Here is a 57671-nt window from a genome sequence, read left to right on the forward strand (position 1 = left end):
CACAGGATTTTTCACTGAACCGCTTTCTGATCGTGACGCGGATGTATTTGCCGCGATCACGGGCGAGCTTGGCCGCCAGCGCGACGAGATCGAGTTGATCGCCTCCGAGAACATCGTCAGCCGGGCGGTGATGCAGGCGCAGGGCTCTGTGCTGACCAACAAATATGCCGAAGGCTATCCGGGCCGGCGCTATTACGGTGGCTGTGACTGGGTCGATGTGGCCGAAAACCTTGCCATCGACCGCGCCTGCCAGCTGTTTGGCTGCGGCTTTGCCAATGTGCAGCCCAATTCCGGCAGCCAGGCCAATCAGGGCGTGTTCCAGGCGCTGATCAAACCCGGCGACACCATCCTGGGCATGAGCCTCGATGCGGGCGGTCACCTGACCCATGGCGCGCGGCCCAACCAGTCGGGCAAATGGTTCAACTCGGTCCAATACGGCGTGCGCGAGCAGGACAATATGCTGGATTACGATCAGGTTGCGGCGCTGGCGGCGGAACATAAGCCCAAGCTGCTGATCGCCGGTGGGTCGGCGATTCCGCGCCGGATCGACTTTGCCCGGATGCGCGAGATCGCCGACAGCGTGGGTGCCTATCTGCTGGTCGACATGGCGCATTTCGCCGGTCTCGTGGCCGCGGGCGAACATCCCAGCCCCTTCCCGCATGCGCATGTCGCCACCACGACGACGCATAAAACCCTGCGCGGGCCCCGCGGCGGCATGATCCTGACCAATGACGAGGAGATCGCCAAAAAGGTCAACTCGGCGATCTTCCCCGGCATCCAGGGCGGCCCGCTGATGCATGTGATCGCGGCCAAGGCGGTGGCTTTCGGCGAGGCGCTGGACCCCTCCTTCAAGACCTATGCCAAACAGGTCATCGCCAACGCGCAGGCGCTGAGCGACCAGCTGATCAAGGGCGGGCTGGACACGGTCACCCACGGCACCGACACGCATGTGGTGCTGGTCGACCTGCGGCCCAAAGGCGTGAAAGGCAACGCCACGGAAAAGGCCCTGGGGCGGGCGCATATCACCTGCAACAAGAACGGCGTGCCATTCGATCCCGAAAAGCCGACCGTGACCAGCGGCATCCGGCTGGGCAGCCCCGCCGGTACCACACGCGGCTTCGGTGAGGCCGAATTCCGCCAGATCGCCGACTGGATCATCCAGGTGGTCGACGGCCTCGCAGCCAACGGCGAAGACGGCAACACAGAGGTCGAAGTCAAGATCCGCGCCGAAGTCGAAGCGCTGTGCAAACGCTTCCCGATCTACCCGGACATCTGAAGCGGCATCCAGCACCTGCCCCCAGACAGGCACCGGGGGCGGGGCATAACTTTCCGGCGGACATTCTGACAGGAAACGATGCAGAGACGGGCCGTCCAGAACCAGTCGACCGAGGCTAGAAAACCATATTCCAGCCTCCGTCATCCCGAACCCCGCCTTCTCTCGCCAGCCCCTCTTTCAAATTCTCATTGGCAAAAATACTCCGGGGAGTGTGAGGGGCTGGCCCCTCACTCCCGGACCTATCCATGCAACAGAGCTTGGGTCTGCTACCGACCGGGGGCGCGAGGCGGTTCGCCTCGCGCCCCCGGTCGGATCGCTTTGCGATCCGAAACTGTGTCAAAAGCAGACGGATTGTAAATTCTCAGATCTCAGGGTGCAGGCCGCGTGGCGAGACTATGGCAGACCCATGGCGCTGCAATCAGTCTGCGTCCTAGCGCTTGCGGTCGCGACGCGAAGACATGGGCTGGAACGCCACGCCGACATGCGCCTCGCAATAGGGCTTGCCTGCTTGTACAGGTAGACCGCAGAACCAGAAGTTATCCGTCGCCGGATCGCCCACGGGCCATTTGCAAGTCCGCTCTGTCAGCTCCATCAAGCTTATTTTCTTGGCCTTTTTCTCGATCTCGCTGACCTTGGCCAAAGCCTCGGGGCTGATCTCGTTGGCCGAAGGCTGCGGCGGCAGGGGCTGGCCCGCGGGGATGATCGCCTTGCGGATATGCGATACCACCGGACGGGTCTCGGGCGCGGGCGCTTCGACGGCGGGCTTGGGTTTGGTTTCCGCCTCGGGGACGGGTTTGGGCTTGGCTGCCGGGGCGGCGGGCTTTGGCTCTGTCTTGGCAGGGGCGGGCGTCGCGCCGGCACGGTTGGACAGGCCCAGCCGGTGGACCTTGCCGATCACGGCATTGCGGGTCACGCCGCCAAGCTCTTTGGCAATCTGGCTGGCAGACTGGCCTTCGCTCCACATCTTCGTGAGCAGCTCGACACGTTCATCGGTCCAGGACATGGAAATTCCTTAGGCAAAAGGCGGCCACACTTGGGGGCCGCCGGTAAATTCGGATCAGCCCCTATTTTAATCACTGAGCAACGAGTTACAAGGCTAACGCAACCATTGCGGAGAATGAGATGAGCACTCGACAGGGATTGGCACAGGGCGTCAGGCGGTTCGGACGCTGGAACACCCTTGGGCTGTATACACTTTGTGAACGCGAGGTCCTGCGTTTCGTGGTGGTCTGGACCCAGACCTTGCTTGCGCCGCTGGTCACGTCGGGGCTGTTTTTGCTGATTTTCACCATCGCAATCGGTCCGCGGCGGGGCGATGTGATGGGCGTGGCCTTCACGGATTTCATCGCACCGGGCATTCTGATGATGACAGTCATCCAGAACGCGTTCACCAACAGCGCGTCCTCGATCATGGTCTCCAAGGTGCAGGGCAATATCGTCGACACGCTGATGCCGCCGCTCAGCCCGGCCGAACTGGTCGTGGGCTATATGGTGGGCAGCATTGCGCGCGGGCTGATCGTGGCGCTGGCCATCGCCCTGGGCCTGGCGCTGGCAACTGGGCTTGTTCCGGCCCATGCGCTTTGGATGCTGGTATTCGTGATCCTGGGATCGGCCCTGATGGGCGGCATTGGCGTCATCGCGGGTGTTTTTGCGCAGAAATTCGACCAGATGGCGGCAATCACCAACTTCATCATCACGCCGCTCGCTTTCCTGTCGGGCACCTTCTACTCGGTCGATGCATTGCCTGTCGGCCTGCGCGAGATCACCCATGTGAATCCGATTTTCTATCTGATCGACGGCGTGCGCTACGGGATGATCGGCGTGTCCGACAGCCCTCCCGCACTGGGTTTGGCGGTCTCGGTGTTTTCTGTTGCCGTTGTCAGTTCCATCGCCTGGATGCTGTTTCGAAACGGGACCCGGCTCAAGTCCTGATCCGGGCCTCGCGCCACGCCAACAGGGCCGCCCCGGCTATAATGACCGTGGCGCCGGTGACAGAGATCGCATCCGGCACCACCTTGAACACGACAAAGTCGTAGAGCGTCGCAAAGACCAGCGAGGCGTAGAAAAACGGTGCGACAAAGCTGGCATCGGCCCGTGCCATGGCATTTACGAAACAGAACTGCGCCGAGGCCATTAGAAGCCCGATCCCCGCCAGCGCCACCCATTGCTGCCAGCTGGGCGGGTGCCAGACGGCAATCACCGCGAGACTGGCAATGCCCAGCCCGATGGCGTTGTTGATAAACAGGATTTGCAGCACCGGTTCGCGGCCTGACAGGCGCTTGATAAAGATAAGCTCTGCCCCAAGCATCACCGCCGCCGCCAATGCCAAAAGCGTCGCAGGCCGAAAACTGTCGGGCGCGGGGCGCAACAGGATCGCCATGCCGATCAGGGCGATCAAGGCTGCGCTCCAGCGCACCGGGCCCACCTTTTCGCGTAGAAAGATGATGGCAAAGATCATCCCGAAGACCGGGTTGAGAAAGCTGATCGCGGTCGCATCGGCAAGCGGAATGAAGGCGGCGGCCGCGAACATCAACGTTACGCCACCCCAGCCGAACACAGATCGCGCTGCATGGGTGGACCATTCCGGACTGTGGATTTTTCTTTGTGTTGCCAAATACGTCACCGCGATGGCGAGGAAAGCAAACGCAAACCGGCCATGGCTGATCTGCAAAGGATGCAGCGGATCGCCAAGCGCACCCGTCCCGATGGCCTTGGCCAGCAAGGTTGTGCCCGCCGCGAAGGCAGAGGCGCAGAGCGTCAGAAGGGCTGCGAGGGCGGGATTGGCGGTGGTGGGAATGAACATGCGCGCCAGCTTTGCGGGACCTCGTGGCGATGTGCAAGCCTGTTTGCCGGGGTCGGGAGGGCAATGGGGCAGATTGTGGGTATGCGGTGACACCCCGCTCTGTCACTTGCGCTTGGGCGTTATTTTCGAGCGGTCACAAGCTGTTGCGTGATGCCTGCCCCCAACAGGTAGATCGACGTGGCCACCAGCCCCCAGATTGCCCAGCTTTGCGGATGAAAGTCGACCCAGGCTGCCCAGCCGGCGAAAAAGGTCCAGGCCAGAGCGATGGGCAGGGACAGGGCGCGCCAGCGATCCGTCCGCACGGGATGAATGAATTTCAGCGGCAGGAACATCGCGACCGACAGCACCGCGACCAGTGCAAGAATGATCCAGAAATCCGGACGCGTGGCAAAAAGCACGATCACCAGCATGTTCCAGCAGCCCGGAAACCCGTTAAAAGAGTTGTCCTCGGTCTTCATTCGGTTGTCGGCAAAATAGAGCGCGCTGGCAAAGGTGATCACGATGATCGCAAACCAGCCGGTCCAGCCCGGCAGCAGGTCGGATTTGAACAGCGCAAAAGCGGGGATGAACACATAGGTGAGATAGTCGATGATCAGGTCCAGCAGCACCCCGTCAAAGCGCGGCGCGTTGGTCTTGACGTCGTATTTGCGTGCCAATGGCCCGTCGACACCGTCGACCGCGAAGGCGACGACCAGCCAAAGAAACATCAGATCCCAGCGTTGGTCCGCAGCCGCCAGCATCGCCAGCATGGCAAAGACCGCCCCTGTGGCCGTCAGGAAATGAACGATAAGCGCACGCGTTTGAATGGTCATGGCACTGTCATGGCGCAAAACAGACGGGATTGTAAATCCCGCGCGGCGTTCACGCTGTCAGACGGTTGCCGTCACGCCCCACTATGGTTGCGGCGAGAATCTGCCCTTCGGCGTGATCTTGCGCAAACGACACCTCGGTAAATTGTTCGGTCCGTCCCAGTCGCGGCTTTTCCATCAGGATGCGGTGATTGCGGCCGACCTGCGCCTCAAGGTGGCGCTGCACCTGGGCGTCGCCGGCGGCGCGCAGCCGTGCGGCGCGCTCTTTGATGACGGTGCCGTTGACCTTGTTGGGTATGCGCGCGGCGGGCGTGCCGGGCCGCGCCGAGTAGGGAAAGACGTGCAGCCATGTCAGGCCGCAGTCTTCGACCAGCTTCAACGAGTTGGCGAAATGCTCTTCGGTTTCGGTCGGAAAGCCTGCGATGATGTCGGCGCCAAAGGTCATTTCGGGGCGCAGGCGGCGGGCTTCTTCGGTAAAGCGGATGGCGTCGTCGCGCAGATGGCGGCGTTTCATCCGTTTCAGGATCAGGTCGTCACCATGTTGCAGCGACAGGTGCAGATGCGGCATCAGGCGCGGTTCGGTCGCGATAGCCTGCATCAGGTTCTCGTCCACCTCGATTGAATCGATCGACGAAATCCGCAGGCGCGGAAGATCCGGCACCAGCTTCAGGATGCGCATCACCAGATCGCCCAGACGCGGTGTCGCAGGCAGATCCGCACCCCAGCTTGTCAGGTCCACGCCGGTCAGCACGACCTCGTTGAACCCCTTGTCCACCAGCCGCTTGATCTGGTCCACCACGACACCCGCAGGCACAGAGCGTGAATTGCCGCGACCGTAGGGGATGATGCAGAAGGTACAGCGGTGGTCACAGCCGTTCTGGACCTGCACATAGGCGCGGTGGCGGCCAAACCCGTCGATCAGATGTCCTGCCGTTTCGGTCACGGACATGATGTCATTGACCATCACGCGTTCGGTCTGCCCAATGAAATCCGCGGCGAGCGCGGTCCATGTGTCGGGGCGCATCTTTTCGGTATTGCCGATGACGTGGTCAACCTCGTCCATCGCGGCGAAGGTTTCAGGCTCGATCTGGGCGGCGCAGCCTGTAACGATCAGACGCGCATCAGGGTTTTCACGGCGCAGGCGACGGATTTCCTGACGCGCCTTGCGCACGGCCTCGGCGGTGACGGCGCAGGTGTTGACGATCACGGCATCGTCCAGACCGGCGGCTTCGGACAGCTCGCGCATCGCTTCGGATTCGTAGGCGTTCAGGCGACACCCGAGCGTGGTGAATTTGGGTGGATTGGTCATCGGACGCTGTCCAGAAAGGCGGGGGTCAACACGCCGTCAAAGACATGCGTGGTGGCTCCGGTCATCCAGACGCCATCTTCGCGCCAGTCGATTTCCAACGCGCCGCCATCCAGATCAACCCGCACCTTGCGCCCGGTCAGCCCGCGCCGCGCGGCGGCAACGGCTGTCGCGCAGGAGGACGACCCAGAGGCCAGGGTCGGCCCGACGCCGCGTTCCCAGACCCGCATCCTCAGATGATCGGGGCCGATGATGCTGGCGACCTGCACATTGGTGCGCTCGGGGTATAGCGGGTGGTGTTCATAGCGGGGGCCGAATTGGTCCAGCGGCACGGCCTCTGCATCCGGCACGAAAAAGGTGCAATGCGGGTTGCCCATGCCGGTGGCCGTCGGGCCGCCCTCGATCGGCAGTTCCAGCGTGTCCATTTCCTCGGCCAGCGGGATTTCATCCCAATTGAGCTGCGGCGCGCCCATATTGACCGAGGTGATCCCATCTCCCATGTCGCGCCCCGATAGCGTGCCGCGATCCGTGGTGAGGGTCAGGTTGTCGCGCCCGGTCTCGTCCATCAGGTAACGCGCGATGCAGCGGGTCGCGTTGCCACACGCCCCGGCGGTAGAGCCGTCGGAATTGTAGAAGGTCAGATGCGCATCACCTGTGCCGCGCGATTCGATCAGGGCAAGCTGGTCAAACCCCACGCCCCGGTGCCGGTCGGCTATGGCGCGTGCCAGTGCAGGTGTTACCGCAAACCGGCGCACACGGGCATCCAGCACGACAAAGTCGTTGCCCAGCCCGTGCATTTTCATGAAGGGCAATCCGGTCGTGTCACGCGTATCCATGGCGGGCATATACGCCTGTCCGGCGGCGCTTTCCAGAGGCGCGGGGCGTCACCGGGCGGAAAGACGACCGCTGATGGCGTTAATGACGCAGTGAAAAGGGTTGGACGGGTTGCGGCGAGGGAGCTTCGCGGCAATCCCGCTTGCGGCACGGGGCTTCGTCGTTCGGGACGCTTGCGCTTGGGGCGTGGCGCATTCATGTTGCGGGGATGATCCTTGTCCTTCGCCATATCCGCATGCTTTGCGCGCTATTGTTCTGTGTGGTTGCGCAATCGGTTGTGGCCGCAGAGGTGATGGTATTTGCGGCCGCCAGTACCAAGACCGCGCTGGATGATGTGGCCGAAGCCTGGCAGGCGGAGACCGGCAACCGGGCGGTGATCGCCTATGCCGGAAGTTCGGCGCTGGCGCGGCAGATAGAGCAGGGCGCGCCAGCGGATGTGTTCATCTCCGCCAATGTGGGCTGGATGGATGCTTTGGACGCGTCAGGCCTGATCGTCGAGGACACGCGTCGTGATTTTCTGGGCAACCGTCTTGTGTTGGTCGCGCATGGGCAGGCGGATCCGGTCGAGATTGCGCCGGGCATGGATCTGGCAGCAATGCTGGGTGACGGGTGGCTGGCGATGGCGCTGGTCGAGGCCGTCCCGGCGGGCATCTACGGCAAGGCGGCGCTGGAAACGCTGGACCTGTGGCCGTCGGTCGAAGGTCGGGTGGCGCAGACGGATAATGTGCGCACGGCACTGGCCCTGGTTGCCACGGGAGAAGCGCCGCTTGGCGTTGTCTATGCGACCGACGCCGTGGCAGAGCCACATGTCAGCGTGATCGGCATCTTTCCGGAGGACACCCACCCGCCTATCGTCTACCCGTTGGCGGCGATGTCCGAACGCGATACCCCTTTGACAGTCGCGTTTCTGGATTTTCTGCGCTCGGATGCGGCACGCATGATCTTTGAGCGTGAGGGATTCGGGCTGCTACCGGACTGAACTCGCGACGTATCGGTGCTTGGGATGGGTGATTGGGTCAGGCCGGCGCGAGGCCCCGGCTCGGGGGCCGGGGCGGGTTTCGCTGTGGCGCGGGGTCATCGCTGCGCCTTCTCCCAATCCGGATGTATCCAGGGCTGTGCGTTGGAAGGGGCCAGCATCGCGCCGCCCAGGATATGATCGGCGGCCTTTTCGCCGACCATGATCGATGGCGCGTTGAGATTGCCGTTGGTGATCTGCGGAAAGACAGAGCTGTCGGCGACGCGCAAACCATCCACGCCGATGACACGGGTTTCGGGGTCCACAACGGCCAAGGGATCGTCGCCGCGCCCCATCCGGCAGGTGCCGCAGGGGTGATAAGCGCTTTCGACATGTTCACGGATGAACCCGTCCAGTTCAGCATCGCTTTGGACATCTGCGCCGGGCTGGATCTCCTTGCCGCGATAGGGCGCAAAGACGTCCTGTGCAAAGATCTCGCGCGTCAGACGGATGCAGGTGCGGAATTCGTCCCAGTCATCGGGGTGAGACATGTAGTTGAACAGGATATTCGGGGCGTCTGCCGGATCAGCGGAGCGCAGCGTGACCGCGCCGCGCGATTTGGATCGCATCGGGCCGACATGGGCCTGAAAGCCATGGCCTTCGGCGGCAACCTTGCCGTCATAGCGCACGGCGATGGGCAAGAAGTGGAACTGGATGTCGGGATAGTCGATGCCTGCGCGGCTGCGGATGAAGCCGGCGCTTTCGAACTGGTTGGACGCGCCAAGCCCGGTGCGGGTGAACAGCCATTGCGCGCCGATCATCGCCTTGCCCATCAGGTTCCAGTGCTTGAACAGGCTGACCGGTTGGGTTGCGGCCTGCTGGATATAAAGCTCCAGATGGTCTTGCAGGTTCTGACCGACGCCCGCACGGTCGGCGACGACCTTGATCCCGTGTTCTGCCAGATGCGCGGCGGGGCCGATCCCTGACAGCATCAGCAGTTTCGGTGAATTGAGCGACGACGCGGCGAGGACCACCTCGGCCCGCGCCCCGATCACTTCGGTTGCGCCGCCACGCGTGACCTCGACACCTGTGGCGCGGCCCTCTGTGATCACCACGCGGCGGGCGAGCGCACGGACCAAGGTGCAATTCTCGCGCTTCAGCGCCGGGCGCAGATAGGCGTTGGCGGCAGACCAGCGCTGGCCCTTCCAGATCGTCGCGTCATAGGGGCCGAAGCCTTCTTGCTGCCGACCGTTGTAGTCATCCGTAATGGGGTATCCGGCCTGATGGCCTGCCTCGACAAAGGCGCGGGTCAACGGATTGGTGCGCGGCCCCCGGCTGACATGCAAGGGGCCGTCCGTCCCGCGCCAGTCAGGGTCGCCGCCATGGCCGCCATCGTGCCAATGTTCCAGCCGCTTGTAATAGGGCAACACATCGGCATAGGACCAACCGCTTGCGCCCATTTCGGCCCAGGTGTCAAAGTCGCGCGCGTGCCCGCGCACATAGATCATGCCGTTGATCGAGGACGATCCGCCGATCACCTTGCCGCGCGGAACAACCAATTGCCGGCCGCCAAGATGCGGTTCCGGCGCGGTGTGATAGCCCCAGTCATAGCGCGCCATGTTCATCGGATAGCTGAGCGCGGCGGGCATTTGGATGAACGGGCCGGCATCGGAACCACCATGTTCGATGACGATCACGGAATGCCCGGCCTCTGACAGCCGGTAGGCCAGCGCACAGCCTGCGCTGCCGGCCCCGACAATGACGTAATCTGCCTGCATCATGTACCTGCGGAGCCGAGATAGCCGATCAGAAGCGACACAAAAGCGCCAAGATGGACGACCATAATCGCACGATCCTTCCACATGGCACCGACGGCGAACCACAACACGATGCCCGCAAAGAAAAAGTAGATGTTCCAAGGCGTGTAGTTGAGGCCCGTCAGGCCGTAGCCGACCAGCTGAATAAAGGTTGCAAGCCATTTGACGAAATCGACTGGCCGCATTTTCGCTTCGGGAGGTTGGATCATGGTCATTAGAAGGGGGCCTCGCAGGGGGTCATGGCGACGTAGACGGATTTGACCTCGGACCAATGGGCGATGGCGGCATGGCCGTTTTCACGCCCGACGCCGGACATTTTGGAGCCACCAAAAGGTGCCTCGACCGGGGTCAGGTTGTAGGTGTTGATATAGCAGCTGCCCGCCTCAATCCCTGCAACCATGCGGTGGGCGCGGGTGATGTCGCGGGTGAAGACGCCCGCAGCAAGGCCGAAATCGGTGGCGTTGGCGCGGGTCAGCGCCTCTTCTTCGGTCTCGAAATCCAGCACCGACATGACCGGGCCGAATATTTCCTCGCGGGCGATGGTCATGTCGTCGGTGACATCGGCAAAGATCGCGGGTTCGATATAGAACCCGTCACGGTTCAGGCGATTGCCACCCGCGACCAGCCGCGCGCCCTCGGTCTGGCCTTTTTCGATATAGCCCAGCACGATCTCCAGCTGCCTCTCGCTGACCATCGGGCCGATCGTGGTTTCCATCTGCATGGGATCGCCGATCACGGCCCCTTGCAGCCGTTCAGCGAGGCGCGACAGGAATGCCTCTTTGATGCCTTCCTGCACGAAGACCCGCGTTCCGTTGGAGCAGACCTGCCCGGTGGAGTAGAAATTGGCGTTGATCGCGCCGGAAACCGCGCTTTCCAGATCGGCATCGTCGAAGATCACCAAGGGCGATTTGCCGCCCAGTTCCATCGTGGCATGTTTCAGCCCGGCAGCGGCGGCGGCGTAGACGCGTGCCCCCGTCGGCACCGATCCGGTCAGCGAGATCTTGGCGACGCGGGCATCGCCCACAAGCTGCGCGCCGACGGTGCCGGCACCCTGCACGACGTTGAACACGCCCGCAGGTGCCCCCGCTTCGGTCAGGATCTCGGCCAGCTTCAGCGCGCAAAGCGGGGTCATTTCGGACGGTTTGAACACCATCGTGTTGCCGCAGGCCAGCGCCGGTGCAGCCTTCCACGCCGCGATCTGGGTGGGGTAGTTCCACGCCCCGATGCCAACGCAGACGCCAAGCGCCTCGCGGCGTGTATAGACAAAGTCGCCCTCCGGGAGCTGGATATGCTCGCCCGCGATGCTGGCCGCGATGCCGCCGAAATATTCCAGCGCATCGGCGGCAGAGGTGGCATCGGCCACCAGCGTTTCCGACAGCGGTTTGCCGGTGTCGTAAGTCTCCAGCACCGACAGATCGTGGTTGCGCGCGCGCATGATATCGGCGGCGCGGCGCAGGATGCGGCCACGCTCTGTCCCGGACATGGCGGCCCATGCGGGCTGTGCGCGGTGCGCGGCGTCCAATGCGCGGTCCACAAGCGCCGGGGTTGCTTGGTGAAGCTGCGCGATCTCGGCCCCTGTTGCGGGATAGATCACCGGCAGAGATGCGCCTGCGGCATCGTCGACATAGGCACCGTCGATGTAATGGCTGGCAGTGGGTTGGGTCGGGTAGCTCATTTGATTTGCCTTTCAGGCCAAAGTCATTCGCCGCGCGGGAAGCGCTGGCTTTCTTCGACGTCGTTGAGGTCCATGTGGTTGCGCATGAAGCGTTCCGAGGCTTTTTGGAGCGGCTGGTAATCCCACGGATAGTATCTGCCGTTGCGCAATGCCTCGTAGACGACCCAGCGGCGGGCCTGACTTTGGCGCACATCGGCATCAAAGCGGTCCAGATCCCAGCGGGCATCGGCCTTGGCCTGAAGCTCGGCCAGCGTGCCGGCATGGGCCGGGTCAGCCGCAAGATTGGTCACCTCATGCGGGTCGTTTTCCAGATCGAAGAGCTGATCCGGGTCCAGCGCACAGCGGTTGTATTTCCATCGGCCAAAGCGCAGCGAGACCATCGGGGCGTAAGAGGCCTCGGCCGCGTATTCCATCGCCACGGGGGTGTCGCGTTTCGCGCCCTTGCCAAGGGGCACAAGGCTTGTCCCCTCTGTCCACGGGGCCACCTCTTCCATCGAGACGCCGGCCAGATCGCAAAGCGTTGGGCAGATGTCGATGTTGGACACCGGGTCCGTGACCAGACCCGGTTGCATGTCCGGGGCGCAAATCATCATCGGCACGCGCGACGACCCTTCAAAGAAGCTCATCTTGAACCACAACCCACGCTCGCCCAGCATGTCGCCGTGATCCGAGACAAACACGATGATCGCCTCTTGTCGGGTGCGGTTCAGCACGTCGAGGATCTCTCCGATCTTTTGATCCAGATAGGAACAGTTGGCGAAATAGGCACGGCGCGACCGACGGATGTCCTCGCGGGTGATGTCGAAGCTGCGCCAGTCATTGGCGTCGAAGATACGTTGCGAATGCGGGTCGTGATCCTCAAAAGGGATGGCACCGACCTGCGGTTCCAGATGGTCGCAATCCTCGTAAAGATCCCAGAATTCGCGGCGGGCGACATAAGGATCGTGCGGGTGCGTAAAACTGACGGTCAGGCACCACGGGCGGTCATCCTTGCCGCGCGCAAGGTCATAAAGCTTGCGGGTCGCGTTATAGGCGACCTCGTCGTCATATTCCATCTGATTGGAAATCTCGGCCACGCCCGCGCCGGTGACAGAGCCCATGTTGTGATACCACCAATCGATGCGCTCGCCCGGCTTGCGGTAATCGGGCGTCCAGCCGAAATCGGCGGGGTAAATGTCTGTGGTCAGCCGTTCTTCGAAGCCGTGCATCTGGTCGGGGCCGACGAAATGCATCTTGCCCGACAGGCAGGTGTGGTAGCCCGCGCGGCGCAGGTGATGCGCATAGGTCGGCAGGTCCGAAGGAAATTCGGCCGCATTGTCGTAGACCCCCGTGACCGAGGGCAACTGCCCGGACATGAAGCTTGCCCGACCGGGCGCACAAAGCGGACTGGCGGTATAGGCGTATTTGAACCGGGTGGACCGTGCAGCCAGCTTGGTCAGATTGGGCAGATGCAGGAACTCGGCGGGACCGTCGGGAAACAGCGTGCCGTTCAACTGGTCCACCATGAGGATCAGGATATTCGGTTGGCTCATGTCACGGCCTCGATTTCGTGGTCCAGCGCGTCCAGCACCAATGCTGTGGCGCTTTCGCCGTTCAGGCCCGCCGGGTTGAGCGCAAAGCGCAGATAAAGCCCGTCGATCAGCCCGCCGATCCGCTCTGCGACTGCCTGGGCATCTGCGCCGGTCAGAGGCTTGAGATCATGCACCAGATTCGAATGCAGGCGCCGCTGATAGACCCAGAGCAGCCGCTTTGCTTCGTCGGAACGCTGCGCCAGAACGTAGAAGTTCAGCCAGGCCGCAATCGCGGTGTTGCAGAAATTCGACGGGGTGAAACTGGCATGGATCAGCGCCCGAAGCCTTGCATGATGCCCGTCCGCGGTGGCAAGCGACTTGCGCACCTCTGTCGCATAAACTTTCAGCACGAAACGCATCGCAGAGAGGAACAGCCGATCCTTGTCACCAAAATAATGGAACGCCAGAGCCGAGGACACCCCGGCGCGTTTGGCAATCTTGCTGACCGTCACATCCAGCGATCCCAGTACGCCGATTTCTTCGATCGCGGCGATCACAAGTTCCTTTCTGCGTCTGGCCTCAATGCTCATCTGGGTCTCCGGCTGCCAGAAAAATGTTGTATTCATGACCCTAATCAGTGATTGATTAACTGGTCAATCAGGAAACGGGCCCAAGCGCCCGATAGGGAGATCCCAATGAAGCTATTTACTGCCACCTCTATTCTCGCGCTTGGCGCGGGTGCCGCATTCGCCAATTGTGACGAGGTCGTCATGTCCGATGTGGGCTGGACCGACATCACCGCGACCACCGCGGCGACCAGCGTCGTGCTGGAGGCGCTTGGCTATGAGACTGACATCAAGGTGCTGTCCGTCCCGGTGACCTATACCGCGCTTGAAGGCGGCGATGTGGACGTGTTCCTTGGCAACTGGATGCCCACGATGGAGGCGGACATCGCGCCCTACCGCGAGGCAGGTACTGTCGATACCGTGCGCGCCAACCTTGAAGGCGCGAAATACACGCTGGCCACGAACGCGGCTGGCGCGGCATTGGGGATCACCGATTTCGCCAGCATCGCCGAGCATCGCGACGCGCTGGACGGCGAGATCTACGGCATCGAGCCGGGCAATGACGGCAACCGCCTGATCCTGGACATGATCGAAGCCGATGCGTTTGGGCTGGACGGGTTCGAGGTTGTCGAAAGCTCTGAGCAGGGGATGCTGTCGCAGGTCGCGCGGGCGGATGGGCGCGACAAGCCGGTCGTCTTTCTGGGGTGGGAGCCGCATCCGATGAACGCCAATTTCGACATGACCTATCTGGAAGGCGGCGATGACTGGTTCGGCCCCGATCTGGGCGGCGCTACTGTCCATACCAACACGCGCGCCGGCTATGTTGAGGCCTGCCCGAATGTCGGCAAGCTGTTGCAAAATCTGCAATTCACGCTGACAATGGAAAACGAGATCATGGCGGCGATCCTGGATGACGGCGAAGACCCCGAGGATGCCGCCCGCACTTGGCTGGCCGCTCATCCGGACGCCTATGCAGGTTGGCTGGATGGTGTGACCACCAAGGATGGTGGCGATGCCGAAGCGGCGATTGACGCGGCGCTCAGCGAGTAAGTTCAATGGCGGGCGGCTTCCTGACAGAACCGCCCGCCGCGCCGTTCCGGGGGTAATGCCGGCGCGGCCACGCAGAAGGACGCCTGCATGGATTGGCTGACCGAAAACAAGATACCCGTGGGCAAGGTCGCCGGGGATGCCTTTGACTGGCTTGAGAGCCGGGGCGCGATATTTTTCGATTCCCTGTCCGACGTTCTGGAAGGCATGATCGACGGTATTCTGTGGGTGTTGCAAACACCGAACCCGTTGATTGTCATCGCCGCATTTGTCGTGCTGACATGGGTCTTGCAGCGCAATTGGAAGGTCTGCCTGTTCGTGGGGCTGGGCTTTCTGTTCGTGCTCAATCAGGATTATTGGGAAGAAACCACCGAAAGCCTGACGCTGGTGCTGTCTGCCTGCGTGGTGTGCATGGGGGTGGGCGTGCCCGTCGGCATCGCCGCGGCGCACCGGCCAAGGCTTTATGCCGCGATGCGTCCCGTGCTGGACCTGATGCAGACGCTGCCGACCTTCGTCTACCTGATCCCGGCCATCGTCTTTTTCGGCATCGGCATGGTGCCGGGACTGATCGCTACGGTGATCTTCGTGCTGCCCGCGCCGATCCGACTGACATGGCTGGGGGTCTCCTCGACTCCGCAGGCACTGCTGGAGGCCGCGCGCGCCTTTGGGGCCACGCCGCGCCAGACGCTGGTGAAGGTCGAACTGCCTTATGCCTTTCCGCAGATCATGGCCGGGTTGAACCAGACCATCATGCTGTCACTGTCGATGGTGGTGATTGCCGCGCTTGTCGGGGCAGACGGGCTGGGTGTGCCGGTGGTACGGGCGCTCAATCAGGTAAACACGTCACTGGGGTTCGAGAGCGGCTTTGTCATCGTTATCGTCGCCATCATCCTTGACCGTATGCTCAATGTAGGGACGCGCAAATGACCACGGCTGTTGAGATCGACAATGTGTCCATCGTGTTTGGAAAAAAACCGGCCAAGGCGCTGCCGTTGATGGATGAAGGTCTTGACCGGTCCGAGATCCAGACCAAGACAGATCAGGTTCTGGGTGTGCATGACTGTTCCCTGACCGTTGAAGAGGGCGAAATCCTCGTGCTGATGGGGCTGTCAGGGTCTGGGAAATCGACTTTGCTGCGCGCGGTCAACGGGCTGAACCCGGTCGCGCGCGGCGAGGTGCGGGTCAGTGACGGCGGACAGATGGTCAGCGTGACGGATGCCACGCCGCAGGGGCTTCGCAAGATCCGGCTAAGTCGCGTTGCGATGGTATTTCAGCAATTCGGCCTGTTGCCATGGCGTACCGTGCGCGAAAATGTCGGGCTGGGTCTGGAACTTGGCGGCATGGCCAAGCCAGAGCGCGCCAAGAAGGTCGATGAGCAGCTTGATCTGGTCGGTCTTGCCGATTGGGCCGAACGCAAGGTGGGTGAATTGTCGGGCGGGATGCAGCAGCGCGTGGGACTGGCCCGCGCCTTTGTCACTGACGCGCCGATCCTGCTGATGGACGAGCCTTTCTCGGCCCTCGACCCGCTGATCCGCACCCGCTTGCAGGATGAACTGTTGGACCTTCAGCAAAAACTGCAACGCACCATCATTTTTGTCAGTCACGATCTGGACGAGGCATTCAAGCTGGGCAATCACATCGCCATCATGGACGGCGGGCGCATCGTTCAGAACGGAACGCCCAAGGACATCTTCACCAATCCGGCCAGTGACTACGTCGCGGATTTTGTCGCCAATATGAACCCGCTGGGCGTGTTGACTGCCGCCGATGTTATGGAGCCGCTGGACTGTCAGCCCGCGCAACATATCGACGCTGGCGCAAGCGTGGAGGAGGCCATGCGCAGTATTGTCGACCTGGAATTGCCGTTGGCGGTGATTTCGGAAGGGCAGCCAATCGGGCAGATTACCAAGGCGGGCCTGATCAAGAGACTGCTCGACGCCAGACCTGATCAATAAACGGCCCAATCCTGTGAAACGTCCTAACCGTTCAGAAACGGGCCGTGCCGATTTGCGACAACCTCTGTGCAGGCATTGCCCGGAAAACAGCGCGCCACTTCGTCAAAAGCCGCCTACGCTGAATGAAGATGGGATCGATGTGTTCCCTGACGCATGACGACCTGCCTGTGGCCGTGACCGGTCTTGATGGGCATCGTGAAATTATGCCGATTCGGCGTGGGTCCACGACAACGACATGAATCCGACTTGCTGTCTTGAAAGCATTTTGGCCGGAAACCCCCTAAATGGCCCATGGGGCAAGCTATTGTAGAAGCTTTGCGACCAATCCAAGGACCGGTTCCGCTGAAATCGCAGATACGACCGCGGAATCTTGCGCGGTTCACGGTCGTTTCACGGTATACTCACTTTGCAGTCACGGAGGGGAGGCAGGCTGGCATCAACATATTCGAAACCACGCTGCCAGGGCGGCCTGCTGTTCACGACGTTTCGTATCAATCGTGACTCACAAGGCTGACGGGCAAGGCGGCGTGCCGCTGAACCGGGGGATGTCGAGATGACCGATCAAGCCAAGCTTAGTCAAACGCGGTTTCGCGTCATTGAAGGGGCGCGTGACGAAAGCGATTTCCGGATCGCACGCCGTGCCAAAGCGATGCGGCCCCTGCATGCAACGGTCGGCGTGTCAGAACTGGCGGCGGAAATGGCAGTAATCTACGCGCTGTCGCTGCTGCGCGATGTGGCGCTGACCGATCTGGAAAACCCGCATCACAGTGTTCGGATTGATGCGCAGACCTCATTCACGCTGCATGAATTGCTGTGCGAGTTGCGCAGCCTGCCATGGCTGGACCGGCATGCGGTTCCGTGCTTTGCCGAACAGCCCGATGATCCGGCCCGGCACACAGCGCAAGACGACGAACACATGCGCCGCGCAAGTCGGTGGAACAAGGATGGCCAACTGACCCTGCGCATGTTGGTGCGGGGGGCGACGCGGACTGACATCTGCGGGCCGCTGGTGTCACAGTTGATGCCAAGCCTTGCGCTTTCGCAGGCCCGCCCCGGCGGGGCTGACCGGGACCGTGTATTCGAACCTCTGCCAGCGCCTGATGCGCCTGCGGTGATCTGGAAGATATGGCTGAACGCAAAATGTCGCGCGGCAGAAACGCCTGCCGAACGGATGCCGAGGACGCTGCGTGAATTGGCGGTGGTCGGTCATCCGGCGTCGCCGGGACGCGCCGTCTTGGCGCTGGGGCTGGCGATGTCATCAATCGTGTTGCCACCTGTTCCGGCCCTGTCAGGGCGGGGATGGGGCGGTGCAGAACTCTTGTCGGTAATGGCAGAGGCAATCTTGCTTGCAAAACAGGCGTCGCGTGCGCAAGCCGCACTGGAGGGTCCAATGCCGCGACCGGCGCTGCTGGCCGCGCGCCTCTCGCTTGTGGCCGATCACGCTTCGGTTCCGCCCGCCAATCCGGCGGATGCCTCTTCTCGTCAGATCCTGGAGGAGTTGCGCCGTTTTGCGCCCCGTCTGTTGACATGGGTTGCCCGGCGCAATGCTGTCGATGGGTCCGCATCAACAGACAGCGCGGTGACCGTGGATGCGGGTCCGCGTCTGCCCCCGGCAACGCGCAGGGGCGACAATCTGATGGTGCCGCATCTGTCGCGGGGTGACGCGACGCTGCGTCTTTTGGATGCGCGGTCGCAGGGCACCGTCGCAGGCTCATGCCTGACCATTCTGAAAGCTGTTTACGCCGGTCCGCTGTCGGCCTTTTCCCACAGGCAACGGACCGGAAAAGGCGCGGCGCATATGGGTTCCTCCCCCCACATGCTGCCGTGCCGTCCGGGGCTTTCCGGCGATCTCGACAAACTGGCCTCGAACATGGTTCTGGGGCGGCTGGTCACGGGTGGCTATTTCCACTTGGAAAATCTGGCCGCGCTGCGCAAGGGAGAGCGTATCGCTTTGGCCTTGCTGTCGGAACTGGCCGAATCCGGTCGTGCGCAGGGCGATCTGGGCTTTATCTCCTTCGATGGCAAAGCTGTGCGGATCTCGGCACGGCGTCGTGCCTGCGGCTCTGTCCGGGCGGAGATTTCGATAAACGGTTGCCCTGTGTCTGACTTTGGCAACACTGGATCGCCGCGACCGGCACTGCGTGCCGTCTAAACGACAAGACACCTGTCCGCCCTTCGAGATGTCCCGACGCTTGTTATCGGATTTGGTCGCCATGGCCGGACATTCGCGCGGAGAATAGTGCCAGGGAAGGGCCATCGCGCTCGGCCCCTGTAATACCAAGACGCCAGTATGCGGCGGACACCCTCTGACGGATGCCCGGCGATCCGTGCGGGCAACAAGCGGAGCCTTGCGCCGTTTCGGCCTTACGCAATGTCATAGATCTGACCCTGGAGTTGCAGGTTGATCTCGTTTTGCGCGCCACCATCGACCAGCGCCCAAATGATCTGGCCTGCGGGCTTATAGACCACGAATGCCTCACGCGCCCCGCCGCCTGCGCCCGGTGTCTGAGCATAGCTGACGCGAAAATCGTCAACGCTGGCGCGGGCACCGAAAATCAGCACATCACCTTGCTGCGCGTCATAGTCGCGGACCCAGTCCGTCGCGTGCAGACGAATGCCGCCATGATAGAACTGGTCGGCACCGTTGCCGCCGGCAAGCCTGTCAAAGCCGAAGCCGCCATTGAGGAAGTCGCGCCCATCGCCACCGACAAGCATATCTCCGAAGTCAGACCCGGACAGCACGTCATTGCCATTGTTGCCGACCACCGTATCAGCGCCATGCCCGCCAAAGATGGTGTCATTGCCGTTTTGGCCGACAAGCCGGTCATTGCCAAATCCACCGACGATGAGGTCGTTGCCATCGCCGCCGAAGATCATGTCGCCTTGGTCTGCATCGCTGGTGCCGCCGATCAATTCGTCGTCGCCATCGCCACCGCTGATCGTATCCCGGCCATCCTCGCCGCGCAGAATGTCCCGGCCCGCGTTGCCGGTCATGCGGTCGGCCGCGCTGCCGCCGTCGATCACGTCATTGGCGGCGCTGGCATGGATGACGGTGGCGCTTGCCCCGCCGATCACGCGCTCGATGCTGTGGAATTCTCCGGTGTAGCTGCGATCGACCTGCACATAGCGGATCGAGAAGGTTTCGGCCTCCGCGCTGTCGGGACCGGGCAGAATGCGGCTTGCATCGTCGGAAGAGTTGGCAAAGGTCGGATTGGCCTCTTCAACCAGTTCCGGCGTCATGATCTGGCCGTTGAAGATCCGCGCCTCGCGGGTTCCGGTGTCGTCCCAGACTGGCTGATCCACCCGCAGCGTGGCCGAATATGTGCCTGCCACCAGATCCAGAGAGATGTCGCCTTCAATATTGCCCAAATCGATCGTGTCGATGCCTGCGCCACCGAAAAGCGTGGCATTGCCCTGATCCAACACAAAGGTGTCGCGTCCGGAACCGCCATAGGCCAGATCATCCCCCAATCCCAGGACCAGCACGTCGCCGCCTGCACCGCCGTCCAGCGTGTCGTTGCCCGCCCCGCCCGACAGGGCATTTGCACCGGCGTTTCCGGTGATGTGGTCGTTGCCCGCCCCGCCGATCACGTTCTCGATGCTGATCAGCCGGTCCGACCCATGCGCGCCGGATGCGGTCATCTGGTCAAGATTCACGACGACATTGCCAAAATCGGCGGCCAGCACATCGCCTGCGGTATTGCGCACGACCGCGTTGGCATAGGACACCGTATCGCGTCCGGTGCCGCCGTCCAGCGTGTCATTGCCCGCGCCGCCATGCAGAACGTCACGACCGGCCCCGCCAAGCAGGCGGTCATTGCCGGTGCCGCCGATCAATTCGTCATTGCCGCCATAGCCTTCGAGAATGTCGTTGCCGCCCAGCCCGATGAACCTTTCGCCGAAATCGCGCCCGATTATGCGGTCGGAGACATCGACAACGCCGATGACTTCCTCGATCCCGTAGACCATCGCGTCGATTCCGTTCAGCGTACCGGGGGTCGCCAATTCGCCGGTGCGCAGGTTCAGTTGCAACTGGCTGACAAAGCGCGAACTGGCATCCAGCGCCAGCGTGTCATATCCGCCGCCGCCGTAGATCGTGCCGTCCATCCGTCCGACATAGATGTAATCGTCGCCCTGATTGCCGTTCACCACATGACCGTCGCCGGAGGCATGTACATTCAGATGGTCATCGCCATTTCCGCCATAGATCTCGCCTTCGAGGTTCAGTTGCAGATAGTCGTCGCCATCCTGGCCGTACAGTATCGCTTCGGAACTGCCATCGTTGGAATTGGCGCGGATCAGCCGGTCTTCTCCGTCACCGCCAAACACCGTCACCCGGTCATTGCCGTCCAGATAGACCTCGTCGGCGAAGTCCCCGAGATAGATGTATTCCATGCTGTGCAGGTTTCCGCCCGAAAACGCCGACGTGGTGCTGGATCCGGAACTGGACGACGAGCCCAGATCGCCGGACTCGTCGGCAATGGCGGCGCTGATGCGGCTGCCGATGGCCCCTGACAGACGGATCGACCAGCGGGCATTGTCAATAAGCCGCGTATCCAGCGTGTCGTCGCCGCTGCCGCCGTCAAACGATCCGCGGTCTCCGGTCACCAGGATCAGGTCATCGCCAGTGCCGCCGGCCGCCTCTGTCACGCCTTCGGAACGGATCGTGTCATTGCCGCCACCGCCGTCAACGAAAAACCGGTCGCCGTAGCTGGCCAGTCGTCCGACAATGACGTCGTCCATGTCCGAGCCGACAAAGGATTCGATGTTGTCGAACCTGTCGGTTGCCAGAATTTGCGTGCCCGCATCATTCAGCCGCCGCACGATGCCGTTTTCCGCAAAGACCCTGAGCGGGCCCGAGGATTCCTGTGTGTCGATGCGGCTTTGGCTATGGTCTCGGCCGACGCGGTAGTTGTTCCACTGGCGCGAATAAATCAGCGTGTCAAAACCCTCGTTGCCGTCATAAACCTCGCCGCGTCGCCCGACGACCGTGCCACCGGCGACAAGTATATCGCTGTCCTCGCCGCCCGAAACGGTGTCATTGCCCGCGCCGCCGATCAGCAGGTCACGCCCGCCACCGCCCGAGATCACATCGTTGCCTTCACGCCCGTCAATGAAGTCGCGGCCCGAATTGCCGACAAGCCGGTTCCCCGCACCGTTACCGCGAAAATCAATGTCGCGATTGTCGTACATCTCGGCGTTTTCGATGCTGACCAGCACATCGCGGTCCGATCCGTCCCAGGCCTGACCGGTCACCAGATCCACCGTGGTGCGCGAATTTCCGGAGGCGTCGTTCTCGGCATAGATCCAGGTATCGCTGCCATTGCCGCCATTGACCGTATCGGCGCCCAGCAGCGTCACGAACGCATCGTCGCCTTCGCCGCCGGTCAGCGAATCCGCGCTGTTCGATCCGGTGAACCGATCATCGCCGCCCAGACCGAAAGCCACCAGCCCGTTGACGGCGGCATAGATGAAATCCGCATTCTCAGTTCCGGTGAAGGGCGAAGAGGTCACACGGAACACACTGTTGAACAGTTGGGTCTGGGTCAGCTTCACATCATTGAAGACGAATTGTTCGATTTCATAAGCGACCTCGACCCCCTGTCGCCCGCCGCCTTCATGCAGAAACACGATCGGCCCGTTTTCCTGCGGCCGCGAATAGCTGTAATTGATAAAGTTTTCTTCAAAGATCAGCCGATCCGTGCCCGCGCCGCCATAGACCGTATCATCCCCGATACTGGCATAGATCACGTCATGGCCGCCATTGGCCTGCACGAGGTCATTGCCCGCGCCGGGTTCCAGCACATCCGCGGTGTCCCGCCCGATCAGCGTATCGTCGTCTTGACTTCCGCCACGAATATTCCCGGTCGCGTCGCCGTCCAGCAGGTTGAAGATGTCATCGGTCAGGTCGTCGATAAAGCTGCTGATATCGGTGTTCCAGCCAAGCGACCCCAGGAATTCATCGACCTGCACAAACGCGCCGTCGATCTGCGCTTCGATCCGGTCCAGTACATTTGCACCGGGAATCAGATCGGCAATCTTGTCGGCAATCCGGTCCAGAACAGCGGTGATGCCCAAACTGTCGAGGATCCAGTCCACCACGGGCCTCACTGTGATATTGTAGATGAAGCCAACGGCGTCCAGCACCGGTTCCAGCGGGCGCAGCGCCGAATAGGCCGCGTTAAGCGGTCCGGACAGAAACCCGAGCGAGTCGTTGATGCGCGAAAAGGCCGATGCGACAGAGTTCATCGGCGAGAACAGCCCCGAGTAGAACTGCGCGCGAAAACCGTCGATCTCGGACTCGATGCCGTCATAGATGCCGTTCAAACGCTCCATCGCGGAATTGATCGGGCTGACCGTGGTGTCGACCGCGCGGGACAGGGGGTTGATCGAACTGCCCACGAAATCGAAAACAAGGATCATGTTATTGGCGCGATTGACCTCGATCTGAAGCCTTGCATTGCTGATCGCCAGTTTTGCGTCGAAATCCTCCAGCTTGTCTTCGGCATCCTCCAGCCGGTCAGGCCAGCCCGAACGCTCGATCCGTTCGTCCAGATCGCGAGCCTTGTCGCGGATGCGGATCGTGGCGGTCTCCAGCCGGTCAAGAACGCCGTCCATCACCTTGGCCACAGCCTTCATCGGCCCGACCTTTTCCAGCACTTTCAGCGAAAACTGCATAGAACGGATGGTGCGCAGGAAGTCGGTGGCCTGATCCTCGACATAGCCGGCGGCTTCCAATGCCTCCTGCGCGATCTCCACCGCGTCGAGCATGTTTTCAACCTCGTCGCGCAGGTCGGTGACATTCGACCGCGTGTGGTTGAGATTGGTTCTGTAGTCGAGAAGTTCTTGTCCGGCAGCCATTTGCAATTCCTCGGTTCAATCAACTTTTGCGCGGCACGAATTGCGCCGTGGCGGGAAAAAACCGCCAATGCGCACAAGTTTACCATGGGGAAGGTGCTGGCCCCAATCAGGTGATCACCCCAAATTGGAACGACGCCGCCCGGATGCTGTGCAAGATGTCAGGTGGCGGGTGGCAGATTCACATATACGCTCGTGCCACCGCGACGGGGCAGCAGGCCAAATGTCAGGTCGTATTCTCGCGCGATGCCCGCGACGATCGAAAGACCAAGCCCGCTGCCCGTGGCGGTCTCTGCCCCTGCCAGCCGGATGTTGCGGCCAAGCGCTTTTCGCAGATCAGTCTCCGTCAGGCCCGGACCGGTATCATGCACTTCCAGCCTGTGGCCGTCGCCGGATCGGCGCAGACCCACAAGAACCGTGCCAGTGGCGGTATATTTTATGGCGTTCGAGACAAGATTCGTGGCCAGACGCATCAGCGCGAGCGGCGGCAGCGCGGTCTGCGCCGTGCTGTCCACCACCCGCAGATCCAGCCCCTTGTCGTCCGCTTCGGCCGCGAACATGTCGCGCAGCGCATCCAGCACCTGATCGAGGCGTACATTCTCTGCCGGATGGCCGATTGTGTCGGTCGGCGGGTCATTGTCCAGATAGACATCGACGCCGCCGGGGCCGCTGACACTTGCCAATTCGCGGTTCACCAAGGCTTCGAGATAGTCGAACGTTTCTTCGATATCGATGGGGCGCGGTTTGGTCCGGGCGGCGTCTTTGCCCGGCAGCAGGGCCTGCACGTTCAGCCGCAATGCATGGATCGGTTGGCGCAGATCATGGACCGCATCGGCCAGCTTGCGCTCTTTGGATCGTGTCAATTCGACCGCGAGGGCGTAGCGTTGTTCCAGCTCTTGCAGGCGACCCGACAGGGACAGGCTGCGCCGCGCCTCTGACAGCGACATTTCCAGCGCTTCCTCGCGGTTGCGCTTCATCTGGTTGAACCGGTCGAGAATGGCAAACCCCATCAGCGCGGCGTCCAGCACCAGCACCACGCGAATGCTGTCGAATTGCACTTCCTCGGAAATCTCGATGCCCAGCCAGTGGCGCGCGGTCATGATCCCTGCCGAAACCACGGCACCGCCCCAGGCAAGCACATAGAACCGCACCTCGGCAAAGCGTGTCCGGGCGACGACCAGCCCGCTGGCGAAATACAAAAGCATCGAGATCAGCGACAGCAGCACCAGCAGCTTCTTGACCGTCTGCGTGTCAGCGAACAATGTCGCGCCGACCACCAGAAGGGTGACCCCCATCATCGTCAGGATGATCCGTTCCAGCATCGGGTGATACAGGAAGGTTTGCAGGAAATGCCGCGCGAAATTCCCGCCGAACAGGATGATCCCGGACCCGAGCAACACAGAGGCGTAGCCGTTGAACAGCGGTGCGTTCGGCCACAGATAGCGAAACGTGTTGCCGTCGGCATGCATGATGAACAGCAAACCGCAAGTTGCATATCCGGCATAAGCCGCGAAGATGAACTGGCGCGTTACCGCGAAGGCAGCGGTGGCGGCCATGACCAGAAACAGCATCATCCCGTAATAGATGAAGTTCTTCGCGGTCTTGCGTTCGGCCAGAATGGCAAAGCTTTCGGGGGTGCGAATGGCAAAGGCAGCCTCGGAAGAGCCGCCTGACCAATAGCGGATATAGACCGCAACAGGTTCACCGAAGGGCAGGGGAAGCGACACGACCAGTTCCGGATAGGCGATCTCCCGGTCGGAAAAGGGCGAGGCCGGGTCCAGGTCCTCCAGAAGCTGCGTGCCCTGCGCGCCCGCCAGGTAGACGCGGAACCCCTGAAAGAAGTTTTCGCGGACATGCAGACGCCATTCGGGCACTGCGGCGTTCTCGTTCTTCAGCAAAACCCGCAGCCAGATCGCATCTTTTGTATAGCCGAAATCGGCGCTTGGGCCGCTGACGGCCTGCCAGTCATCGGCGCGTTCCGGGGCGCTGACATCGTCAAGGGAAAGGTTGCGGGACGGATCGCGCAGGGCCATGATATGTCCCTGCAACTGGGTCGCGGCAAGCGGACCGTGCAATTCGATAACCGGCTGGGCCAGCGCCGCTGCTGCCCAGCAGACCGCGACATATATCAGCCCCGTTAGCGGGACGATCTTTCGCATTCGATGCCCTCGTGCAGGAAAGGCCAGGACCGATGCCCGTAACCCTTCTGGTTGCCGATGATCATGCCTTTACGCTGGACGGTATGCAACGCGCGCTGTCACGGATCGACGGGGTACAGGTGGTGGCCACCGCCCATAACGGGATCGAGGCAATCGCCCTGGCGCGTGCGCACCGTCCCGATATTGCCGTGCTGGACATCGCCATGCCCGGCGCCAACGGGCTGGAGGTGGTGGTCGAGCTGCGCCGGTGGTCGCCCGGCACGCGTTGCGTCATCGTGACCGGCACCCCCGCGCCGGGCGTTTTGCGCCAATTGCAGGACCTTGGCGTCTGCGGATTGTTCGTGAAATCCGCCGATCCGCAAGAGATTTGCGCGGGCATTGCCCGGATCGTCGCTGGCGAGACGGTGATCGCACCCGAGATCGCGATGCGCATTGCCGAGGAAACCGCCGCCGAGGGGCTGTCGGAGCGTGAATTGGAAGTGTTGCAGATGATAGCGCGCGGCCTGACCAATTCCGGCATCGCCGAGGCGCTGTCCATCAGCCCCAAGACCGTCGAAAGCCACCGTGCGTCCCTGATGCGCAAGTTGCGGGTGCATTCCGTCGCACAACTGCTGATCCGGGCGGTGCGCGACGGGTTGGTCTCGGTCTGATGGCGGCAAGGGTAGTCCCTCCCACACTGTCACCGTTTGTACATTTCACGGCAACCAAGCGGAACATACTGCGCGTCTGCGAGTTATATTTTCGAATGACACAACGACAGGAGAGATCGTTATGAACTGGGATCAGATCGAAGGTAAATGGGAACAATTCAAAGGCAACGCCCGCGAGCAATGGGGCAAGCTGACCGATGACGAGCTGGCCGAAGCCCGCGGCAACCGCGAGCAACTCGCGGGCCTCGTGCAAGAGCGCTACGGCAAGACCAAGGAAGAAGCCGAGCGTGAAGTCGACGAATGGCAAGCGCGGATGTAAATACGCACATTTCAATGTAAGAATGGCGGGGCATGTCCCCGCCTTCTTTTTGCGAAGAGGATGGTGAAAAGAACACCGTACCGGTCCAGTATATTTTCACCTTTAGCCTACGTCGCAAGTCGTGACCGATGATGTGTAACAATCACACTCAGTCAATTAGCATGGACGTTGCCGCCACGATTTCCAGATGCGGCGCAGGGCGCTAGACCGGGAGCATCAATTTGCCTTAAACGTCCAACTCTTCCACGAACCGCGCGTTTTCCTGGATGTATTGATAGCGAAGTTCGGGTTTCTTGCCCATCAGCCGTTCCACCAGATCGCCGGTTTCGCCGGGTTCGTCCTCGTCTATGGTGACGCGGATCAGCTTGCGGGTTTCGGGGTTCATCGTGGTGTCCTTGAGGTCTTTTGCGTCCATCTCGCCCAGACCCTTGAAGCGGCTGACGTCGATCTTGCCCTTGCCGCCAAGGCCTTTTTCAAACCACGCGTCGCGCTCTGCCTCGTCCAGACAGTAGACGCGCCTGGCACCTTGCGTCAGCCGGTAAAGCGGCGGACAGGCAAGGTAAAGGTGCCCGGCGTCGATCATCGGGCGCATCTGGGTGAAGAAAAAGGTCATCAAGAGGGCGGCGATATGTGCGCCGTCCACATCCGCGTCGGTCATGATGATGATCTTGTCATAGCGCAGATCATCGACGTTGAACCGGGTGCCCAGACCCACGCCAAGCGCCTGGGTCAGGTCGCTGATCTCGGCATTCGTGCCCAATTTCGCGGAGGCCGCCCCCAGCACGTTCAGGATCTTGCCGCGCAGAGGCAGCAGGGCCTGGGTCTTGCGGTCGCGCGCCATCTTGGCCGATCCGCCGGCCGAGTCGCCCTCGACGATGAACAGTTCCGTGCCGGTGCGGTTCGTGGCCGAACAATCGACCAGCTTGCCGGGCAGGCGCAGCTTTTTCGTGGCGCTCTTGCGCGCGGTTTCCTTTTCCTGCCGACGGCGCAGACGCTCTTCGGCCCGCAGCACCAGAAAATCAAGGATCGCGCCCGCGGATTTCGTATCCGCCGCCAGCCAGTTGTCGAAATGATCGCGGACGGAGTTTTCCACCAGCCGCTGTGCTTCTGTTGTGGCAAGACGATCCTTGGTCTGGCCGACAAATTCCGGTTCCCGGATGAAACAACTGACCAGCGCGCAGCCGCCCGTGGACAGGTCATCGCGGGTGATCTGCGCGGCTTTCTTGTTGTTCACAAGCTCGCCGTAAGCCCGGATGCCCTTCAGGATCGCGGCCCAGAACCCGGTCTCATGCGTGCCGCCTTCGGGTGTGGGCACGGTGTTACAGTAGGACTGGATGAACCCGTCGCGGGCAGGGGTCCAGTTGATTGCCCATTCGACCTTGCCCGGCGTATTGAACTTCTCGCGGAAATCCACCAGCCCGGCAAACGGGCGGTCGGCATAGGTGGTGGCACCGCCCAGCGTTTCGGTCAGGTAGTCCGCCAGCCCGCCGGGGAAGTGGAATGTGGCCTCGGTTGGCGTCTCTCCGTCGTCGATCGCGGATTTCCAGCGGATCTCGACGCCCGAGAAGAGATACGCTTTGGAGCGGATCGATTTGAACAGCCGCGCCGGTTTGAACCTGTGATGGCCGAAGATTTCTTCGTCCGCGTGGAAGGTAACGGTGGTGCCGCGCCGGTTGGGGGCCGCGCCGACCTTTTCAACGCCGCCCAGCGGAATGCCGCGCGAGAAGCGCTGTTCATACAGTTCCTTGTTGCGCGCGACCTGCACGACCATCGAATCCGACAGCGCATTGACCACCGAGGCCCCCACGCCGTGCAGGCCGCCGGATGTTTCATAGGCCTTGCCCGAGAACTTGCCGCCCGCATGCAGCGTACACAGGATCACCTCCAGCGCGGATTTGCCGGGGAATTTGGGGTGGGGGTCGATCGGAATGCCGCGCCCGTTGTCACGGATCGTGAGGGCGTAATCCTCGTGCAGTTCGACCTCGATTCGGTTGGCGTGGCCTGCCACGGCCTCGTCCATGGAGTTGTCCAGCACTTCGGCCACGAGGTGATGCAATGCGCGTTCATCCGTGCCGCCGATATACATGCCGGGCCGTTTGCGCACCGGTTCCAGCCCTTCGAGAACTTCGATGGACGAGGCGTCATAGTCGGAAGGGGCGGTGCCCGAGAGGAGGTCTTCGGCCATTGTGCTGCTCTTTTTCTGTGTTTTTGCTTGCGGTCATTATGGCAGAGCACGGGGCAGGGGAAAAGCACGCGTTGCACCCGATCCTACAGCATATCGTCTTGCAAGCGATTTGGTGGCGACAGGTGCCGGAGGCCCCGGCTCGATGGCCGGGGCGCGTGTCATCCGGCCGATGCCGTTTGCGAGATGTCCTCGATCAGCACCGCAAGAGCCTCGGGCGCTGCTTTCTGGCCCGACACCCATTGATAAAGGTCCTGATCGTTCTCGCCCAGAAGCGCCTCGTACCGGTCAAGTTGGGCGCTGTCCAACTGCGCCAGCCGCGCATCCGCGTAGCGTGACAACAGAATGTCCATCTCTTTGATCCCGCGCCGCATGGATCGCATCTTCAGTCGTTTAAGCCGGATCTCACGGGGTTCGCTCATTGATTTGCGTCCTGCATCAGCGTGCGCAGGCGCTTTTCCAAACGTCCCATATGGGCGGCGGATTTGCGAAAGGTTTCGCGGGCCTCGCGAATATCGGCAAGGATCTCGCCCAGCCCTTCGGGCATCTCGGTCTCATCCTCGGGCGCGTCCACGCCTTCTCCGTCGCCATTAAGCAGCCACATCATCGAAACGTTGAGCAGCCCCGCCATCATCGACAGACGGTTGGCGCGTGGTTCTGACGTGTCGGCCTCCCAGCTTTCCAGGGTCGACAGTTTGATGCCCAGCCGTTTGGCCAGATCTTTTTGGGTCATGTTGGCCGCTTCTCGGGCGGCGGCGACGCGGTCTCCGAAGGTGGCCCTGTCGGGGCCGTACCAGGCGTCGTTCGTGTCGGTCATGCAGTGTCCTTCCAGCGATTGGGCTTGATCGGCCATTGGGGGCACCCTAAAACATGTCCGAATTGGCTTCAAACCGGGTGCGACCATGAGCTTCCTTTCCGCGACACTTTCGCGTGTAAAGCCGTCTCCGACGGTTGCTGTGACCACGCTCGCACAGGAATTGAAAGCGCAGGGGCGCGATATTATCGGTCTGGGCGCGGGCGAGCCGGATTTCGACACGCCCGACAACATCAAGGACGCGGCCATTGCGGCGATTCGTGCAGGCCGCACGAAATACACCGCCCCCGACGGGATGCCGGAGCTGAAGGCTGCCATTTGCGCCAAGTTCGCCCGCGAAAACGGGCTGACCTACACGCCCGCACAAGTCAGCGTGGCCACGGGCGGCAAGCAGATCCTGTTCAATGCGCTGATGGCGACGCTCAATCCGGGGGATGAGGTCATCATCCCGGCCCCTTACTGGGTCAGCTATCCCGATATGGTCTTGCTGGGTGGCGGCACGCCGGTGCCGGTCGAATGCGGGATCGAGGCGGGTTTCAAGATGACGCCCGAACAGCTTGAGGCCGCGATCACGCCAAAGACCAAGTGGCTGATCTTCAACTCGCCGTCGAACCCGACAGGGGCAGGGTACAGCCGCGACGAGCTGAAGGGCTTGACCGATGTTCTGCTGCGCCACCCGCATGTCTGGGTGATGACCGACGACATGTATGAGCATCTTGTCTTTGATGATTTCGAGTTCTGCACCCCCGCTCAGGTCGAACCGGCGCTTTATGACCGTACGTTGACCTGCAATGGCGTGTCCAAGGCCTATGCGATGACAGGCTGGCGGATCGGTTATGCGGCGGGTCCGAAGCATCTGATCGCCGCGATGCGCAAGATCCAGTCGCAATCAACCACCAATCCCAGTTCGATCAGCCAATGGGCGGCCGTCGAAGCGCTGAACGGAACGCAGGACTTCCTGCCGGGATTTCGGACCATGTTCCAGCGCCGCCGCGATCTGGTGGTGAAGATGCTGAACGAAGCGCCGGGCGTTACTTGCCCCACGCCGGATGGTGCCTTTTACGTCTACCCCTCGATCGCGGGGTGCATTGGCAAGACCAGCCCGGCAGGCACGCTGCTGGACACGGATCAGGCCTTCGCGACGGCGCTGTTGGAGGAAACCGGCGTGGCGGTGGTGTTTGGTGCCGCCTTCGGGCTTAGTCCCAACTTCCGTGTCAGCTATGCAACCTCCGAGGAGGTGCTGACCGAGGCCTGCAACCGCATTCGTCGCTTTTGCGAGAACCTGACCTGACAATAAACGGGCAGACCTCCGGCAGTTTTCGGACCAGGGCGGCTTCGTTCTGGGATCAATATGCCGGGGCGGCGGACGTGCTGCGGTTGTCCAAGCATGATCCAGGAGACGCTCTTGCCTGTCGACGAACAGACAGGCTTTACAGGGACCAACGTCGGCCCCGCGCGAAACCCGTCCCGGCCCCCGAGCCGGGACCTCTTGTTCAGCTTGCAACTACCTCAAGGCTCAAAATGGCACCTTACCCCAGATCCGCCGCCCGCATCTTCAGCACGAACCGCATCACCATCAGCAGGCCAGCAACCGCAAGCCCGAATACCAGACCAAGCCAGACCCCCGGCCCGCCAAGGCCCATAGGAAAACCCAGCACATAGCTGCTAGGTAACCCGATCACCCAATAGGCGACGCCCGCCATTACCATCGGCACCTGCGTGTCCTGCATTCCGCGCAAAAGCCCAAGGGCGACCACCTGTGCACCGTCTACCAATTGGAACAGCGCCGCCATTGCCAACAGGCTGATGCCGACCGAAAGGATTGCGCCATACCGGTCGTCCTCGGGATCAATGAAAGCGGATACGAGCAGGTCCGGCACAGTCAGAAATACCCCGACCGTGACCAGCGACGTGGCGACGCTCAGCCCGGCCACCGCAGCAGCGCCGCGGATCAGATGCGCCATGTCCCCGCGCCCCACGGCATTGCCCGCGCGCACCGTTGCCACGTTCGACAGGCCCAGATGTACCATGAAGGCGGCCGTCGCCAGCTGAAGCGCGATGCCATGAGCGGCCAGCGTCACCTCGCCCAGCCAACCCATCATCACCGCCGAGGCGGCGAACAGGGCGACCTCGGCCAGGTTGGTCAGGCTGATCGGCCAGCCCAGCCGAAACACCCGTGCCAGCATTTCTGTATCGGCCCGCCAGAACCGCGCGAACAGCGCATGTTGTGGCAACACCTTGTTGATATAGACCATCACCCCTAGCAGTGACAGCGAGTTGGTGATGAACGAGGCCACAGCCGCGCCGCGCAACCCCAATTCCGGCGCGCCCCAATTGCCGAAGATCAGCGCGTAATTGACCAGTGCATTCAACACGGCAGTAAGGGCGGTAATCCAGAACACGATGCGGGTATGTTCCATTGCGGCCAGATAGCTTTTCAACGCCATGACCGACAGTGCCGGGATCAACCCCAGCCCGGTGATGCGCAGATAGGATTGCGCTGCGATGGACAGATCTTTGGTCTGGCCCAGTACTTGCAGCAACGCCCCGGAAAACCACAACAGCGGCAGGACCAGCACAGCAAAGCCCAAAGACAGCCACACGCCCATACGCGTGGCGCGACGGATCATCACCTCGTCCCCCTTGGCGTGATATTGCGCGACCATGGGCATCACCGCCCAGCCGAACCCCGCCCCCATGATGAACAGCACGAAAAACAGCGTATTGGCAAGGGTGACGGCTGCCAGCGCCTCGACGCTGTACCAGCCCAGCATGACGGTGTCGGTCAAGCCGATGGCAAATTGCGCCAGATGCCCGCCGATCAGCGGGACGCCAAGAAAAAGGATCGCCCGCAGATGCTGGGGCAGTGTCATCGCACCGTTCATTGCGTAGCAGTATGCCGCTTCTTGCATGTCGGCAAGATGGCAACTGACGCGCGCAGGGCGTGGCCTGATCCAACGAAACGACGCGTCCCATTCAGCCACGCACGCTTTTGGCCGGTTGGGTTCGGGATTGTGCGGGCCGCGCCTGTCTGGCCGGTGCTGTTCAGCTTAGCCCTTCAACACATCCCGCCAGCTGTGTTCCGGCCGAAACCCAAGCAATGACTTGGCCTTGGCGTTGGAATAGAATGTTTCGGTTTCACCCATCTCGCGTGTGACCGGCACCCCTTCATAATAACGGGCGCAGATCTCGGCGCTGCTCAGCGCGACGGAATGATCGTCGTTGGAGACGTTGAAAACCTCATAGCCCAGCCCGTCGGTCGCAAGGCAACGGTCGACCATCTGCCCCAGATCGCGCGCATCGATATAGGCAAAGATATTGCGGCGGCGCAGGTCTGGATTCGCAATATAGGCCGGAAAGTCCGACGCATATTCATGCGGCTCGATCACATTGTTGATTCGCAACCCGTAGATGTCGATGCCCGAGCGCGCATGAAAGGACCGCCCGCAAGCCTCGTTGCAGATCTTCGACATGGCGTAGCTGTCATGCGGCACGGTGGGGTGGTGTTCGTCCACAGGCACATAGTCGGGTTTGACCTCGCCATCCGCAAAACAGATGCCATATGTGGTCTCGGACGAGGCGAAAATGACCTTGGGAATGCCCAGTTTGACGGCCGCTTCCATCACATTGTAGGTCGACAGGGTGTTCGTGCGGAACGTCTCGTTGTCGGGTTTTATCAGGATGCGGGCGAGGGCCGCAAAATGAACCACGGCATCGAATTTAGGCATCCCGGTTCCGGGGGCCAGTTCACCGAAATTGGCAAGCGATGTCATGGCGTTGAACACTTGGCCGGACTCGGTCAGGTCAACGGTCAGATTGTCGACACCGGGGTGATCCAGCGGCACCAGATCGGCGTTTAGCACCCGGTGGCCGCGATCCAGCAGATACGGGATGACGTGACGCCCGGCCTTGCCGGATCCGCCGGTGAACAGAATTCGCATGAGTACCCCCCCCCTGATTTTGCTGCGATCAGAACTGCTTGACAGAGCCGGGACAATCAAGCCTGTGCCAAAAATTGCAGCAAATTTGTCGCTTAACAGTTTTTTCGGTTTTTTAGCGGACTCTCTGCGTCAAGAAAGTCATGGCGGAGTAGACATAATGAGCATCCATTCAAATATGGGGCAGGGTCCGGAACAGGGCTTTATGGCGGGGTATCTGGAGGCGCTGGCGCTGGTCGAACGATTGCACCGCTTGTTGCTGGACGTGATCAAGGACGAATTCGAACGCGTCGGCGTGCTGGACATCAATGCGGTTCAAGCGCTTTTGCTGTTCAATATCGGCGAGAACGAGGTCACCGCCGGGGAGTTGAAATCGCGCGGTTACTATCAGGGCTCGAACGTCAGCTACAATCTCAAGAAGCTGGTCGAGATGGGGTATATGCACCATCAGCGTTGCGAGATTGATCGCCGGTCGGTGCGCGTCCGCCTGACGCCCAAGGGGCGCAATGTGCGTGATGTCGTGACGAAACTTTTTGCCCGCCATGCCGACGGACTGGTTGAAAAGGGCGTGCTCAGCAATGAAGGCATCGCCGACATTACCGGGTCGCTGCGCCGTGTCGAACGGTATTGGACCGACCAGATCCGCTATATTTACTGAGGGTCGGCTTAGGGCGTGTTCCTGGACATCACCAACCCCTGAAGCTCGCGTTTGAGCTTGCGCACCATTGCGGCCTCGAAATCCGCAAAGCCGCGCGCGGTTTCGACAAAGGCATCCGGCCCGCGCAGAACGTAGGCCTGATAATAGGATGAAAGTTCCGCCAGCGCGCCAAGGTCCAGATCGGCGGGCGGCCCTATTACCAACCCGTTGACGGTGATCCCGCCAAGTGCCGCGCCGTCGATCTCGCGGGGATGCGGGCCGGTGTTGGATTTGCCGTCCCCCGACAGGTCAAGGGTCCGTTTGCGGCAATCGGTCTGGCCTGCCAGCAACCCAGCGCCATGAGACATCGCCGCCCCGATTGCTGTCGAAGGGTCGCCCGTCGGTCGCGTTGCCTTGCGCAAAGTTGTCGCGGCGGCGGCGATCGAGGCCGCGTTTTCGATCTCTGTCCAGGGCAGGGTCAGGCGCTGGCTGGTCGGGCCGCTCCATTCAAAGACCGACAAGCGGACCGGTTCCGACGCTATCGCCAGCAATGCGGTCTGCACTTCGGGGTGCATCAACGCATTCGCCAAGCCCTGCATCTGAAGGGCATATTCCGTTCCGTCGACGGACCCGGACACATCCAGCCCCAGCACGAGTGCCTGCCGGCAGGCGGCCTGCGCCGCTGTGACGGTCAAGATCAGTGCCGCCCCAACGGCCAGTCCCCGGATGATCTTGCGCACATCGCTCATCCGCGCGGATCCTTGTGAGGTTCCAGGGTTTGGCCGACAATCAGATCATTGATCTCGCGGAACAGCTTGCGGGTCATCGCCTCACGATAGCCTTCATAACCTTGCGAGATCTCGACGAAGGCGCGGGAACCGTGGATCACGTCACGCTCGAAATATCCGGCCAGCGCCGGATTGTCGTTCAGAACCGCCAACCCGTTGACGGTGACCCCGGCAAAGGGGAAATGCTGATAGGCAAGATCCGGTGCAAAGCCCTCATTGTTGCGCCCGTCGCCGGATATGTCGAGAACGCGCCGCGTACAGTCCGGCCCGCGCTCCAGCAGGGTTGCGCCATAGCCCAATGCGTAACCAAGCGCCGTGGGAAAGTTGTCATGGCTGCGCGGCGGCGACAGAATTGCGGCAATCGCGTCGTCAATCGATGTGTCACCGTCCAGCACCGTCCAGTTCAAAAGCATCTGATGCTGGTCGCGTCCGCTCCATTCATAGGCTGCGAGCGCCACATGCTGCGGGGCACCGGACAGGATTGCCCTGCGCACATCCGCGTCATTCAACGCGGCGGCCAGCCCCCGGCGTTGCAGCAGATGTTCTGACGCATCCACCGAAGAGGACACATCAAGCGCCAAGGCCAGCGCCAGCCGACATTGCGCGGCGGCCGGACCGGACGCGCACAATGCCAGCAAGAGCGCCAGTGCCTTTACCAATGGCCGGTATTTTCCATGCTGGCCCAGGGTTCTTGTTTCGGCAGGTTCTCACCTTCCTGCAACAGCTCGATCGACACGTTGTCGGGCGAACGGACAAAGGCCATATGCCCGTCGCGCGGGGGCCGATTGATCGTCACCCCGTTGTCCTGAAGATGCTGGCAAAGGTCGTAGATATTCTCGACCCGGTAGGCCAGATGGCCGAAATGGCGACTGTCCGACGGCAAGCCGTCATCACCGTCCCAGTTCCATGTCAGTTCAACCGGGCATTCCTCCTGTCCGGGGGGGGCCATGAAAACAAGCGTGAAGCGACCGCTTTCGCTTTCGGTGCGGCGGGTCTCTTGCAGGCCAAGAAGCGCGTAGAAAGCCATGGATTTCTCAAGGTCTTTCACCCGGACCATGGTGTGTAGGTAGCGTAGGGACATCTCATTCTCCGAATTGTTGGGTCGCCTTCCACGATAGAGCCGCCAACCGGGATGTCGAGAGCATGAGCCGTACCCATGCGGCCTCTGCAACCTGAACGCTCTACATCTCATCGGTCAAACCACCGCGTGTGCCACGGCAAGGCGGGACATCAAGGCATTCGGACCAGATACGGCATCGGATTTCTTCACAAATAGCATTCACCCGATCTGGTGGTTTATCGCGCCGTCTCGTCAAGATATGGTCCGGCTCGACTCATCTAGTGCCAAAGGATTCGCCCATGCCCCTCTCGCCCGACCAGCAGGCCGAAATCGATGACCTGCGCAGTACCCCGCGCGACACGCTGCGCGCCACCGCGCCCGGCATGGAGCAGCATCTTTACAAGGCGATTCCGGTTCTCGATCACGGTTTCGTGCGGGTCATCGACTATATGGGCGACGATTCCGCGATCTGTCAGGCGGCGCGGGTCAGCTATGGCCGTGGCACAAAATCGGTGCAGAATGACGAAGGGCTGATCCGCTACCTGATGCGCCACTGGCACTCGACCCCGTTCGAGATGTGCGAAGTCAAGCTGCACGTCAAGCTGCCGGTTTTCGTGGCGCGGCAGTGGATCCGACACCGGACTGCCAATGTCAACGAATACTCCGCCCGCTATTCGATCCTGGACCGGGAGTTCTACATTCCAGAGCCCGAAGCACTCGCGGCGCAATCGGTCGTCAACAATCAGGGCCGGGGCGAGGCCCTGCAAGGCGAAGAGGCCGATCGCGTACTGCGCTACCTGCGCGACGATGCGATGCGCGCCTATGATCATTATGAAGAGATGATCGGCCAGGACGGCCAGCAAGGCCTGGCGCGGGAATTGGCGCGGATGAACCTGCCTGCAAATATCTATACGCAATGGTACTGGAAAGTGGACCTGCACAACCTGCTGCATTTCCTGCGATTGCGCGCCGATGCCCATGCGCAATATGAAATCCGCGTCTATGCCGATGCGATCTGCAATGTGGTCGCCGATTGGGTGCCATTTGCCTACAAGGCTTTCGCGGATTACCGCATGGGTGGCGCAACCCTCTCCTCAAGCGCCTTGACCTGCGTGCGCCGGATGCTGAAGGGCGAGACCGTCACTCAGGAAACCTCCGGCATGTCCAAGGGCGAATGGCGCGAATTCATGGGTGTCCTCGAAAGCGAAGCCACCTAAGCACGAAGCGAAGCCGGTTCAAGAGCCACAGGGAAGACCAAATTGACTGGCCCTGTCGTTGGCGCGCACAAGCATAGGTTCGGAACACATCCGATCGGCCAAGCATAACCTGCCCCGGGCTCTGACCCGGGGCCTTTTGTGCCGCCCCCGGCCCAAAAAACGGTCTTGCAGCTCTGCTCTCCGCCCCTTTGCCCGACGCCGGGATCATGCGCTGAAAACTGCCAGTGTTGCGCCCAACACACGGAACAAATTCGTGATTGCGCCGTGAAGGAACTGTGTGCGGTCGATACTTATTTCATCCTCAGTCGCCCGGCACAAAACGGGCGCTGAAATGAAACACAAGAACGAGGAGCATGACCCATGTCTGCATCCAGATTGACCCTTGCGGCAGCACTTGCCGCGTCGACAGCCATCGCAGCACCGGCCTTTGCCGGCAGCTTGGACAACACCCTCAACGAGCCAGAACCCGTCGCGCCCGTCGCTGTTGCAGCACCCGCGCCGCTTTATGACTGGACCGGTCCGTCGGTCGGTGCCCAGCTTGGCTTTGGCGATATTGAAACCGAAGATGCCGGTGGCGCCGAAGGTGATGGTGGCCTGTACGGTCTGCGCGCCTATTACGATTATGATTTCGGCAATTATGTCGTCGGCGGCGGCATCCAGTATGACGAATCCGATATCGACATTGACGGTGCCGCAACGCTCGACAAGGTGTTCCGCGCAGGTCTGCGCGCCGGTGTCGATCTGAACCGCACGTTCCTGTATGGTACAGGCGGCTACGCCAAGGCCTTCACCGAAGATGACGCCGTATCGCTTGGCGACTCCAACGGCTATTTCGTCGGTCTGGGTGCCGAACACTTCCTGACCGAAAAGGTCACCGTGGGCGGTGAGATCCTGTATCACCAGTTTGACGATTTCGACATTTCCGACGTGGAAGCCAATGCAACAACCGCGAACGTTTCGGTGAACTACCGCTTCTAAAGTGGCGCGGCGGTTCCGGGCATCCGTGCCTCGCTCCATAACGGGCAGCCCATCGGGCTGCCCGTTTCTGCGTTAAGTGGTGGATTTTCGAAACCAAACAGATCCGATACGCGCAGAACGGCGTATGTTGGAAGCACTGGCTGAAAGGAGCATCCATGCAGATCGTCATCCTCTATGTCTCGACCGCCGTGGTGTTTCTGGGGCTTGATGCCGTGATGCTGAAAAGCGTGATGCGGCCTCTGTTTGAACGGCATATCGGCAATATGCTGAGCGAAACGCTGAATCTTGGTGCTGCTGCCGCCTTCTATCTTTTCTACGTCGGCGGTCTGATTTACCTGATTTCTCTGCCCGCGCTGCGCGACAACGCGCCGGTGCAGGCGCTGTGGGGTGGGGCATTGCTGGGCGCGATGGCTTACGGAACTTACGAATTCACGAATTTGGCCACATTGAAGAACTGGCATTGGCAGATGGTGGCGACCGACCTCGTCTGGGGAACGGTCCTGACCGGCGTATCTGCGTTGGCCGGCGTTTTGATTGCGCGTGCCTTCGCTTGACTGATCGCATGAAGCCTGACATTTAAGGTTTTGTAAAATCATGGCTTTCTATGATGGAGCGACACATGGCATGGACACTTCACCAGTTTCTGCACCTGGATGAACCAACAGAACAAAGCGACGAACGGCAATTTCCATCCGAAGAGCTGCTCCGCATGCTTGTTCAGGGATGTGGTGCCAGACACTAGGCAAGACGCACAGGCCAGCAGCCTGAATTGCGCGACCGCATGTCGGGCATTGACGAGTATGTTGATCAAAGATTGGCTGTCCGGCGTTCATTTTCCGCGCTTTCGCCGTCTGGCTGGCGGCCCCGGACCAATTCGCCGCATAACGCAAAGCCACTTTCCGACCTTGCGTCTGCGCCCCTTGGCATTGCCGTTCAGGGCGCGTATACGCGCGGCCTGATTACATGGGGAACCGGCGCGATGCAGGGCAGTGCAAATCTCAACATCATGATTAAGGCGGCGCGCAAGGCGGGCCGGTCGCTGGTCAAGGACTTCCGCGAGGTCGAAAACCTTCAGGTTTCGCGCAAGGGAGCCGGGGATTTTGTCAGCAAGGCTGATCTGGCCTCCGAAGAGATCCTGAAAGAAGCGCTGCTTGAAGCGCGTCCCACCTATGGCTGGCTGGCTGAAGAGGGCGGCGAGATTGCGGGCAAAGACCCGACCCGGCGCTGGATCGTCGATCCGCTGGACGGCACCACCAACTTCTTGCACGGCCTGCCGCATTGGGCAATCTCCATCGCGCTGGAACATAAGGGCCAGATCGTTGCAGCCGTGGTGTTTGACGCCGCCAAGGACGAGATGTTTTATGCCGAAAAAGGCTCTGGCACATGGCTGAATGACAATCGCCGTCTGCGCGTGTCCAGCCGCTCGCGGATGACGGATGCTATTTTCGCAACCGGCGTGCCGTTCGGAACCAGACGCACATTGCCCGCGACATTGCAGGATCTGGCGCGCCTTATGCCGGAATGTGCGGGCGTGCGGCAATGGGGGGCGGCCTCGCTTGATCTGGCCTATGTCGCGGCGGGCCGTTTCGAGGGCTACTGGGAACGCGAGTTGAAGATCTGGGATCTCGCCGCAGGTCTGCTGCTGGTGTCAGAGGCCGGCGGTCTGGTCGGTCCGGTGCGCGACGGACATAACCCGCTGGAGCATGGCGATCCGCTGGTGGCCAATGGCGCGCTTTACGACGATTTTCTGAAAATCATCCGCAAGGACTAAGCCGAAGGCACGAGGGGGCCTACCTGTCAGACGGGTGGTTGACCCCATCGACCCAGCCGATCTGACCCAGATCGCGCGGATTGACGCCCTCGAGCGCGCCAAGATTGACGCCGTATTCATTCGGGGTCGACCGGCGCCGGTGATGCGTGTAGATGCCGCAGGTTTTGCAGAAATAGTGCCGCGCCGTCCCCGTGCCCCATTGATAGAGCGTCAGGTTCTCTGCGCCGCGCAGGATCTGCAATCCGTCCAAAGGTGCCGACACTGCTGCCGCCCCACGTCTGCGACAGAACGAACAGTCGCAGCGCCGCGCGGTGGACAGTCCTTCGGGTATGGTCAGCTTCAACTCGACAGCACCACAATGGCAGGTCAGGCGATAGTCGGTCATCGGCGTCTCCGGACTTTGGGAATGGAGGTGCGCGCAAGGGCATAGCGCGCTTCGGGATGCGGCGGCTTGCCATCGGTCCGGTTCCAGAAGCCGGGGCCGCCACGTTTCAGCCAGATCGGGATGGTCAACAGAATACCGATGACGAAACCGCCCGCATGCGCCCAATAGGCGACGCCGCCTTCGTCAGCCGGGCTGCCAAATCCGCCAAAGATCTGGAGAGCGAACCAAAGCCCCAGCGTGACCCACGCCGGAATGGGAAAGATCCGGAAAAACACGATGAAGATCACCAGCACATCGACGCGCGCCTTTGGGAAAAGCAGCAGATAGCCGCCCATCACCCCCGCGATCGCGCCCGAGGCACCAACGGTAGGAACCTGACTAAGCGGTGCCGCCAGATAATGCGTCAGCCCCGCGCCAATCCCCGACGCAAGATAGAAGCCGAGATAGGGAAGGTGGCCCATCTCATCCTCCAGATTGTCGCCGAATATGTAGAGAAACAGCATATTGCCCGCGATATGCATAAGGCCACCATGCAAGAACATCGAGGTGACGATGCCGGTAAATCCTGTACCCTCGCTGACGCGCGCGGGGATAAGCGCCCAGTCCCAGTAGAACTGGCCCATCACGCGCATGTCGCCCAGCGACCCCCAATAGCTGAGGAAAACCGCGACGTTGATCGCCATCAGCGCGTAGGTGACATAGGGCGTGCGGCCGGAAGGGTTGTGATCTTTGATCGGGAACATGGCCGCCAAGCTGCGGCCATGTTCGGATCAGGTCAAGAGGTCCCGGCAAGAAGGGCCGTATTCCCGCCCGCAGCAGTGGTATCGACGCACAGGTGACGTTCGTGCCGCAAGTGGGCGCCGTCCGGCGCATCGGTGATCAGCGGCAGGATCGGGCCGTCGCTTGCCGCAAGCGCATGGCGATAGGCGCGGGCCTGCGCCTCGTCTCCCCACCAGATCGCGCCGGAATGGCCGGTCAGCCCCGTCAGGGTCTGTGGGTCCAGAAGGCCCGGAGGAACCACTCCGACCCCGCCGCCCGCGCGGACCAGCGCGGCCTGGGCATCCGCGGCCTTCTTGCCGGGGCCAAGGCACAGCACCGGCGGGCGGGCGTGGCTGGACAGGCGGTTCAGCTCTCCGGTTGGGCCGGGCAGGCTGCTGTCGCGGCGCTCTTTCGGGATCGGGGTGGCGTCGATCTGGCGCTGGACCTTGTCTGTGTCGGCGGGCTTGTCCCATTCGCCTGTCACCGCATCAATCGTCCGGCGCTGGAAGCGCGGCAGGTAATGCGGCCCGCCCGCCTTTGGGCCGGTACCGGACATGCCTTCCCCGCCAAAGGGCTGGCTGCCGACAATGGCGCCGATCTGGTTGCGATTGACATAGACGTTGCCCGCATGAATGCGGTCGGTGACATGCTGCACTCGGTCGTCGATCCGGGTTTGCAGCCCGAAGGTCAGCCCGTAGCCGGTGGCGTTGATCGTATCGATCACCTTGTCCAGATCGGATGATTTGAAGGTGGCTATATGCAGCACGGGGCCGAAGATTTCACGCTCCATCTCGGCAATGCTGTTCACGCGGATCAGTACCGGCGGGACGAAATGTCCGCGACCGGGGATCGGCAGTTCCTTGACGACCCGGCCTTCGGCGCGGGCGGCCTCGATATAATCAGCGATACCTTGGCGGGCCTCCTCGTCGATCACCGGGCCGACATCCGTGGACAGGTTCCACGGCGCACCGAGCTTCAGCGCATCCATCGCGCCGGTCAGCATTTCGGTAAAGCCATCCGCGATGTCCTCTTGCACATACAGGCAGCGCAGGGCGGAACAGCGTTGACCTGCCGATTGGAACGCGCTTTCGACAATGGCATCCACGGCCTGTTCGGGCAGGGCGGTGCTGTCGACAATCATGGCGTTCAGCCCGCCGGTTTCCGCAATCAGCGGCGCGCCGGGGGCAAGGTTTTCGGCCATCGCCCGGTGGATCAGCTGCGCGGTCTGGGTCGACCCGGTAAAGGCCACGCCGTCAACGCCCGGATTGGAGGTCAGTGCAGCCCCCACATCGCCCTCACCCGGCAGCAGTTGCAGCGCGCATTTTGGCACACCGGCCTCGTGCAGCAACGCAACAGCGCGGGCGGCGATCAGAGAGGTCTGCTCGGCCGGTTTCGCCAAGACAGCGTTCCCGGCCGCAAGGGCGGCAGAGATCTGCCCGGTGAAGATGGCCAGCGGGAAGTTCCAGGGAGAGATGCAGGCGAACACCCCTCGCGCAGGCTCTGCATCGGAGCGCGCCGCATAGTAGCGCAGGAAATCCACCGCCTCGCGCAACTCGGCCACGGCGTCGGGCAGCGATTTGCCGGCCTCGCGGGCGAGCAATGCGAAAAGTTCGCCGTAATGCGTTTCGTAGAGGTCGGCGGCAGCTTCCAGCACGCGACGACGCTGTGTCGGGTCGGCACCCCAGGATTGCGCGGCGGTCACAGCCGCCGCCACGGTGTCCGGCGTCGCAAAAGTGACCTCGCCCACGGTCTCTTTGGGATTGGCAGGGTTGGTGACTTTGTGAGGGGGCGCGACAGGGGCGTCTGTGGCCAGCATCGGTGCCGCTGTCCATTCGGCTTGCACAAAAGCTGTGCGGGCCTGTTCCACCGCCGCCAAAGTCGGGCGATGTGCCAGATCCCAGCCACATGAATTGCGACGCTCCGGCAGAAACAGGTCAGTGCCTTTCGGCAGGGTAGAGCGATTGCCGAACGCCTCGAACGGATCGCGGGCGACCTCTTCGGGGGGCACTTCGTCATCCACGATCTGGTTCACGAAAGAACTGTTCGCGCCGTTTTCCAGCAGACGGCGCACCAGATAGGCCAACAGATCGCGGTGCGCGCCAACGGGGGCGTAGATCCGGCAGCGTGTGCCGTGGCCTTCATGCACGATCTCGTGCAGCGCCTCGCCCATGCCGTGCAGACGTTGAAACTCGAACGCTTTGGTGTCGGTCGCCATGTCCAGCACGGCAGCAACGGTATGCGCATTATGCGTCGCGAATTGCGGATAAATACGGTCAGTCATGCCCAGCAATTTCTGCGCGTTCAGGATATAGTTCACATCCGTCGCCGCCTTGGTCGTATGGACCGGATAGGCATCCAGACCGGCGACCTGCGCGATCTTAATTTCGGTATCCCAATAGGCACCCTTGACCAGCCGCACCATGATGCGCCGGTCCAGCCGGTCTGCCAGCGCATAAAGCCAATCCAGCACCGGCCCCGCGCGATGCCCGTAGGCCTGCACGACAACACCGAACCCGTCCCAACCTTCAAGAGAGGGATCTTCCAGAACGCGTTCAATCACATCGAGCGACAGCGACAGCCGGTCAGCTTCTTCCGCGTCGATGTTCAGCCCGATATTGGCAGTGCGCGCCAGACCTGCAAGGGTGCGCAAGCGCGGCACCAGATAGGTCATCACCGCGTCGCGCTGCGCCTCTTCATAGCGTGGAAACAATGCTGACAGTTTGACGGAAATGCCGGGGTTGTCACGGATGTCGCGAGCAGTCGCGGCCTCGGAAATCGCAGCGATGGCGCGGCTGTAGGACAGGTGATATCGGCGCGCGTCGCTTTCGGTGCGCGCGGCCTCGCCCAGCATGTCGTAGCTGTAGGTGTAGCCCTTGGCTTCCATCTTTGCGGCGCGGGTCATGGCGCTGGAGATGCTTTCGCCCAGCACGAATTGCGCGCCCATTTCCTTCATCGCGCGGCCAACGGCGGTGCGAATGACCGGCTCGCCCAGACGTTTGATCGCGCCACGCAGGTGGGCGGCGGGGCCGGGCTGGCGGTCGCGCAGCACCCGGCCTGTCAGCATCAAGGCCCATGTCGAGGCATTGACCAGCGGAGAGGTGGAGTGGCCCGCATGTTTGGACCAATCGGATGGCGCGATCTTGTCCTCGATCAGCGCGTCGATGGTGGCGGCATCGGGCACGCGCAACAGCGCCTCGGCCAGACACATCAGCGCGATGCCTTCGTCGGTGGACAACCCGTATTCGGCAAGGAAAACCTCCATCAATCCGGGGCGGGCATGGCCCCGGATCTTGGTGACCAGCGTGGCGGCGCTTGTGCTGATGCGCGCGCGCTGCTCGGGCGAAAACGCCCTGTCGGCACCGCCATCACGCAATGCGGCAAGGCTATCGGTATAGGTGGCGGCATCAATGGCCTGACGCAGGTCAAACAGGTTTTGCATGGCGGTCTCCGTTCTTTTGTCTTACACTATAGCGGTGGTGCTAGGCGATCTGACTGTAAATTTGCCAGAGACCGTCCGGTTGTGCTGAATTTGGAGAGAAAATTGGCTCAAAACGACTTCTCGGGTCTGGACGGGTTTGACCGGGCGATTCTTGCGGCAATGGCGGCCGATGGGCGCGTCACGGTTACGGACCTGGCGCGCAAGGTCGGCCTGTCGAAAAGCCCGACGCAAGCGCGCCTGCGCAGGCTGGAGGCCGAAGGCTTTATCCTTGGCTACCGCGCCATACTTGATCCGATCCGGCTGGGCCTTGACCACGTTGCCTTTGTCGAGGTGCGCCTGACCGATACGCGAGAGGCCGCCCTTGCCGCGTTCAACGCCGCCGTGGCCCGCATTCCCGAAATTGAGCAAGCGCATCTGATCGCCGGAAATTTCGACTACCTTCTCAAGGTGCGGGTTCAGGACATGCCTGCCTATCGTCGTGTTCTGGCCGAAAAAATCTCGCCTCTGCCATATATCTCCTCGACCTCGACCTATGTCGCGATGCAGTCGGTCAAAGAAGGCGATCTCGCCGATGTGACGTGACGCGAAGGCGTTCACGCGCCGGGCTGGAACGTCGAGACGAGGCACAGACCGTGTCGCGACAGGCCCGGTCGTTGGACCCGTGGCTGACCGAACGTCTTTTTTTGACCGAACCGGACGGCGAGGCGCTTTGAGAGCACGCGTTCCGCGTCAAAACGCATTGTTTTCGTCGCGCGCGCCCGCTAGGAAAGCGCAACATCAGCTTTGTGCGGGCGTGATGGAATGGTAGACATATGGCACTTAAAATGCTTGGGGCGAAAGCCCGTGCCGGTTCGAGTCCGGCCGCCCGCACCATTTTCCACGGTTTCTAGTATCTTTCCCGTGGTGGATTTCTGACTGCCCCCGCCAGATAGCCCCCCCAGGCCGATTGCGTCTAACGCGGCCTCGGCGAGGGTGATGGCGCGTCCCGGCTCATCTTTCATGGCGCAGAACTGCATACTGCGCGCAAAGGTGCTGGCCTCCTTGCCGTCCGGCGTAATGCGGGTGGGCTGGAATGCCATGCCACACTCAGGATACAATCGAGGCACTCACCGGGCACTCAACATGTAGATCCTGGGAAGAAATCAGGTTTTTCTTAGACACCATGTTCGCGGGATATTTGGCCCAATCCCGAGACAACTTTGCCCCGATTCACATCGGATCAATGCGTCCAGGGACCGCGGCGATCGGTTGCGAAGTTCTCGGCATATCCACGGGCACGGATGTTGGGCTTGCGGGTCTTCGGCTCGATCACCACCGCATCAATGCCGTGATCGCTTGCGTATTCCTCGGCGGCTTCGCGGGTGTCAAAGCGCAGACGCACCTGGCTTTGCATGTCGCCTGAAGAGGTCCAGCCCATCAGCGGATCGACAGAGCGGCGCTCGGACGGAGCGAAATCCAGAACCCAGGTCTTGGTCTTGGCGACCCCCGATTGCATGGCGTTGCGGGCGGGTTTGTAGATGCGCGCTTTCATGGCCGAAATCTCCGTTACTGTGGGGCTGTTATGCTAGATTTGCGCGTGCCCGGCAAGCCGGGTATTCAGGACAAACTGTTGCATAAGGCCGCAAGGCCGGATCAGAGATTAAAGCGGTGTTGGGGGAGTGAGTGGAATACCTGCCCTGAACCTGCTGATCCGGCGCTTGCTTCACAACAGGTAAGGACCGGGTCCGCCCTTGGGCAAGCCCAAAGCGACAGAGTTAAGACTAAAGGACAGGCCCGCGACCGGTTCCTGACAGGTTTTGTCAGGGTGTGGGGTTGAAAGGCGCGGCAAAGCGATCAAGTTTGTCACTTCTGAAAGGCCATAGCACATGCACAACAACTCTCCTGAACAGATGCCGATGATGCACGCCCCCGCGCCCGATATGCGGGTGCGCGAAAAGCTGGAAGGCGGCCAGCGGTTTGTGATGCAGACAGAGTTTTCTCCGGCGGGCGATCAGCCCACTGCGATCGTGGAACTGTCAGAGGGCGTCAATACAGGCGAGCGCGATCAGGTGCTGTTGGGGGCCACGGGCACCGGCAAGACCTTCACCATGGCCAAGGTGATCGAGGAAACCCAGCGTCCCGCCATCATCCTTGCGCCCAACAAGACGCTGGCTGCGCAATTGTATGGCGAGTTCAAGCAGTTCTTCCCTGACAACTCCGTCGAGTATTTCGTCAGCTATTACGACTACTACCAGCCCGAGGCCTATGTCGCGCGGTCCGACACCTATATCGAGAAGGAAAGCCAGATCAACGAACAGATCGACCGGATGCGCCACTCGGCCACGCGGGCTTTGTTGGAGCGTGACGATGTGATCATCGTGGCCTCGGTCTCGTGCATTTACGGGATCGGTTCGGTCGAGACCTACGGCGCGATGACGCAGGATCTGTTTGTCGGCAAGGAATATGACCAGCGCAAGGTCATGGCCGATCTGGTGGCCCAGCAATACAAGCGCAACGATCAGGCGTTCCAGCGCGGCTCTTTCCGGGTGCGTGGCGATTCGCTGGAAATCTTCCCGGCCCACCTTGAAGACCGCGCCTGGCGGCTGTCCTTCTTCGGCGACGAGCTGGAGGGCATCACCGAGTTCGATCCGCTGACAGGTGAAAAGACCGGCAGTTTCGACCGTATCCGCGTTTATGCCAATAGCCACTATGTCACCCCGCGCCCGACGATGAATCAGGCCATTATCGGCATCAAGAAAGAGCTGCGGATGCGGCTGGATCAGCTTGTGGGCGAGGGCAAATTGCTGGAAGCGCAGCGGTTGGAGCAGCGCACCAATTTCGATCTGGAAATGTTGGAGGCCACCGGCGTCTGCAACGGGATCGAGAACTATTCGCGCTATCTGACAGGCCGTGCGCCGGGTGAACCGCCGCCCACGCTGTTCGAATTCATCCCCGACAATGCCATCGTCTTTGCCGACGAATCCCATGTCAGCGTTCCGCAGATTGGCGGCATGTATAAAGGTGACTTCAGGCGCAAGATGACGCTGGCCGAGCATGGATTTAGGCTGCCCTCCTGCATGGATAACCGCCCGCTGAAGTTCGAGGAATGGGACGCGATGCGCCCGCAATCGGTGTTTGTCTCTGCCACCCCCGCGAAATGGGAGCTGGAGCAGACCGGCGGCGTCTTCACCGAGCAGGTGATCCGCCCCACGGGTCTGCTTGACCCGCAGGTCGAAATCCGGCCTGTCGAAATGCAGGTGGACGATCTGCTGGACGAGGTGCGCAAGGTTGCCGCCGATGGGTTCCGCACGCTGGTGACGACACTGACAAAGCGTATGGCCGAGGATCTGACCGAATACATGCACGAACAGGGCATCCGTGTGCGCTATATGCATTCGGATATCGACACGATCGAGCGGATCGAGATTCTGCGCGACCTGCGTCTGGGTGCCTTTGACGTGCTGATCGGCATCAACCTGCTGCGCGAGGGGCTGGATATTCCCGAATGCGGGCTGGTGGCCATTCTGGACGCCGACAAGGAAGGATTCCTGCGGTCGGAAACCTCGCTGATCCAGACCATCGGGCGGGCCGCGCGGAACGCCGAAGGCCGCGTCATCATGTATGCCGACCGGATCACCGGCAGCATGGAACGCGCGCTGTCAGAGACCAATCGCCGCCGCGACAAGCAGATTGCCTATAACAAGGAACATGGCATCACGCCCGCGACGATCAAGAAGAATGTCGATGACATCCTGCAAGGGCTGTACAAGGGCGATGTGGACATGAGCCGCGTGACGGCCAAGATCGACCCGAAGCAGGCAGGGTCCAACCTGGCCGCCGTGCTGGACGGGTTGCGCACGGATATGCGCAAAGCCGCCGAGAACCTGGAATTCGAAGAGGCCGCGCGCCTGCGTGACGAGGTCAAGCGGCTGGAGGCCGTCGATCTTGCCTTGCATGACGATCCGATGGCCCGGCAATCAGCGGTCGAGGCCGCGTCCGATGCCGCTACAAAAGCCCGCGGGCGCAGCACGGCGGGCAGGCCCGGACAGCATGGCGGCAACGTCAAGCGACGCAAGCGATAGGCGAGCCGCGATCTTGCCGCCTCTGAAACGACGGGGCTGAAAGGCGCTTGCCTGCGCTTTGGCGGTTTTTTGCTCAAACGACCAAAAATATGGCGAGTAGGCCGATTTTCGAGATGCTCGGGATCTTATGTCTTCTTGTTGTCATCCTGCTCGGATAGGTTGATCTGGCATCGGTGCCCAATGCTGAATCGATGCGGCGCAATTGGAGGAGGAGCGTGCTATGAACCCGTTAAGCCAAGGTTACCAATTTAGTGCAATGTGGTGGCGATTTTGCGGGAATATCGCGGAAACCAATCTGCGCGTTTTGCAGACCATGACCCAGACGGGGGTCAAGAGGGCGAATATGGCGGCTGTCCCGATGCTGGCCTTCGGAGTCTATGCAGCAAGGTCAATCACGCCCGTACAGGACACGGTGGCCCCGTCGCCCTCGGCCCTGAGCGTTGCGCGGCAGAATGCGCATAGGATGGGCGTTGAAGCGTCTCCGCCCGACGTGCCCGTCTTTGCACCTTTGAGCCATCGTCAGGCGCAGGACAAGAACCTGCCCTTTGCCGACAGCGAAACATGCGCACGCGCGGTCTGACGCCTCAAACGCTGCCCTGCGTCGCGGATGGCACGAGTGGGCAGGCAAGAGCCGGCCATAAAAATACCGGAAGAAGGGCCCTGCGGAGTGATTGTTCTGCCCTGCGCAGGCAGCGCGTGTTCGGCGGTGGTGCGGACCAGATGCCATGTTTTCTGAACAAGCGCGGCTATGGCAGCGCCCTCAGGTCTCGGGGCCTTCGGTGACGAAGGCAAGCACTCGGCTGGAGTCGTCCAACCGCAATGCTTGCCTGTGTGGTTCGGACAACAACAGCGCAGCCAGCCCGGCACCGCCGGAGGGCGTTGTTTCCAGATCATGCGCAGCAAGGCGCGGTAGCGTCCGTGCCACCGCATCGTCCGACAGGGTGACTGCCATATCTGCGTCGCGGGCAAGCCCTTTTAACGCGATCAGTGATGGTTCCTTGCAGTCCAGCCGCCCCATGATGGAGACAGGTCCGGTGGTCGTGATGGCGCGCCCCTCTGTCAGGGACGCCGCAATGGCGGGGGCAGCGTCCGGTTCCACGATTATAATGCCGGGCGCATCGCCCCAATTTCTGCGGGTAAACGCGGCAACAGCGGCGGCCAATCCACCGACGCCGGCTTGTACAAAGACATGTGTGGGCGCATCCGCGATCTGATCCGCGATCTCTGCCATCAGCGCGAGGTATCCTTGCATCAACCGCCAGGGCCGGTCGGTATAACCTTGCCAACTGCTGTCGGACAGAAGCCGCCAGCCGTTATCCTCGGCGGCTTTTGCGGCAGCGGCCATGCTGGCCTCATACTCGGCACCTTCGCGGATCACCTTCGCGCCTTTTTCCGTCAGTCGCCGGGCAAAGCTCTCGGGCACGGTTTCGGCGATATAGATCACCGCCTGCGCCCCGAAAAGCCGTGCCCCTGCTGCGACGGACATTCCGTGATTGCCCGCACTGGCGGTCACATAGGTGGTGCCGCGCAGCGCCTCTTCCAGTGGAAGGGCACCGGTTTGCACCGCGTCATCGGCGATCACATAAGCCGCGCCAAGCGCCTTGAAACTGCCAAGACCCATTCGCCCGCGTTCGTCTTTCACGCTAAGCTGCGCGATGCCTGTCGCGCGCGCCAGTTCCGGCAGACTGCGCAGCGGCGTGGGCGCATAGGCCGGGCAGCGCGCCAACAGGGCAAGCGGTTTTGACGCGTCGTCGGACGGATAGTCGATCTCTTCAGGCAGAGCGATGCCAGAATCGAGTTTCCGGAACAGATTGGGACTTAGCTGCACAATTTAGCCTTTCTGATCAGGACCGCACTAAGTGAGGCCAGCATTCCCTCTCGTCGTCAATCCCCCATAAGGCGCTTTCTGTCATGTCATGGGACATGCCGTGCCGCAAAATAGCGGTTCGCAAAACACAATGCCCGGAGTCAGTTGCCGTAACGGCAGTTAACTTTTTGTCGCAAGTGAGCCGAAACTGTCACAAACTGTCTGGATACTAACTTTGATTCAAATTGCGGCCTGGGGGGTCATCACATGTCATACTGGTGGAAATCATTCGTTTTTGGCACGAACGGCGGCGACAAGCTGATTGGGTCTGCATTCAATGACCGCATTTTTGGCTTTGGCCGCGACGATACGATCGAAGCGGGGGCCGGAGATGACATCGTTTTTGGTGGCAGAGGCGATGACGTCATCAATGGTGGCGCGGGCAATGATCTGCTGAACGGCGGGCGCGGGTTCGATACGGCGGTCTACGAGGGTGGCATTGGCGATTATGAGATCACCATGCCCACGCGCGGGCCGTGGTGGTCGTTTGGCCGCTGGTCCCCAACGACCGTCAAATCCACCGGGGATGTTGCCGATACCGGGACTGACAAGCTTTGGGGGATCGAGGCGCTTTATTTCAAGGGCGACGATTTCACCTTCTACCTGAACGGTCAGAACAATGACGTGCTTGCCGGGGATGACGCGCTGTCGGCGGGTGAAAACGAGGTTCTGGTTGTTGCTGCGGCTGATTTGCTGGCAAATGATCGCGAGTTTGACGGCGACACGATGACCGTGACGGATGTGAGCGCGACCGCGACCGCAGGCACCTCTGTCAGCCTGTCTGGCGGGCAAGTGACCTATGATCCCGGCACGGCGTTTGATGCTTTGGCAGAGGGCGAGACGGCCACTGACAGCTTTGCCTACACCGTGGATGACGGCAAGGGCGGCACCGATACCGCCACCGTGACAGTGACCATCACGGGCGCAAACGACGCCCCCGTGATCGCAGCACTGGCCGCCGTTACCATCGACGAAAACACCGTGGACGTGGCCGCCGCGATCAGTGCCACGGATGTGGACAGCGCCAGCCTCAGCTTCAGCCTGTCCGGCGCGGATGCGGGCCTGTTCCAGATCGACAGCATCACCGGAGCACTGTCCTTCGTCGTGGCCCCGGATTTCGAGGCTCCCGGCGATGCGAACGGCGACAACATCTATAACGTGACGGTGAGCGTCAGCGACGGTATGGACAGCGATAGCGCCGATATTGCCGTGACCGTGGCCGATGTGGTGGAACTGCCGCCGCTCGATGCGCGGGTGAACGAATTCCACTACGACAATGCCGGTGCCGATACCGGAGAGTTTGTCGAGATCCGCCTGGCAGCGGGCACCGATCCGTCGCGCCTGTCGCTGGAGCTGTATAACGGCAGCAGCGGGGCGCTTTACGATAGCTTTGCCTTGCCGGGCACACCGGCTGGCAGTGACGGGGCCTATGATTATTATGTGATCGACACCCCCGGATTGCAGAACGGATCACCCGACGGCATCGCGCTGATCGGTGACGGTGCAGTGGTGGAATTTCTCAGCTATGAAGGAACGCTGACCGCCGCAGACGGCACCGCTTCGGGTCAAGTCTCGACCGATGTCGGCGTGGCAGAGGCCGGATCGACCCCGGCAGGCCAATCGCTGCAACGCAATGACGATGGCACATGGCGCGGACCAGAGGATGAGACGCGCGGGCTGGACAACGATTTTGTGCCGACACCCGAGATCGTCATCACCGAGATCATGCAGAACCCGTCTGCCGTGTCGGATTCCAGTGGCGAGTATTTCGAGGTCTACAATGCCGGGTCGGGCGATGTCGATCTGAACGGATGGACCATCTCGGATAATGATTTCGACAGCCATGTGATCGACAATGGCGGGCCGCTTGTGGTGCCGGCAGGCGGTTACCTCGTGTTTGGTAACAATGCCGATATGGCCACCAATGGCGGCGTGAATGTGGATTACGCCTATAGCGGCATCGCGCTGGCCAATGGGGCCGACGAGGTGGTGCTGACCTCGCCCGACTTTGGCGAGATTGACCGCGTGGAATATGATGGCGGCCCGGCCTTCCCGGACCCCAACGGCGCGTCGATGGAACTGGTCGATCTGGCGGCGGACAATAATGACGGTGCCAACTGGACAACGGCCGTGGCGGGTTTTGGCGATGGCGATCTTGGCACGCCGGGGGCGGCCAACGGCGCTGCACCTGCGGCCTTTGCAGGCCGTATCAACGAATTTCATTATGACAATGCCGGCAGCGATGTCGGTGAATTTGTCGAAATCCGTGTCGAGGCAGGCAGCGACGTGTCGCTGGCGTCGGTTACGCTGTATAACGGCAATGGCGGCGCAAGCTATGCGACCTATGACTTCCCGACTGCTGCGGCCTCGTCGGATGGCACCTATGATTACTATGTCATCGAAACGCCCGGCATCCAGAACGGTAATGACGGCATTGCCCTGTCCAATGACGGCACGCTGGTCGAATTTATCAGCTACGAGGGCAGCTTCACGGCCGTCGGTGGCCCGGCGGATGGTGTCGCGGCAAGTGACGTTGTGGTCAGCGAAACCACGAGCACCCCGGCCGGGCAGTCACTTCAGCGCAACGATGATGGCACATGGCGCGGGCCAGAGGCCGAGACGCGCGGAGAGGCCAATGACGCGGATGTGACGCCTCCGGGTGAGTTGGTGTTGATTTCGCAGATCCAGGGCGCAGGCTCCATGTCGCCCTTCGACGGGCTGGGCGTGACTGTCAACGCGGTTGTCACCTATATCGGCGCGGGCGGCTTTTTCCTTCAGGAAGAGGATGCCGATGCTGACGCGGATGCGGCGACGTCCGAAGGCATTTTTGTCTTCGCAGGCGGGGCGACCCTGCCATCGCTGGGCGACCGGGTCAGCGTTTCCGGCACGGTGGACGAATTCTTTGGCCTGACGCAGATCACCTCTGTCACCGACATCACGGTGGAACTTGGCAACCAGCCGATGCCCACCGCGGCAGAGATCCTGCTGGATCCGGCGGTCTCGCAGGACTTCGAGGCGGTAGAAGGGATGCGCATCTCTCTTGACAGCGGGGTGGCAGGCGAGCGCATCACCGTCACGCAGAATTTCAATCTGGACCGATTTGGCGAGATCACCGTCTCGGCTGGCAATCAGGTGCAGGGCACTCAGTTGTTCGATGCCCAGACCGAGGCCGCGCAGGTGGCGGCGGTGAATCAGGGCAACGTCAACAACCGGCTTCTGATCGACGATGGCGCAGGCGGATCCAACCCGACCGAATTTGCCTATATCCCGGTCGAAGCGGCATTTGACAACGGCAATGGCTATCTCGATAGCGGTGATACCTTCACGAGCGACGGACCGACGCTGCGCCTTGGGGCAGAGATCGACGGGCCGACCACGGGCGTCATGTCCTACGGCTTTGGCGCTTACCGGATGCTGGTGGATGGGCAGTTGAACATCGACCAGTCCACCAATACCGGCGCGCGTGTTGCAACGCCGGAAGATGTGGGCGGCACGCTTCAGGTCGGTGCGTTCAATGTGCTGAACTACTTCACCACGCTGGGCAGTCGCGGGGCCAACAGCGCGGGCGATCTGGCGCGCCAGACCGCCGCCACGGTTGAATCGATGCTGACGTCAGGCGTGGATGTCTTTGCCTTGCAGGAGATCGAGAATAACGGCTTTGGCGCAGACTCTGCCATGCAGACACTGACCGACGCGCTGAACCTGTCCACAGAGACCGGGGCGAATTTCTCGGTTGTTGATCCCACGGGCGGTGGGGGCGGCATGCTGGGAACAGATGCGATTACCACCGGGATCGTCTATGACACGACCAAGGTAACGCTGATGGCCAGCGATTTCCTTGTGTTTGACGAACCCTCGGCGGCGGCGACATTCGCGCTGGCAGAGGTGTTGCACCCGTTTGTACCGGCCGGCGACCAGATCGATGATTTCCAACGCTCGCGCCCGGCCGTTGCCGCCACCTTCATGGACAATGACAGCGGCGAGGTCTTCACCGTTGTTTCTGTTCATTTCAAGTCCAAGGGTGACAGCAATTTGCAAGACCTCGCAGAGGCGGCGCAAGCCTATCTGGATGGCGGCGGCACGGGCTTTACCCAGGCCGATGTGGATGCGCTGACCAGTGATCCCAATTACGATGCCGGCGACGGTCAGGGGTTCTGGAACGGCGTGCGCACGGATGCCGCGGACGAGCTTCAGGATTGGCTGGGCAATACCTATCAGGGCGGCGTCAGCAGCTATGTCGTGCTGGGGGATTTCAACGCCTATGCGCAGGAAGACCCGGTGCAAAGCCTGCGGGATGCCACGGACACGACCGATCTGATCGACACGTTCATCGGGCAAGAGAATGCCTATAGTTTCGTGTTCGACGGCCAGCGCGGTACGTTGGACCAGGCCATCGCATCGGATGAATTTGCGATGAATGTCACCGGGCTGACGGAATGGCACATCAATGCCGATGAGCCGGACCTGCTGAATTACTCGTCACAATTCAAAGACCCGGCCTTCTACAATGCCGATGTGTTCGCATCCTCGGATCATGATCCACTGATCCTGGGGTTGGACTTCAGCGACACCACGGTGATCGGCTAAGGTCGTCGTCCGACTTGCGCTTTGCCCCCGCCGGTTCAAATCGGCGGGGTTTTTCGAATTTGATCGCCATATGTGAGGTCAACTAACCGACTTGGCGTGCCGAGCCCTGCGCCAAAAGCTGTGTGACAAGGCCCGGAAGCTGCGCAAAATCATCGAAGCGTGCAGCGTGGGGCAGGGTCTCTGCCGGGCTCTTGCGATAGCCTTCGGTGTAGAGAAGAAAGGTGACGCCCGCGCGTCGTGCTGTTTCGGCATCCACCTCGCTGTCGCCCACATAAATCTGCGGGCCATCTTCCCCCAGCGCCGCGAACAGCATCGCCGGATCGGGTTTGCGGGTTGTCAGACTGTCACCGCCGATAACCGTGGCAAACAGGCTTTCCAGCCCGAAATGTGCCAACACGTCACGCGCGGCGCGCTCTGGTTTGTTGGTGCACAGCGTCAGCCGATGCCCGGACGCCGAAAGCGTGTCCAAGGCGGCCCGCACCTGTGGATAAAGCACCGTGTAGGCGCTGCCCGCCTTGGTGTAATGGGCCAGAACGCAAGCGGTCAGGGCATCATGCCGTGCCATCCCCATGTCGCGCGCTTCGATGACCAGTTTAACCAGATGCGGCAAGCCGTTGCCGATGAAACCGGTCACTTCGGCAAGCGTCAACATCTCGGCACCCTCATCGGTCAGCATCGCATTGACGGCATGGGCGATGTCCGGGGCACTGTCGATCAGTGTTCCGTCCAGATCAAAGGCGATTGTTGCGACCATCAGGCGGCTTTCCACTTGATCGAACACCCCATCGAGGCGATTTGTTCAGGCGGTCCAAGACCGGTTTCGGCTATTTCGCGCATCGCCTCATACAGATCGCGGCGCACGTCCGCTGCGGCAGGACGCGCGCCCGAGGCATCCAGCCGCCCGCGATATTGTAGCTGCAAATCGGCATTGAAGCCGAAGAAATCCGGCGTACAGGCCGCGTTGTAGGCGCGCGCCACGGATTGGTCCGCGTCATGTAGATAGGGGAAGGGAAAACCGGCATCCGCCGCAAATTTCACCATATTGTCGAAGCTGTCAGCCGGATGGCTTTCGGCATCATTGGAACAGATCGCCGCCACGCCGATCCCCAGCTTTTCCAGATCACGCGCGTCGCGCACGATCCTGTCGCGCACCGCAATGACATAGGGGCAATGATTGCAGATGAACATCAGCAGCATCCCTTTCGGGCCGCGAATATCGCTTAGCGCATGGTGCCGGCCATCGGTGCCGGGCAAGGTGAAGTCGGCGGCAGGCCAACCGAAATCACATACGGGGGGAGTTGTGGCCACGGAAACCTCCTGTTGGGGTTGAGGCTGCAACTGTCCTATGTGTCCTTGCAAAACGCAAGGCGGGCGACCCGGAGGGGGCGCCCGGTATCGGGAACTACTTCGCGTATCCGATGGTTGTCAGTGCGTTGCGGATCTCGTCCAGAATTACCGGGTCGTCAATCGTTGCTGGTGCCTTGAACTCTGCACTGTCGGCGATCTTGACCATCGTGGCGCGCAGGATCTTGCCCGACCGCGTCTTTGGCAGCCGGTCCACGACGAGGCACAGCTTGAACGCCGCAACCGGGCCGATCTTTTCGCGCACCAGTTTGACGCATTCCGTGGTAATTTCGTCATGCGGCCGGTTCACGCCCTTGGTCAGGCAGACAAAGCCCATGGGCAATTGCCCTTTAAGCTGATCGGTGACGCCGATAACGGCGCATTCGGCAACATCCGGATGCGCGGCCAGCACCTCTTCCATGCCACCGGTGGACAGGCGATGGCCCGCCACGTTGATCACGTCATCCGTGCGCGCCATGATATAAAGATAGCCGTCCTCGTCGATCATTCCCGCATCACCGGTCTCATAGTAGCCGGGGAAGTGTTCAAGATAGGACTTGCGGAACCGGTCTTCGGCATTCCAAAGGTTGGGCAACGTGCCCGGAGGCAGCGGCAGCTTGACCGCAATGGCACCCAGCTCTCCGGTTTTGACCGGCTGGCCCGCCTCGTCCAGGATCTGCACGTCATAGCCCGGCATCGGAACCGACGGCGAGCCGATCTTCACGGGCAGCTTTTCGATCCCCGCAGGCATGCCCGCGATGGTCCAGCCGGTTTCGGTCTGCCACCAGTGATCGTAGATCGGCTTGTCCAGAACCTTCTGCGCCCATTCGATCGTGTCCGGATCGGCGCGCTCGCCCGCGAGATAAACAGCCGTCAGGTTGGACAGGTCATACTTCTTGACGAATTCGCCTTTGGGATCTTCCCGCTTGACGGCGCGTAGCGCAGTCGGCGCGGTGAAGAAGCTGCGCACCTTGTATTCTTCGATGATCCGCCAGAACGTACCTGCGTCGGGGGTGCCGACGGGCTTGCCCTCGAACACGATGGTGGTGTTGCCGTGGATCAGCGGCGCGTAGCAGATATAGCTGTGGCCCACGACCCAGCCGACATCCGACGCCGCCCAGAACACATCTCCCGGATCGACATTATAGATGTTTTTCATGGACCAGTTCAGCGCCACCAACTGCCCGCCGGTGTGGCGGATCACGCCTTTTGGCGCGCCCGTCGTGCCAGAGGTATACAGGATATAGGCCGGATGATTGCCCTCGACGGGCACACACTCCGCCGGTTCGACACCGTATTGAAAG

Annotated in this window: 48 protein-coding genes and 1 tRNA gene (1 of these 49 running past the window's edge); 21 read left to right on the forward strand and 28 right to left on the reverse strand. The window is 61.4% G+C overall.

Features of this window, described 5'->3' with window-relative positions; all coding sequences use genetic code 11:
- On the forward strand, window positions 1–1276 hold a 1276-nt coding region (gene glyA / locus DMZ65_RS09100; protein ID WP_232824945.1), incomplete at its 5' end, for a serine hydroxymethyltransferase.
- 430 nt (window positions 1277–1706) lie between these two features.
- On the opposite strand, the gene DMZ65_RS09105 is transcribed toward glyA, so the two are convergent.
- Window positions 1707–2279 (reverse strand): GcrA family cell cycle regulator, encoded by a 573-nt coding sequence (locus DMZ65_RS09105; RefSeq protein ID WP_116598607.1) that lies wholly within the window; start codon window positions 2277–2279, stop codon window positions 1707–1709.
- Window positions 2280–2398: 119 nt separating this feature from the next.
- Between DMZ65_RS09105 and DMZ65_RS09110 the strand changes: the two genes are divergently transcribed.
- Window positions 2399–3208: an ABC transporter permease gene (locus DMZ65_RS09110; RefSeq protein ID WP_116598608.1), complete on the forward strand. Its 810-nt coding sequence runs from the start codon at window positions 2399–2401 to the stop codon at window positions 3206–3208.
- Here DMZ65_RS09110 and DMZ65_RS09115 read toward each other — a convergent pair.
- The 4 genes from DMZ65_RS09115 to dapF form a co-directional block, all read right to left on the reverse strand.
- Window positions 3198–4079 (reverse strand): DMT family transporter, encoded by an 882-nt coding sequence (locus tag DMZ65_RS09115; protein WP_116598609.1) that lies wholly within the window; start codon window positions 4077–4079, stop codon window positions 3198–3200. The genes DMZ65_RS09110 and DMZ65_RS09115 overlap by 11 nt on opposite strands.
- A 119-nt stretch (window positions 4080–4198) precedes the next feature.
- Entirely contained in the window at window positions 4199–4891 is a 693-nt protein-coding gene (locus DMZ65_RS09120; RefSeq protein WP_116598610.1) for a CDP-alcohol phosphatidyltransferase family protein, read from the reverse strand.
- A 49-nt stretch (window positions 4892–4940) separates the two neighbouring features.
- Entirely contained in the window at window positions 4941–6197 is a 1257-nt protein-coding gene (gene mtaB / locus DMZ65_RS09125) for a tRNA (N(6)-L-threonylcarbamoyladenosine(37)-C(2))-methylthiotransferase MtaB (protein ID WP_116598611.1), read from the reverse strand.
- Window positions 6194–7039: a diaminopimelate epimerase gene (gene dapF, locus DMZ65_RS09130; protein WP_116598612.1), complete on the reverse strand. Its 846-nt coding sequence runs from the start codon at window positions 7037–7039 to the stop codon at window positions 6194–6196. Before dapF ends, mtaB begins: the two co-directional genes overlap by 4 nt.
- 197 nt (window positions 7040–7236) lie before the next feature.
- Here dapF and modA point away from each other — a divergent pair, with 197 nt between their 5' ends.
- Window positions 7237–8007, forward strand: coding sequence for a molybdate ABC transporter substrate-binding protein (gene modA, locus DMZ65_RS09135; protein WP_116598613.1), 771 nt, complete (start codon window positions 7237–7239; stop codon window positions 8005–8007).
- Window positions 8008–8102: 95 nt separating this feature from the next.
- Here modA and betA read toward each other — a convergent pair whose 3' ends face one another.
- The 5 genes from betA to betI are packed head-to-tail and all read right to left on the reverse strand — an operon-like array spanning window position 8103 to window position 13576.
- Window positions 8103–9761 (reverse strand): choline dehydrogenase, encoded by a 1659-nt coding sequence (gene betA, locus DMZ65_RS09140; RefSeq protein WP_116598737.1) that lies wholly within the window; start codon window positions 9759–9761, stop codon window positions 8103–8105.
- Window positions 9761–10009, reverse strand: a complete 249-nt coding sequence (locus tag DMZ65_RS09145; RefSeq protein ID WP_232824946.1) for a DUF6552 family protein — start codon at window positions 10007–10009, stop codon at window positions 9761–9763. The genes betA and DMZ65_RS09145 overlap by 1 nt, the downstream gene beginning before the upstream one ends.
- A 5-nt stretch (window positions 10010–10014) precedes the next feature.
- Window positions 10015–11475 (reverse strand): betaine-aldehyde dehydrogenase, encoded by a 1461-nt coding sequence (gene betB, locus DMZ65_RS09150; RefSeq protein ID WP_116598614.1) that lies wholly within the window; start codon window positions 11473–11475, stop codon window positions 10015–10017.
- 23 nt (window positions 11476–11498) lie between these two features.
- A complete protein-coding gene (gene betC / locus DMZ65_RS09155) occupies window positions 11499–13007 on the reverse strand; it encodes a choline-sulfatase (protein ID WP_116598615.1) in 1509 nt (502 codons plus the stop codon).
- Window positions 13004–13576 (reverse strand): transcriptional regulator BetI, encoded by a 573-nt coding sequence (gene betI, locus DMZ65_RS09160; RefSeq protein ID WP_116598739.1) that lies wholly within the window; start codon window positions 13574–13576, stop codon window positions 13004–13006. The genes betC and betI overlap by 4 nt, the downstream gene beginning before the upstream one ends.
- A 105-nt stretch (window positions 13577–13681) precedes the next feature.
- On the opposite strand from betI, the gene choX reads away from it, so the two are divergent.
- From choX to DMZ65_RS09180, 4 genes are all read left to right on the forward strand, one after another.
- A complete protein-coding gene (choX, locus tag DMZ65_RS09165) occupies window positions 13682–14602 on the forward strand; it encodes a choline ABC transporter substrate-binding protein (protein ID WP_116598616.1) in 921 nt (306 codons plus the stop codon).
- An 87-nt stretch (window positions 14603–14689) separates the two neighbouring features.
- The gene (choW, locus tag DMZ65_RS09170; RefSeq protein WP_116598617.1) at window positions 14690–15526 is read left to right on the forward strand and encodes a choline ABC transporter permease subunit; all 837 of its coding nucleotides are present in this window, start codon (window positions 14690–14692) and stop codon (window positions 15524–15526) included.
- On the forward strand, window positions 15523–16554 hold the full coding sequence (gene choV / locus DMZ65_RS09175) for a choline ABC transporter ATP-binding protein (protein ID WP_116598618.1): 1032 nt from the start codon (window positions 15523–15525) through the stop codon (window positions 16552–16554). The genes choW and choV overlap by 4 nt, the downstream gene beginning before the upstream one ends.
- Before the next feature lie 553 nt (window positions 16555–17107).
- Window positions 17108–18706, forward strand: a complete 1599-nt coding sequence (locus DMZ65_RS09180) for a hypothetical protein (RefSeq protein WP_116598619.1) — start codon at window positions 17108–17110, stop codon at window positions 18704–18706.
- A gap of 212 nt (window positions 18707–18918) precedes the next feature.
- On the opposite strand, the gene DMZ65_RS09185 is transcribed toward DMZ65_RS09180, so the two are convergent.
- On the reverse strand, window positions 18919–23415 hold the full coding sequence (locus tag DMZ65_RS09185; RefSeq protein WP_116598620.1) for a calcium-binding protein: 4497 nt from the start codon (window positions 23413–23415) through the stop codon (window positions 18919–18921).
- A 158-nt stretch (window positions 23416–23573) separates the two neighbouring features.
- A complete protein-coding gene (locus DMZ65_RS09190; RefSeq protein WP_116598621.1) occupies window positions 23574–25571 on the reverse strand; it encodes a sensor histidine kinase in 1998 nt (665 codons plus the stop codon).
- A gap of 32 nt (window positions 25572–25603) precedes the next feature.
- On the opposite strand from DMZ65_RS09190, the gene DMZ65_RS09195 reads away from it, so the two are divergent.
- Both DMZ65_RS09195 and DMZ65_RS09200 read left to right on the forward strand, forming a co-directional pair.
- Window positions 25604–26221 (forward strand): LuxR C-terminal-related transcriptional regulator, encoded by a 618-nt coding sequence (locus tag DMZ65_RS09195; protein ID WP_116598622.1) that lies wholly within the window; start codon window positions 25604–25606, stop codon window positions 26219–26221.
- Between the two features lie 121 nt (window positions 26222–26342).
- Entirely contained in the window at window positions 26343–26540 is a 198-nt protein-coding gene (locus tag DMZ65_RS09200; protein ID WP_116598623.1) for a CsbD family protein, read from the forward strand.
- A gap of 226 nt (window positions 26541–26766) precedes the next feature.
- Here DMZ65_RS09200 and parE read toward each other — a convergent pair whose 3' ends face one another.
- The 3 genes from parE to DMZ65_RS09215 form a co-directional block, all read right to left on the reverse strand.
- Complete coding sequence (gene parE / locus DMZ65_RS09205) at window positions 26767–28725, reverse strand: DNA topoisomerase IV subunit B (protein WP_116598624.1); 1959 nt, start codon at window positions 28723–28725, stop codon at window positions 26767–26769.
- A gap of 158 nt (window positions 28726–28883) precedes the next feature.
- Window positions 28884–29144 (reverse strand): succinate dehydrogenase assembly factor 2, encoded by a 261-nt coding sequence (locus DMZ65_RS09210; protein ID WP_116598625.1) that lies wholly within the window; start codon window positions 29142–29144, stop codon window positions 28884–28886.
- Window positions 29141–29539, reverse strand: coding sequence for a helix-turn-helix domain-containing protein (locus tag DMZ65_RS09215; RefSeq protein WP_116598740.1), 399 nt, complete (start codon window positions 29537–29539; stop codon window positions 29141–29143). The genes DMZ65_RS09210 and DMZ65_RS09215 overlap by 4 nt, the downstream gene beginning before the upstream one ends.
- Window positions 29540–29624: 85 nt before the next feature.
- Here DMZ65_RS09215 and DMZ65_RS09220 point away from each other — a divergent pair, with 85 nt between their 5' ends.
- Window positions 29625–30827, forward strand: a complete 1203-nt coding sequence (locus tag DMZ65_RS09220) for a pyridoxal phosphate-dependent aminotransferase (RefSeq protein ID WP_116598626.1) — start codon at window positions 29625–29627, stop codon at window positions 30825–30827.
- A 238-nt stretch (window positions 30828–31065) separates the two neighbouring features.
- On the opposite strand, the gene DMZ65_RS09225 is transcribed toward DMZ65_RS09220, so the two are convergent.
- Together DMZ65_RS09225 and DMZ65_RS09230 are read right to left on the reverse strand one after the other, a co-directional pair.
- Window positions 31066–32421: an MATE family efflux transporter gene (locus tag DMZ65_RS09225; protein ID WP_116598627.1), complete on the reverse strand. Its 1356-nt coding sequence runs from the start codon at window positions 32419–32421 to the stop codon at window positions 31066–31068.
- Between the two features lie 165 nt (window positions 32422–32586).
- A complete protein-coding gene (locus DMZ65_RS09230; protein ID WP_116598628.1) occupies window positions 32587–33477 on the reverse strand; it encodes an NAD-dependent epimerase/dehydratase family protein in 891 nt (296 codons plus the stop codon).
- Between the two features lie 157 nt (window positions 33478–33634).
- Between DMZ65_RS09230 and DMZ65_RS09235 the strand changes: the two genes are divergently transcribed.
- Window positions 33635–34132, forward strand: a complete 498-nt coding sequence (locus DMZ65_RS09235; protein WP_116598629.1) for a MarR family winged helix-turn-helix transcriptional regulator — start codon at window positions 33635–33637, stop codon at window positions 34130–34132.
- 8 nt (window positions 34133–34140) lie between these two features.
- On the opposite strand, the gene DMZ65_RS09240 is transcribed toward DMZ65_RS09235, so the two are convergent.
- From DMZ65_RS09240 to DMZ65_RS09250, 3 genes are read right to left on the reverse strand one after another with little or no spacing between them, the layout of a single operon-like run.
- The gene (locus tag DMZ65_RS09240; RefSeq protein WP_116598630.1) at window positions 34141–34860 is read right to left on the reverse strand and encodes a DUF1194 domain-containing protein; all 720 of its coding nucleotides are present in this window, start codon (window positions 34858–34860) and stop codon (window positions 34141–34143) included.
- Window positions 34857–35558: a DUF1194 domain-containing protein gene (locus DMZ65_RS09245; protein WP_232824947.1), complete on the reverse strand. Its 702-nt coding sequence runs from the start codon at window positions 35556–35558 to the stop codon at window positions 34857–34859. Before DMZ65_RS09245 ends, DMZ65_RS09240 begins: the two co-directional genes overlap by 4 nt.
- Window positions 35552–35980: a VOC family protein gene (locus DMZ65_RS09250; protein ID WP_116598632.1), complete on the reverse strand. Its 429-nt coding sequence runs from the start codon at window positions 35978–35980 to the stop codon at window positions 35552–35554. The genes DMZ65_RS09245 and DMZ65_RS09250 overlap by 7 nt, the downstream gene beginning before the upstream one ends.
- Before the next feature lie 278 nt (window positions 35981–36258).
- Here DMZ65_RS09250 and thyX point away from each other — a divergent pair, with 278 nt between their 5' ends.
- The 4 genes from thyX to DMZ65_RS09270 all read left to right on the forward strand — a co-directional run bounded on the left by thyX (window position 36259) and on the right by DMZ65_RS09270 (window position 39925).
- Window positions 36259–37176: an FAD-dependent thymidylate synthase gene (gene thyX / locus DMZ65_RS09255; RefSeq protein WP_116598633.1), complete on the forward strand. Its 918-nt coding sequence runs from the start codon at window positions 36259–36261 to the stop codon at window positions 37174–37176.
- Between the two features lie 360 nt (window positions 37177–37536).
- Entirely contained in the window at window positions 37537–38154 is a 618-nt protein-coding gene (locus tag DMZ65_RS09260; RefSeq protein WP_116598634.1) for an outer membrane protein, read from the forward strand.
- Window positions 38155–38309: 155 nt separating this feature from the next.
- Window positions 38310–38708 carry a DUF2177 family protein gene (locus tag DMZ65_RS09265; protein ID WP_116598635.1) on the forward strand — a complete coding sequence of 133 codons (399 nt, stop codon included), beginning with the start codon at window positions 38310–38312 and terminating at the stop codon, window positions 38706–38708.
- 425 nt (window positions 38709–39133) lie between these two features.
- Window positions 39134–39925, forward strand: coding sequence for an inositol monophosphatase family protein (locus DMZ65_RS09270; RefSeq protein ID WP_116598741.1), 792 nt, complete (start codon window positions 39134–39136; stop codon window positions 39923–39925).
- Window positions 39926–39944: 19 nt separating this feature from the next.
- Here DMZ65_RS09270 and DMZ65_RS09275 read toward each other — a convergent pair whose 3' ends face one another.
- From DMZ65_RS09275 to putA, 3 genes are read right to left on the reverse strand one after another with little or no spacing between them, the layout of a single operon-like run.
- A complete protein-coding gene (locus tag DMZ65_RS09275) occupies window positions 39945–40310 on the reverse strand; it encodes a GFA family protein (RefSeq protein ID WP_116598636.1) in 366 nt (121 codons plus the stop codon).
- Window positions 40307–41053 (reverse strand): rhomboid family intramembrane serine protease, encoded by a 747-nt coding sequence (locus DMZ65_RS09280; protein WP_116598637.1) that lies wholly within the window; start codon window positions 41051–41053, stop codon window positions 40307–40309. The genes DMZ65_RS09275 and DMZ65_RS09280 overlap by 4 nt, the downstream gene beginning before the upstream one ends.
- Before the next feature lie 32 nt (window positions 41054–41085).
- Complete coding sequence (putA, locus tag DMZ65_RS09285) at window positions 41086–44508, reverse strand: bifunctional proline dehydrogenase/L-glutamate gamma-semialdehyde dehydrogenase PutA (RefSeq protein WP_116598638.1); 3423 nt, start codon at window positions 44506–44508, stop codon at window positions 41086–41088.
- 102 nt (window positions 44509–44610) lie between these two features.
- Here putA and DMZ65_RS09290 point away from each other — a divergent pair, with 102 nt between their 5' ends.
- The 3 genes from DMZ65_RS09290 to DMZ65_RS09295 all read left to right on the forward strand — a co-directional run bounded on the left by DMZ65_RS09290 (window position 44611) and on the right by DMZ65_RS09295 (window position 45381).
- A complete protein-coding gene (locus DMZ65_RS09290) occupies window positions 44611–45090 on the forward strand; it encodes an Lrp/AsnC family transcriptional regulator (RefSeq protein ID WP_269801549.1) in 480 nt (159 codons plus the stop codon).
- Window positions 45087–45221, forward strand: a complete 135-nt coding sequence (locus tag DMZ65_RS20025; RefSeq protein WP_269801550.1) for a hypothetical protein — start codon at window positions 45087–45089, stop codon at window positions 45219–45221. The genes DMZ65_RS09290 and DMZ65_RS20025 overlap by 4 nt, the downstream gene beginning before the upstream one ends.
- 74 nt (window positions 45222–45295) lie before the next feature.
- Window positions 45296–45381 (forward strand) — tRNA-Leu (locus DMZ65_RS09295).
- 346 nt (window positions 45382–45727) lie between these two features.
- Here the strand turns inward: DMZ65_RS09295 and DMZ65_RS09300 are convergent.
- The gene (locus DMZ65_RS09300) at window positions 45728–46039 is read right to left on the reverse strand and encodes an ETC complex I subunit (RefSeq protein ID WP_084354717.1); all 312 of its coding nucleotides are present in this window, start codon (window positions 46037–46039) and stop codon (window positions 45728–45730) included.
- Window positions 46040–46373: 334 nt separating this feature from the next.
- Here DMZ65_RS09300 and uvrB point away from each other — a divergent pair, with 334 nt between their 5' ends.
- A complete protein-coding gene (gene uvrB, locus DMZ65_RS09305) occupies window positions 46374–48569 on the forward strand; it encodes an excinuclease ABC subunit UvrB (RefSeq protein ID WP_116598639.1) in 2196 nt (731 codons plus the stop codon).
- 256 nt (window positions 48570–48825) lie between these two features.
- Window positions 48826–49149, forward strand: a complete 324-nt coding sequence (locus DMZ65_RS09310; protein WP_116598640.1) for a hypothetical protein — start codon at window positions 48826–48828, stop codon at window positions 49147–49149.
- A 180-nt stretch (window positions 49150–49329) separates the two neighbouring features.
- Here the strand turns inward: DMZ65_RS09310 and DMZ65_RS09315 are convergent, their stop codons facing one another.
- A complete protein-coding gene (locus tag DMZ65_RS09315; protein WP_116598641.1) occupies window positions 49330–50397 on the reverse strand; it encodes a diaminopropionate ammonia-lyase in 1068 nt (355 codons plus the stop codon).
- 246 nt (window positions 50398–50643) lie between these two features.
- Here DMZ65_RS09315 and DMZ65_RS09320 point away from each other — a divergent pair, with 246 nt between their 5' ends.
- Window positions 50644–55023: an ExeM/NucH family extracellular endonuclease gene (locus tag DMZ65_RS09320; protein WP_116598642.1), complete on the forward strand. Its 4380-nt coding sequence runs from the start codon at window positions 50644–50646 to the stop codon at window positions 55021–55023.
- Between the two features lie 82 nt (window positions 55024–55105).
- Here the strand turns inward: DMZ65_RS09320 and gph are convergent, their stop codons facing one another.
- The 3 genes from gph to prpE form a co-directional block, all read right to left on the reverse strand.
- Window positions 55106–55777 (reverse strand): phosphoglycolate phosphatase, encoded by a 672-nt coding sequence (gene gph, locus DMZ65_RS09325; RefSeq protein ID WP_116598743.1) that lies wholly within the window; start codon window positions 55775–55777, stop codon window positions 55106–55108.
- On the reverse strand, window positions 55777–56331 hold the full coding sequence (locus DMZ65_RS09330) for a thioredoxin family protein (RefSeq protein ID WP_116598643.1): 555 nt from the start codon (window positions 56329–56331) through the stop codon (window positions 55777–55779). The genes gph and DMZ65_RS09330 overlap by 1 nt, the downstream gene beginning before the upstream one ends.
- A 94-nt stretch (window positions 56332–56425) precedes the next feature.
- Window positions 56426–57671 carry the 3' portion of a propionate-CoA ligase PrpE gene (prpE, locus tag DMZ65_RS09335; protein ID WP_116598644.1) on the reverse strand. 644 nt of this gene lie beyond the right edge of the window, so 1246 of the gene's 1890 nt are visible here — the last part of the coding sequence; its start codon lies off the right edge, out of view — the gene reads right to left on this strand; its stop codon occupies window positions 56426–56428.

The organism is Primorskyibacter marinus, assembly GCF_003313245.1.
In the GTDB taxonomy this organism is placed as follows: domain Bacteria; phylum Pseudomonadota; class Alphaproteobacteria; order Rhodobacterales; family Rhodobacteraceae; genus Primorskyibacter; species Primorskyibacter marinus.

Coding starts and splice junctions, on each gene's coding strand:
- DMZ65_RS09105 (WP_116598607.1), bottom strand. CDS start 2,279: ATGTCCTGGACCGATGAACGTGTCGAGCTGCTCACGAAGATGTGGAGC.
- DMZ65_RS09110 (WP_116598608.1), top strand. CDS start 2,399: ATGAGCACTCGACAGGGATTGGCACAGGGCGTCAGGCGGTTCGGACGC.
- DMZ65_RS09115 (WP_116598609.1), bottom strand. CDS start 4,079: ATGTTCATTCCCACCACCGCCAATCCCGCCCTCGCAGCCCTTCTGACG.
- DMZ65_RS09120 (WP_116598610.1), bottom strand. CDS start 4,891: ATGACCATTCAAACGCGTGCGCTTATCGTTCATTTCCTGACGGCCACA.
- mtaB (WP_116598611.1), bottom strand. CDS start 6,197: ATGACCAATCCACCCAAATTCACCACGCTCGGGTGTCGCCTGAACGCC.
- dapF (WP_116598612.1), bottom strand. CDS start 7,039: ATGCCCGCCATGGATACGCGTGACACGACCGGATTGCCCTTCATGAAA.
- modA (WP_116598613.1), top strand. CDS start 7,237: ATGATCCTTGTCCTTCGCCATATCCGCATGCTTTGCGCGCTATTGTTC.
- betA (WP_116598737.1), bottom strand. CDS start 9,761: ATGCAGGCAGATTACGTCATTGTCGGGGCCGGCAGCGCAGGCTGTGCG.
- DMZ65_RS09145 (WP_232824946.1), bottom strand. CDS start 10,009: ATGATCCAACCTCCCGAAGCGAAAATGCGGCCAGTCGATTTCGTCAAA.
- betB (WP_116598614.1), bottom strand. CDS start 11,475: ATGAGCTACCCGACCCAACCCACTGCCAGCCATTACATCGACGGTGCC.
- betC (WP_116598615.1), bottom strand. CDS start 13,007: ATGAGCCAACCGAATATCCTGATCCTCATGGTGGACCAGTTGAACGGC.
- betI (WP_116598739.1), bottom strand. CDS start 13,576: ATGAGCATTGAGGCCAGACGCAGAAAGGAACTTGTGATCGCCGCGATC.
- choX (WP_116598616.1), top strand. CDS start 13,682: ATGAAGCTATTTACTGCCACCTCTATTCTCGCGCTTGGCGCGGGTGCC.
- choW (WP_116598617.1), top strand. CDS start 14,690: ATGGATTGGCTGACCGAAAACAAGATACCCGTGGGCAAGGTCGCCGGG.
- choV (WP_116598618.1), top strand. CDS start 15,523: ATGACCACGGCTGTTGAGATCGACAATGTGTCCATCGTGTTTGGAAAA.
- DMZ65_RS09180 (WP_116598619.1), top strand. CDS start 17,108: ATGACCGATCAAGCCAAGCTTAGTCAAACGCGGTTTCGCGTCATTGAA.
- DMZ65_RS09185 (WP_116598620.1), bottom strand. CDS start 23,415: ATGGCTGCCGGACAAGAACTTCTCGACTACAGAACCAATCTCAACCAC.
- DMZ65_RS09190 (WP_116598621.1), bottom strand. CDS start 25,571: ATGCGAAAGATCGTCCCGCTAACGGGGCTGATATATGTCGCGGTCTGC.
- DMZ65_RS09195 (WP_116598622.1), top strand. CDS start 25,604: ATGCCCGTAACCCTTCTGGTTGCCGATGATCATGCCTTTACGCTGGAC.
- DMZ65_RS09200 (WP_116598623.1), top strand. CDS start 26,343: ATGAACTGGGATCAGATCGAAGGTAAATGGGAACAATTCAAAGGCAAC.
- parE (WP_116598624.1), bottom strand. CDS start 28,725: ATGGCCGAAGACCTCCTCTCGGGCACCGCCCCTTCCGACTATGACGCC.
- DMZ65_RS09210 (WP_116598625.1), bottom strand. CDS start 29,144: ATGAGCGAACCCCGTGAGATCCGGCTTAAACGACTGAAGATGCGATCC.
- DMZ65_RS09215 (WP_116598740.1), bottom strand. CDS start 29,539: ATGACCGACACGAACGACGCCTGGTACGGCCCCGACAGGGCCACCTTC.
- DMZ65_RS09220 (WP_116598626.1), top strand. CDS start 29,625: ATGAGCTTCCTTTCCGCGACACTTTCGCGTGTAAAGCCGTCTCCGACG.
- DMZ65_RS09225 (WP_116598627.1), bottom strand. CDS start 32,421: ATGAACGGTGCGATGACACTGCCCCAGCATCTGCGGGCGATCCTTTTT.
- DMZ65_RS09230 (WP_116598628.1), bottom strand. CDS start 33,477: ATGCGAATTCTGTTCACCGGCGGATCCGGCAAGGCCGGGCGTCACGTC.
- DMZ65_RS09235 (WP_116598629.1), top strand. CDS start 33,635: ATGAGCATCCATTCAAATATGGGGCAGGGTCCGGAACAGGGCTTTATG.
- DMZ65_RS09240 (WP_116598630.1), bottom strand. CDS start 34,860: ATGAGCGATGTGCGCAAGATCATCCGGGGACTGGCCGTTGGGGCGGCA.
- DMZ65_RS09250 (WP_116598632.1), bottom strand. CDS start 35,980: ATGTCCCTACGCTACCTACACACCATGGTCCGGGTGAAAGACCTTGAG.
- thyX (WP_116598633.1), top strand. CDS start 36,259: ATGCCCCTCTCGCCCGACCAGCAGGCCGAAATCGATGACCTGCGCAGT.
- DMZ65_RS09260 (WP_116598634.1), top strand. CDS start 37,537: ATGTCTGCATCCAGATTGACCCTTGCGGCAGCACTTGCCGCGTCGACA.
- DMZ65_RS09265 (WP_116598635.1), top strand. CDS start 38,310: ATGCAGATCGTCATCCTCTATGTCTCGACCGCCGTGGTGTTTCTGGGG.
- DMZ65_RS09270 (WP_116598741.1), top strand. CDS start 39,134: ATGCAGGGCAGTGCAAATCTCAACATCATGATTAAGGCGGCGCGCAAG.
- DMZ65_RS09275 (WP_116598636.1), bottom strand. CDS start 40,310: ATGACCGACTATCGCCTGACCTGCCATTGTGGTGCTGTCGAGTTGAAG.
- DMZ65_RS09280 (WP_116598637.1), bottom strand. CDS start 41,053: ATGTTCCCGATCAAAGATCACAACCCTTCCGGCCGCACGCCCTATGTC.
- putA (WP_116598638.1), bottom strand. CDS start 44,508: ATGCAAAACCTGTTTGACCTGCGTCAGGCCATTGATGCCGCCACCTAT.
- DMZ65_RS09300 (WP_084354717.1), bottom strand. CDS start 46,039: ATGAAAGCGCGCATCTACAAACCCGCCCGCAACGCCATGCAATCGGGG.
- uvrB (WP_116598639.1), top strand. CDS start 46,374: ATGCACAACAACTCTCCTGAACAGATGCCGATGATGCACGCCCCCGCG.
- DMZ65_RS09310 (WP_116598640.1), top strand. CDS start 48,826: ATGTGGTGGCGATTTTGCGGGAATATCGCGGAAACCAATCTGCGCGTT.
- DMZ65_RS09320 (WP_116598642.1), top strand. CDS start 50,644: ATGTCATACTGGTGGAAATCATTCGTTTTTGGCACGAACGGCGGCGAC.
- gph (WP_116598743.1), bottom strand. CDS start 55,777: ATGGTCGCAACAATCGCCTTTGATCTGGACGGAACACTGATCGACAGT.